Annotated in this window: 42 protein-coding genes; 13 read left to right on the top strand and 29 right to left on the bottom strand. The window is 52.4% G+C overall.

Translation table 11 applies throughout. The features are described 5' to 3' along the window. Window positions 1-178: 178 nt before the first annotated feature. The 9 genes from Q4551_RS13900 to tsaA form a co-directional block, all read right to left on the bottom strand. Entirely contained in the window at window positions 179-1,141 is a 963-nt protein-coding gene (locus tag Q4551_RS13900) for a branched-chain amino acid ABC transporter permease (RefSeq protein WP_303434468.1), read from the bottom strand. Window positions 1,142-1,156: 15 nt separating this feature from the next. After that, window positions 1,157-2,020: a branched-chain amino acid ABC transporter permease gene (locus Q4551_RS13895; protein ID WP_303434467.1), complete on the bottom strand. Its 864-nt coding sequence runs from the start codon at window positions 2,018-2,020 to the stop codon at window positions 1,157-1,159. 82 nt (window positions 2,021-2,102) lie between these two features. Beyond that, window positions 2,103-3,278 (bottom strand): ABC transporter substrate-binding protein, encoded by a 1,176-nt coding sequence (locus Q4551_RS13890; protein WP_303434466.1) that lies wholly within the window; start codon window positions 3,276-3,278, stop codon window positions 2,103-2,105. 237 nt (window positions 3,279-3,515) lie between these two features. Continuing rightward, entirely contained in the window at window positions 3,516-4,463 is a 948-nt protein-coding gene (locus tag Q4551_RS13885) for a ketopantoate reductase family protein (RefSeq protein WP_303434465.1), read from the bottom strand. Window positions 4,464-4,596: 133 nt separating this feature from the next. After that, on the bottom strand, window positions 4,597-5,394 hold the full coding sequence (gene dmpH / locus Q4551_RS13880; RefSeq protein ID WP_303434464.1) for a 2-oxo-3-hexenedioate decarboxylase: 798 nt from the start codon (window positions 5,392-5,394) through the stop codon (window positions 4,597-4,599). Window positions 5,395-5,548: 154 nt separating this feature from the next. Continuing rightward, window positions 5,549-6,571 carry a 4-hydroxy-2-oxovalerate aldolase gene (gene dmpG, locus Q4551_RS13875; protein ID WP_303434463.1) on the bottom strand — a complete coding sequence of 341 codons (1,023 nt, stop codon included), beginning with the start codon at window positions 6,569-6,571 and terminating at the stop codon, window positions 5,549-5,551. An 18-nt stretch (window positions 6,572-6,589) separates the two neighbouring features. Then, window positions 6,590-7,504 (bottom strand): acetaldehyde dehydrogenase (acetylating), encoded by a 915-nt coding sequence (locus tag Q4551_RS13870; protein ID WP_303434462.1) that lies wholly within the window; start codon window positions 7,502-7,504, stop codon window positions 6,590-6,592. Between the two features lie 26 nt (window positions 7,505-7,530). Beyond that, window positions 7,531-8,316 carry a 2-oxopent-4-enoate hydratase gene (dmpE, locus tag Q4551_RS13865; RefSeq protein ID WP_303434461.1) on the bottom strand — a complete coding sequence of 262 codons (786 nt, stop codon included), beginning with the start codon at window positions 8,314-8,316 and terminating at the stop codon, window positions 7,531-7,533. 721 nt (window positions 8,317-9,037) lie between these two features. Then, window positions 9,038-9,520 (bottom strand): tRNA (N6-threonylcarbamoyladenosine(37)-N6)-methyltransferase TrmO, encoded by a 483-nt coding sequence (gene tsaA / locus Q4551_RS13860; protein ID WP_303434460.1) that lies wholly within the window; start codon window positions 9,518-9,520, stop codon window positions 9,038-9,040. Window positions 9,521-10,397: 877 nt separating this feature from the next. Between tsaA and Q4551_RS13855 the strand changes: the two genes are divergently transcribed. Beyond that, on the top strand, window positions 10,398-11,336 hold the full coding sequence (locus tag Q4551_RS13855; protein ID WP_303434459.1) for an ABC transporter substrate-binding protein: 939 nt from the start codon (window positions 10,398-10,400) through the stop codon (window positions 11,334-11,336). A gap of 488 nt (window positions 11,337-11,824) precedes the next feature. Continuing rightward, on the top strand, window positions 11,825-12,820 hold the full coding sequence (locus Q4551_RS13850; protein WP_303434458.1) for a YafY family protein: 996 nt from the start codon (window positions 11,825-11,827) through the stop codon (window positions 12,818-12,820). A gap of 89 nt (window positions 12,821-12,909) precedes the next feature. Here Q4551_RS13850 and Q4551_RS13845 read toward each other — a convergent pair whose 3' ends face one another. After that, window positions 12,910-13,461, bottom strand: coding sequence for a DUF2889 domain-containing protein (locus tag Q4551_RS13845; RefSeq protein ID WP_303434457.1), 552 nt, complete (start codon window positions 13,459-13,461; stop codon window positions 12,910-12,912). Between the two features lie 76 nt (window positions 13,462-13,537). Next, on the bottom strand, window positions 13,538-14,761 hold the full coding sequence (locus Q4551_RS13840) for a nucleoside recognition domain-containing protein (RefSeq protein ID WP_303434456.1): 1,224 nt from the start codon (window positions 14,759-14,761) through the stop codon (window positions 13,538-13,540). A gap of 359 nt (window positions 14,762-15,120) precedes the next feature. Between Q4551_RS13840 and Q4551_RS13835 the strand changes: the two genes are divergently transcribed. Then, window positions 15,121-16,056, top strand: a complete 936-nt coding sequence (locus Q4551_RS13835; protein ID WP_303434455.1) for a DMT family transporter — start codon at window positions 15,121-15,123, stop codon at window positions 16,054-16,056. Window positions 16,057-16,209: 153 nt separating this feature from the next. Here Q4551_RS13835 and Q4551_RS13830 read toward each other — a convergent pair whose 3' ends face one another. From Q4551_RS13830 to Q4551_RS13820, 3 genes are read right to left on the bottom strand one after another with little or no spacing between them, the layout of a single operon-like run. Beyond that, window positions 16,210-17,529: a TRAP transporter large permease gene (locus Q4551_RS13830; protein ID WP_303434454.1), complete on the bottom strand. Its 1,320-nt coding sequence runs from the start codon at window positions 17,527-17,529 to the stop codon at window positions 16,210-16,212. Continuing rightward, window positions 17,526-18,044, bottom strand: coding sequence for a TRAP transporter small permease (locus Q4551_RS13825; RefSeq protein WP_303434453.1), 519 nt, complete (start codon window positions 18,042-18,044; stop codon window positions 17,526-17,528). Before Q4551_RS13825 ends, Q4551_RS13830 begins: the two co-directional genes overlap by 4 nt. Continuing rightward, window positions 18,041-19,093 (bottom strand): TRAP transporter substrate-binding protein, encoded by a 1,053-nt coding sequence (locus tag Q4551_RS13820; protein ID WP_303434452.1) that lies wholly within the window; start codon window positions 19,091-19,093, stop codon window positions 18,041-18,043. Before Q4551_RS13820 ends, Q4551_RS13825 begins: the two co-directional genes overlap by 4 nt. 730 nt (window positions 19,094-19,823) lie before the next feature. On the opposite strand from Q4551_RS13820, the gene Q4551_RS13815 reads away from it, so the two are divergent. Continuing rightward, the gene (locus Q4551_RS13815) at window positions 19,824-20,861 is read left to right on the top strand and encodes a helix-turn-helix domain-containing protein (protein WP_303434451.1); all 1,038 of its coding nucleotides are present in this window, start codon (window positions 19,824-19,826) and stop codon (window positions 20,859-20,861) included. 276 nt (window positions 20,862-21,137) lie between these two features. Here Q4551_RS13815 and Q4551_RS13810 read toward each other — a convergent pair whose 3' ends face one another. Next, window positions 21,138-22,220 (bottom strand): hypothetical protein, encoded by a 1,083-nt coding sequence (locus Q4551_RS13810; protein WP_303434450.1) that lies wholly within the window; start codon window positions 22,218-22,220, stop codon window positions 21,138-21,140. Between the two features lie 533 nt (window positions 22,221-22,753). On the opposite strand from Q4551_RS13810, the gene pobA reads away from it, so the two are divergent. Continuing rightward, window positions 22,754-23,965, top strand: a complete 1,212-nt coding sequence (gene pobA, locus Q4551_RS13805) for a 4-hydroxybenzoate 3-monooxygenase (protein WP_303434470.1) — start codon at window positions 22,754-22,756, stop codon at window positions 23,963-23,965. A gap of 180 nt (window positions 23,966-24,145) precedes the next feature. On the opposite strand, the gene Q4551_RS13800 is transcribed toward pobA, so the two are convergent. From Q4551_RS13800 to Q4551_RS13790, 3 genes are read right to left on the bottom strand one after another with little or no spacing between them, the layout of a single operon-like run. Continuing rightward, on the bottom strand, window positions 24,146-24,595 hold the full coding sequence (locus Q4551_RS13800; RefSeq protein ID WP_303434449.1) for a hypothetical protein: 450 nt from the start codon (window positions 24,593-24,595) through the stop codon (window positions 24,146-24,148). 37 nt (window positions 24,596-24,632) lie between these two features. After that, window positions 24,633-26,009: a lyase family protein gene (locus Q4551_RS13795; RefSeq protein WP_303434448.1), complete on the bottom strand. Its 1,377-nt coding sequence runs from the start codon at window positions 26,007-26,009 to the stop codon at window positions 24,633-24,635. A 34-nt stretch (window positions 26,010-26,043) separates the two neighbouring features. Further along, window positions 26,044-26,415, bottom strand: coding sequence for a hypothetical protein (locus Q4551_RS13790; RefSeq protein ID WP_303434447.1), 372 nt, complete (start codon window positions 26,413-26,415; stop codon window positions 26,044-26,046). 192 nt (window positions 26,416-26,607) lie between these two features. On the opposite strand from Q4551_RS13790, the gene Q4551_RS13785 reads away from it, so the two are divergent. After that, entirely contained in the window at window positions 26,608-27,159 is a 552-nt protein-coding gene (locus Q4551_RS13785) for a flavodoxin (RefSeq protein ID WP_303434446.1), read from the top strand. A gap of 76 nt (window positions 27,160-27,235) precedes the next feature. Here Q4551_RS13785 and Q4551_RS13780 read toward each other — a convergent pair whose 3' ends face one another. The 4 genes from Q4551_RS13780 to edd form a co-directional block, all read right to left on the bottom strand. Next, window positions 27,236-28,672 (bottom strand): di-heme oxidoredictase family protein, encoded by a 1,437-nt coding sequence (locus tag Q4551_RS13780; protein ID WP_303434445.1) that lies wholly within the window; start codon window positions 28,670-28,672, stop codon window positions 27,236-27,238. Beyond that, window positions 28,669-30,432 carry an Ig-like domain-containing protein gene (locus tag Q4551_RS13775; RefSeq protein ID WP_303434444.1) on the bottom strand — a complete coding sequence of 588 codons (1,764 nt, stop codon included), beginning with the start codon at window positions 30,430-30,432 and terminating at the stop codon, window positions 28,669-28,671. Before Q4551_RS13775 ends, Q4551_RS13780 begins: the two co-directional genes overlap by 4 nt. A gap of 293 nt (window positions 30,433-30,725) precedes the next feature. Then, window positions 30,726-31,781, bottom strand: coding sequence for a glucokinase (glk, locus tag Q4551_RS13770; protein WP_303434443.1), 1,056 nt, complete (start codon window positions 31,779-31,781; stop codon window positions 30,726-30,728). Beyond that, window positions 31,778-33,670, bottom strand: a complete 1,893-nt coding sequence (gene edd, locus Q4551_RS13765) for a phosphogluconate dehydratase (RefSeq protein WP_303434469.1) — start codon at window positions 33,668-33,670, stop codon at window positions 31,778-31,780. The genes glk and edd overlap by 4 nt, the downstream gene beginning before the upstream one ends. A 270-nt stretch (window positions 33,671-33,940) precedes the next feature. Between edd and Q4551_RS13760 the strand changes: the two genes are divergently transcribed. The 4 genes from Q4551_RS13760 (at window position 33,941) to metF (ending at window position 38,632) form a co-directional block, all read left to right on the top strand. Next, on the top strand, window positions 33,941-34,954 hold the full coding sequence (locus Q4551_RS13760) for a metalloregulator ArsR/SmtB family transcription factor (protein ID WP_303434442.1): 1,014 nt from the start codon (window positions 33,941-33,943) through the stop codon (window positions 34,952-34,954). Between the two features lie 72 nt (window positions 34,955-35,026). Continuing rightward, window positions 35,027-36,187 (top strand): methionine adenosyltransferase, encoded by a 1,161-nt coding sequence (metK, locus tag Q4551_RS13755; RefSeq protein ID WP_303434441.1) that lies wholly within the window; start codon window positions 35,027-35,029, stop codon window positions 36,185-36,187. A 122-nt stretch (window positions 36,188-36,309) separates the two neighbouring features. Further along, entirely contained in the window at window positions 36,310-37,689 is a 1,380-nt protein-coding gene (gene ahcY / locus Q4551_RS13750) for an adenosylhomocysteinase (RefSeq protein ID WP_303434440.1), read from the top strand. A 118-nt stretch (window positions 37,690-37,807) separates the two neighbouring features. Further along, complete coding sequence (metF, locus tag Q4551_RS13745) at window positions 37,808-38,632, top strand: methylenetetrahydrofolate reductase [NAD(P)H] (protein WP_303434439.1); 825 nt, start codon at window positions 37,808-37,810, stop codon at window positions 38,630-38,632. A 69-nt stretch (window positions 38,633-38,701) separates the two neighbouring features. Here the strand turns inward: metF and Q4551_RS13740 are convergent, their stop codons facing one another. Then, window positions 38,702-40,762, bottom strand: a complete 2,061-nt coding sequence (locus tag Q4551_RS13740) for a sulfatase-like hydrolase/transferase (RefSeq protein WP_303434438.1) — start codon at window positions 40,760-40,762, stop codon at window positions 38,702-38,704. A 577-nt stretch (window positions 40,763-41,339) separates the two neighbouring features. Between Q4551_RS13740 and Q4551_RS13735 the strand changes: the two genes are divergently transcribed. From Q4551_RS13735 to Q4551_RS13725, 3 genes are all read left to right on the top strand, one after another. Further along, on the top strand, window positions 41,340-41,936 hold the full coding sequence (locus Q4551_RS13735; RefSeq protein WP_303434437.1) for a YrbL family protein: 597 nt from the start codon (window positions 41,340-41,342) through the stop codon (window positions 41,934-41,936). A 109-nt stretch (window positions 41,937-42,045) separates the two neighbouring features. Then, the gene (locus Q4551_RS13730) at window positions 42,046-43,191 is read left to right on the top strand and encodes a hypothetical protein (RefSeq protein ID WP_303434436.1); all 1,146 of its coding nucleotides are present in this window, start codon (window positions 42,046-42,048) and stop codon (window positions 43,189-43,191) included. 179 nt (window positions 43,192-43,370) lie between these two features. Beyond that, window positions 43,371-44,420, top strand: coding sequence for a polysialyltransferase family glycosyltransferase (locus Q4551_RS13725; RefSeq protein ID WP_303434435.1), 1,050 nt, complete (start codon window positions 43,371-43,373; stop codon window positions 44,418-44,420). Window positions 44,421-44,530: 110 nt separating this feature from the next. Here Q4551_RS13725 and Q4551_RS13720 read toward each other — a convergent pair whose 3' ends face one another. The 6 genes from Q4551_RS13720 to Q4551_RS13695 form a co-directional block, all read right to left on the bottom strand. Further along, window positions 44,531-45,469 carry a glycosyltransferase family 2 protein gene (locus Q4551_RS13720; protein ID WP_303434434.1) on the bottom strand — a complete coding sequence of 313 codons (939 nt, stop codon included), beginning with the start codon at window positions 45,467-45,469 and terminating at the stop codon, window positions 44,531-44,533. A gap of 172 nt (window positions 45,470-45,641) precedes the next feature. After that, complete coding sequence (locus Q4551_RS13715; protein ID WP_303434433.1) at window positions 45,642-46,364, bottom strand: hypothetical protein; 723 nt, start codon at window positions 46,362-46,364, stop codon at window positions 45,642-45,644. Window positions 46,365-46,433: 69 nt separating this feature from the next. Beyond that, window positions 46,434-47,306, bottom strand: a complete 873-nt coding sequence (locus tag Q4551_RS13710; protein ID WP_303434432.1) for a glycosyltransferase family 2 protein — start codon at window positions 47,304-47,306, stop codon at window positions 46,434-46,436. A 274-nt stretch (window positions 47,307-47,580) separates the two neighbouring features. Further along, window positions 47,581-48,057 (bottom strand): chemotaxis protein CheW, encoded by a 477-nt coding sequence (locus Q4551_RS13705; protein ID WP_303434431.1) that lies wholly within the window; start codon window positions 48,055-48,057, stop codon window positions 47,581-47,583. Continuing rightward, on the bottom strand, window positions 48,032-49,090 hold the full coding sequence (locus Q4551_RS13700) for a chemotaxis protein CheB (protein WP_303434430.1): 1,059 nt from the start codon (window positions 49,088-49,090) through the stop codon (window positions 48,032-48,034). Before Q4551_RS13700 ends, Q4551_RS13705 begins: the two co-directional genes overlap by 26 nt. Beyond that, window positions 49,091-55,326: Hpt domain-containing protein (locus Q4551_RS13695; RefSeq protein WP_303434429.1), on the bottom strand; the 6,236-nt coding region annotated here is incomplete at its 5' end. It abuts the gene before it with no gap.

Raw genomic sequence — 55,326 nt, 5'->3', positions numbered from 1 at the left:
TTCTGGCTCATGGTTGGCACCTCTGTTGGTGAAGAGTTTATCTCTTCTTGAGGTGTCCGGGATATTCAACCAGAACAGTGCAGTGACTTGTCGTGGAAAGCCAGATTCATATTGTCGAGGGCTTTCAGGCCACCCCAGTATTTGCACAACCCTTCGGTTTGCAGAACGATATCCTGGCTCATTTGCGACGCTCCACCCAGTTCTCGATAAAACCGGCAATGCCGGATTTGAACACCATCACCATGGCGATAATCATCAGCCCCATCGGCAACAGCCAGTGTTCGGTCATATGTTCAAAGATATAGTGCAGACCGGAGTACACTGCGGTGCCCAGAATCGCCCCATAAATGCTGCCCATCCCCCCCAGAATCGACATCACTAACGCCGACCCGGAAGTCTGCCAGGACATCATCGACGGATTGACGTAGCCGTATTGCAGGGCAAACAGATAACCGGCATAGGATGCCAGCGCCGACGCCATCACATAGCTGATCAGTCGAAACAGAAAGACGTTGTAGCCCAGCGCCGTGGTACGGTCCGGATTGTTTTTGACGGCATCCATAATGCGACCGAACCGCGATGCCAGCACCAGCTTCCAGAATGCCAGACAGTTGAATAACGACAGCAGGCAGAAGTAATAAAAGTGAATCGGGTTATCGAGGTCAAAAAACGCCAGTCCAAACAGACTGGTATCCGGTTTCATCAGAATAAACAGACCATCGTTGCCGCCAAAATGAATCGAATCGGAGAAAAAATAGAAACACATCTGGGCAATCGCCAGCGTAATCATAATCATATAGATGCCACTGGTACGCAGCACGATCACACCCACCAGCAAGGCAATCACCGCAGCAATCACACAGATATAAAAAGTATATACCCAGAAATTCACTGCCTCGTACTCCGGTGCGATCATAAAAAACAGATAGCCTCCCAAGCCGTAGAACATCGAGTGTCCCAGGGTGATCAAGCCACAACGCCCCACCAGATAATCCAGCGACATCACAAAGATGGCGAAAATCAGTACCGTGGTCAGCTTGTTGATATAAAAAACGTTCTGCTCCAGAAATAACGGCAACAGCAACGCCAGCGGAAAAAATATCCAGACGAACAATTGTTCGGTCTTATTGGTAAATATCATCGCGACATACCGCCCTTAGTTGGAAAACAGGCCCTGTGGCTTGATCAGTAAAATCACTGCCATCAGGATATACACCACCATCGACGACACCGCAGGAAACAGCACAGAGGCAAAGGTATCGACAATGCCGACCATCAAGGCCGCCACAAAAGCGCCCTTGATCGAGCCCATGCCACCAATCACCACCACCACAAAACAGGTGATCAGCACATGCTCACCCATACCGGGCACAATCGATGCGATCGGTGCCGAAATCACTCCCGCCAACGCTGCCAACATTACCCCGGCACCAAATACAATGGTGTACAGACGGTTAATATCGATCCCCAGACACTCAACCATCTCGCGGTTGGACTCTCCGGCCCGGATCAACATACCCAGCCGGGTACGGTTGATCAGCAAGTACAAACCAGCGGCCAATACCAGACACAGCACCGCCACAAACAGTCGATAGACGGGGTAAGCCACCAGTTCGGTCAGCTGGATCGAGCCGCTCAGCAGCTCCGGCACATCCACCCCGAGGGAGTCGTTCCCCCACAGCAGACTTTGCAGAGCGTTAAACACAAAGATCATGCCGATGGTCAGCAGCACCTGATCGAGATGATTACGTTTGTACAGGCGGCAGATCAGCGTTTTTTCAATCACTATCCCCAGTGCCAACGCAATCACTGCCGACAACAGCGCTCCCAACAGAAAACTGTCGGTGTGCAGGGTGAAATACCAGGCCAGGTAAGCCCCGACCATATACATGGAGCCGTGGGCAAGGTTGAGAATCCCCATGACCCCAAACACCAGCGTCAGCCCCGATGCAATCAGAAACAGCAGCAAGCCATACTGCAAACCGTTCAGCAGCTGGACCAGAAATATTGCGAAGTCCATCAATACGATCCCCTTGAAGAATCATCCGGAAACCCTTGTCTGCTGCCCGGCATCACCGGCCCGGGCAGCAGGCAAGGCATGATCAGTTACTTCGACAGCCGCGAGCCGGGTCTTCCAGGGCTTCTGCGGCAATGCCGGTCACCTTGTTGACGCCATTCTCGACGGTGCGGAGGTAAATGGTCTGGATCGGGTTGTGGGCTTTGGAGAAGTGGAACTCACCCCGTGGACTAGGGATAACGGCGTCTTCCATCACCTGGATCAGGGCGTCGCGATCACTGATATTGCCGTTTAACTTGTCCACCGCCTGGGCGATCAACAAACCGGTATCAAACCCCTGTACACCGTACAGATCGGCATCTTTGCCAAACTCGGCGGCGTAGGCGGCACGGAAGCGATGGTTAGCTGGAATATCCAGTTCATCCGCATAGTGCAGACCGGTAACAATGCCTTCGGCCGCGTTACCCTGTGCTGCCAGTGTCCCTTCGGTGAGGAAGCCGGAACCCAGCAGCGGAATCTTGCCGCTCAAGCCCATGGCGTTGTAATCCTTCACAAATTTCACCGCGCCACCACCGGCAAAGAACACAAACACGGCATCCGGTTTCAGTGCGGCAATTTCTGTGATGTAGGACTGGAATTCGGTTTTGGGGAACGGCACCAGAATCTTCTTCAGTACCTTGCCGCCACCCTTGCTGAACGACTCTTCAAAGGCGTCCAGGCTCTCTTTGCCAAAGCTGTAGTTCCAGCTCATGGTCACCACTTTTTTGTAGCCTTTATCGAGAGCAACCTGACCCATCGGGTACGACGGCTGCCAGGCAGAAAAAGACGTGCGGAATACATTGGGTGCGCACCAGGGGCCGGTTGCCACGTTGGCACCGGCATTGGGAATGATCATGATCGGCTTTTTGTTACGCAGCACTTTCAACATGCCCATGGCGACCCCGGAATGCACCGGCCCAACAATAAAGTCTGCGTCTTTCTGACTCATCAACGCGGTCGCAATTTCAGGTGCCCGATCCGGGCGGGCTTCGGTATCCATTTCAATATATTCAATGGTACGGCCATGCAGTTTGTCGGCGTTTTGTTCCAGCGCCAGTTTCAAACCGTTGCGACCGGCATCTCCCAGCGCAGCGTACACACCACTGAACGGCAACATGATACCGACCCGAATCGGGTCTTCCTTGGCGACAGCGGCAGCGCTGGACAACACGGAAGCAAGCAACACCGCAGCAGCGGTAACGAGAGGTTTATAATGATTCATAGTTTTGCCCGGATTCTTATTATTGAGTTGTACGACCATTTAAAGCCGCCACTCTTCAGGCAAATAGCCAATTTGTGCAGCCCTCTATCCCCTCCTTGCACAGAGAGGATAAACAGGCAGATGAAGGGTCAAAACGTCATATCAAACCGCTGTGCCAGACAGCCATCGGCTTCTTGCTTGCTACCAGGCAAGCGTTTGAAAAATCGAAAAAAAACAGCATCAGCAAAGCATCAGGTCTCAGCCCTCTCGCGCCAGGCTGGCCATCAGCAAACGGTGAATACGTTCGGTCGTCTGTGCCGGTTGTCCTGCCTGGCGGCAAGGTTCGATCACGGGTAAACAGATCTCGTCCACTTCCAGCGGATGGCCTTTTTCCCGGTCAACCAGCATGGAGGTTTTGATGTCGTCAAAGTCTGAAATCAACTGGAACATATCGGCGGCATCCTGGGCTGTCAGGCCCACACCCAGATGCTGCGCCGCCCGCACTGTTTCATCCATCATGTCCTGGATAATGCGCCCTAACACCGGATCGGAAGTCATCGAACGGGTGGTCAGCCAGGTCAGTGCCGACAGTGGATTTACACCGTTGTTGATCACCAGCTTGCGCCACAACGCCTGCTGGATATCGTCACTCAGGGTGCAAGGAATACCTGCTGTCACCAGCGCCGCCTGCCATTGCAATAACGTCGGCTGCCAACCGGGATTGCGCACCGCATCGGGCCAGGCGCCCATTTCTATTTGCGCCACACCGGTGGCAGCCACCTGACCCGGGGCAATGATATGTCCGCCAATCCGTACTGCCAGCCCGCCCAGGGTTCTGTTCATACCGATCACTTCGGCAATCAGCGGCTCATTCCCCACGCCGTTCTGCAACGACAACACCGGGGTATCGGCCACCCCCAGCCAGTCGGCCAATTCTGCCATCAGGCTGGCGGTAGCGGTGGCCTTGGTGGCCAACATGATCAGATCAAATTCAGCACAGCGATAATCAGCCTGCAGTGCTGCCATATCGCAGGCAGCTACCGGGGCGGTCAGTTCAAAGTCCGGGTGCGTGACGGCCAGCCCTTGCTGTTGCAGCGCCTGCAAATGGGCACCACGGGCGACCAATACCACATCGTGACCGGCATCCACTAACCGGGCGGCGTAATAACAACCGATGCCACCGGCTCCCAGCATTAACAGTTTCATTGTTGACTTCTCCTGATAGTGTCACGCCACGGACGCTGCCTGGCTGGCCGTACGCAGTCTGTCGCGATCCAAAACACAAAACAAAAACGGCCGCATCATAGCGGCCGTTGTCATACCAGAACCCTTATCCCGATCAGACAAAACGACCGGTAACGGTACCCAGCCCCTGGTAACGGACACTGAAATTATCCCCTTTTTGGCACTGTACCGCTGCCGTGATTCCCCCAGTCATAATAAACGTACCGGCAGGAATTTCTTCACCACGCTCGCCAAACATATTCGCCAGCATGGCAACCGATGCCGCCGGGTGGCCCAGTACCGCGGCACCTGCACCGGTGGCGATCACTTCGCCATTGATTTCCATCACCACGCCAAAGTTTTTCAGGTCGACATTTTCAACCCGTTGCATCTGGCCACCGGTAATAAACCGGGTCGATGAGGAGTTATCGGCAATCACGCTCTTCAGGTCAAATTTGAAATCCTTGTAGCGGGAGTCAATCACTTCCACGGCAGGCAAAACAAAGTCGGTCGCGGCCAGCGCATCGGCAATGGTCACACCAGGGCCTTTCAGCGCTTTTTTGGTGACAAAGGCGATTTCGGCTTCAATCTTGGGGTGAATCAGTTCATCGGTTTTGATTTCGCCACCGTCGGACACGGCAAAATAATCCGCCAGGAAGCCGTAACACGGATGCTCAACGCCCATCTGGGCCATTTTTGCCCAGCTGGTCAGGCCCATTTTCAGGCCAACGATCTTGTTGCCACGCGCTTCTTTACGACGGCGAATTTCCCACTGGATATCAAACGCATCCTTGTAAGTCATTTCCGGGTAGTCGTCTGTCAGCTTGGTGACTTCGTAAGCTTCCAGTTCGGCCTGTTCCAGATGGGCTGCTGCCGCGGCAATCTGTTCCTGATTCAGGTTGTTGTCACTCATATTCGGTGCCTCTGTTTGTGTCACATCGGCTATCCCATAGCCGATGTAGCGGTAACCTCATCAATGGGTCACTTGGAGAATTGGGGTACTCGGTGCCTGCGGCTTCCCACACATCCGGCATGGGAAGCGGCACCCGCTACGGTAGAACGAAGTCCTAGCCTTTGGCTTTGGCCATGGTCAGTGCCAGATCTTCGATCATGTCTTCCTGGCCACCCACGGTGCCACGCTTACCCAGTTCCACCAGGATGTCGCGGGCGCTGACGCCGTATTTCTTTTCGGCACGTTGGGCAAACAGCAGGAAGGAGCTGTAAACACCGGCGTAACCCAGCGTCAGGGAATCCCGGTCGATACGGATGATCTGGTCCATCAAGGGGGTAATCAGGTCTTCGGCGACGTCCATGATCTTGAACAGGTCGATGCCGGTGTGGCAGCCCATGCGGTCGAGTACCGCGCACAGTACTTCCAGCGGCGTGTTACCCGCTCCGGCACCCAGCCCGGCGACCGATCCATCGATCCGCGCCGCGCCGGCTTCAATGGCCGCAATGGAGTTGGCGACACCCATGGCCATGTTGTGATGGCCGTGGAAACCCAGCTCGATGGCGCTGTCCAGTTCGTTACGCAAGGCACCCAGTTTTTCGGTAACGTCGTCTGGCAGCATGTAACCGGCAGAGTCGGTGCAGTAAATGCAGTTAGCGCCGTAGCTGACCATCAGTTTGGCCTGTTCGATCAGTTTTTCCGGCGAGGCCATATGCGCCATCATCAGGAAGCCGACGGTGTCCATATCCATTTCGCGGGCAATGCTGATGTGTTGCTGGGAAACGTCGGCTTCGGTGCAGTGGGTGGCGACCCGAATGGTGGAGACACCCAGCTCTTTGGCCATTTTGAGGTGATCTACGGTGCCGATACCGGGCAGCAGCAGCGCGGAGATTTTTGCCTGTTTCATTTTTGGAATCACAGCGCCCAGGTATTCCTCGTCGCTGTGAGCCGGAAAGCCGTAGTTCACCGATGAGCCACCAAGGCCATCGCCGTGGGTGACTTCGATCAGTGGCATACCGGCGTCGTCCATCGCACAGGCGATAGAGACCATGTCGTCCACACTGATCTGATGACGTTTGGCGTGCATGCCGTCACGCAGGGACATGTCGTGCAATTTCACATTTTTGCCGTTCAGGTTCATTGCTTCTTCCTCCGTCTCTTATTCGCCACGGGCTGGCAGTGTGATGGTGCCGCTGGCGGCTTCTTCGGCAAACATTTCGGCGGTACGCAAACCGGCGGCGGTCATGATGTCGAGGTTGCCGGCGTACTTGGGCAAGAAATCCCCCAGACCTTCAACTTCCATAAACATGGACACCCGGTTGCCATCGAACACCGGGCCGTTCACCAGGCGGTAACCCGGTACGTATTGTTGTACTTCGGCGACCATGGCGTGGACAGATGCGGTAATGGCATCACGATCCGGCTCACTGGCTGTCAGGCAGTGGACGGTGTCGCGCATCATCAGTGGCGGTTCAGCCGGGTTGATAATGATGATGGCCTTGCCTTGTTTGGCGCCCCCGACCCTGGCGACAGCGCCAGCGGTGGTGCGGGTGAATTCGTCGATGTTCTGACGGGTGCCGGGGCCAACGGATTTGGACGACACAGTGGCGATGATTTCACCATAATCGACGGCTTGTACCTGAGAGACGGCGGCCACCATGGGAATGGTGGCCTGACCACCACACGTCACCATATTGACGTTCATCTCGAGGTTTTTGGCGTGTTCGGCCAGATTCACCGGCGGCACGCAAAAAGGGCCAATCGCGGCGGGGGTAAGGTCGATCATGATCACCCCCAGCTCATTGAGCTTGCGCGAGTTTTCCGCATGCACATAGGCAGAGGTGGCATCAAAGGCGACGCGGATATCATCGGCTATCACCTGTTCGAGAATGCCATCAACACCCGTGGCGCAGGTTTTGATTCCCATCGCGGCGGCACGCTTGAGGCCTTCGGATTCCGGGTCAATACCCACCATCCAGACCGGTTCGATCCATTCGGAACGTTGCATTTTCATCAGCAGATCGGTGCCGATATTGCCTGGGCCGATAATGACGGCTTTGAGTTTTTTAGACATAAAAATTTCCTCGCTGAATCTAGCGCTTATACGAAACGAACGGAGGCAGAACCGATACCGCCAATGCTGACCGACATAAAATCACCCGCTTTCACTGGCTCCAGTGGTACCAGAGAGCCAGACAGAATGACTTCACCGGCTTTCAGTGGGATACCAAATTCACCCAGTGTATTGGCCAGCCAGGTAACGCAGTTCACCGGGGAACCCAGAGCTGCGGCACCGGCACCGGTGCTGATAATCGCCCCGTTCTTTTCGACCACCATGCCGCAGCTGGTCAGGTCGACATCCAGCGGGCTGACCGCGGTATCACCAAGCACAAACAGGCCACAGGAGGCGTTGTCAGCCACGGTGTCTTCAATCTTGATTTGCCAGTTTTCAATGCGGGAGTCGACGATTTCAAAGCAGGGAATCACAAAGTCGGTCGCGGCCAGCACGTCGGCATTGGTGATGCCGGGGCCTAGCAGGTCATTTTTCAGCACAAAGGCGATTTCGCCTTCGGCTTTCGGTTGAATCATCAGCTCACTGATGGGCATTTCCTGACCCTGGCTGTAGGCCATTTTGTCGGTCAGAAAACCGAAATCCGGCTGATGCACATTGAGCATGTTCTGCACGGCCTTGGAGGTAACACCAATCTTTTTGCCGATAATGCGTTCTCCGGCTTCGATACGGCGCTCATTCATACGTAATGAAACGTGATAAGCATCCTTGATGGTGATGTCGGGATAGCGCTCCGTCAGTGGGCGCAGCGTCGTACGGTTAACCAGCGCGTTATACAGCTCGTCTCCCGCTTGCTTGATATCAGCTTCATTCATAAAAAAATACCATCCATCTCGGTGAATAAATCAGCAGTATTGCGACCGATAAATACTGCTTGAATCAGGGTGCGGCGACGGGAATGTGATTTGGCAAATATCTGTTTGGAATTATTAAATTGCTATTTGCCAAACCGAAGCGTCATGACGCCGTTGGTGTTAACCAATGTACTCCTCAGCCAATTCTGCTCAACCGACTAAATTTGAAATACAAGATCCCAACTATGAGTGTTAGCCTGGCCCTACCGTGATTATGTGGTTATCCATATGGCAGCGATGGGAGATTTGCCGACCGGGAGATGGGGATATAGCCGGGATTGGCTGTTGACCAAGTAGCGGCCAAGCAACCGTTAAAGCCCGCAGAACCACGGCTCTGGTCCGATACAGGGCGGACAACCGCCATGGTGCCAACAGCAGACAGCAGCACTTATGACGGCCAGTCATCTACAGGGGACATCCATTTAATCTGGTGCTCACTCTGGGCTACCGGATGGTTTCGAATCACGAAGCCGACTTGCAGGCCTGACGGGTCAAGTCAAAAGTCGGCGACACCGAGTCGAGATCATCCGGCAGCCCCCGAAGGGCGCGGGTTGCCGCCGTCCAGTGCGGTGTTGACGAATTTGAAAAGGACTCCTCATTTCGCTGCATTCGTCGCCTTGCCCTGAACAACGGCAATACTCGCGCAGAGCCGTGCAGGATTAAATGGATGTCCCCTACAGGTTTAGCGGAAGCGTTCATCCGAACGGCGGTTTTTAACGTCGGCTTCGCTGGCTTGCAACCAGCCGGATGTGCTGCTGGTGATCGCATCAAATTGGTCAATATAGGGTTTGATATCCAGCAATGGCGTGCCGTCCAGTACATCCACCCCTTCCACTTGCAAGATATTGTCTGTAATACCGGTCAGCTTCACAATCGACATACCAATATGATTGGGCCGTAATGGCGAACGGGTGGAAAACACACCACGCTCTTGGGTATCCATAAAAGGAGTTACACGTAATGCAGTCCGGGTAGCCTGATGAAAACAGTAAAAGATATAAATATGGCTGAATCCATCGAGATCTTGCAGACCTTCCTGATATTGTTTATCCAGAATAATATGCCCGGCTACTCCGTCAGCACCCTTGGGCTGAACGGGCATACCAGCAATATGAGTATAAGGAGAGTGTATTATTCCGATCGGGCTTATATCATGTATATCCATTATGTCCTGCCTGAGTTTAATCAATTATACGCTGACGGCTGGCTTCAGATCACAACACCAGCAGCAACACCCCACGATAAACCTCCGCTATAGACCTCCACGATCAACGGCTTGCAACGACCGGCAATGGCGTGGCAACTGGATTGCAGCCAGGCTACGCACCCCTCGCCCAACCCTTGCCGCCAGTAATCCGTCCAGCCCAGACCGCTCACACCGTCAGCGACCAGTCTGGGAAAACGCTCATACCGACGAGCAGTAACCAGACACCCGTACCAGCGGAGATCATGCGTTTCTTGTGGTAACCACTTGCCTGCAATTTTCATCCCGCTTAGCCAGCGGCTGATGGCATGGCGACAACAACCGCACGGCGTAACAAAATAGCCATTAAAATCAATCGATTACATTTAAAAACCGATAACTCCTGCACCACCGGCAGGCTGTTATTATGAGGTTTAATGGTCGGCCGGAGACGCTTTCAGACAAAATCATGTCGTATACCGTCGCAAGACAACACAGCACACCAACTGCCTTGCTTGTTTTATATACAGGCGAGCATGGGCGTGTTGTTTGTTTTTAATTGATATTTCAGTCATCAATATATGGCTAATCGCTTGAATTGACGGACTGTTAATTTCACTCTCAGAGCATTAGACGGATCTGTAATTTTTTGCTATACCTAATAAAAAAATAAGCACAGCTGGCTAAAAAACTGCTCAGCGAATAATCCATCATCGATATGACAATCATTTTCCAATTACTATAATCGGACGCTCTCATGCCCTGTTTATCTGCCTTCCAGCCGTTTTTGTATGTTACGACCCGAGTCGCCCGATGCCGACTCTACACATTGTTCCTGGCTGGTATAACAGCCCTGATAATGCCTCTGAGCAGTTTCGCTGCCCAGATTGCTGTTATTGAAAGCTACCATCCAGAGTACGAATGGGATGCCCAATACCTCAAAGCCATTGATGACAGCCTGGGTAAAATCCACCAGATCCAGACCTATTCCCTCGATACCAAACGTCTGACCAAGGATAACTGGCCAATCCGGGCGCAACAGATACTTGAGCGAGTCAAGGCACAAAAGCCGGCAGTCGCGCTTATTGGTGACGACAATGCGCTGGAGTTGATGGGTGAATCCCTGCAAGCGCTGGGTATCCCGATTGTCTTTCTCGGTATCAACGGTGGGCCAGAACAGCACCCGGTATTGCTTAAAAAAGGGGTGACCGGTGTGCAGGAGCGACCATTTTTTGACCAAAGCATTCGCCATATACGCAAGATGGTCTCCAACCCGGATCGCTTCCTGATTCTGGCGGATGATTCTCCCACCATGCGCAGTACGATCCAGGAACGTTTTGGCGACCAGCGCAAGGAAACCATCCACGGCTCAGAAGTGGATATCCTGCTGACCAACGATCGTGACACCTGGCTGAATGCCATCACCAATGGCAAATCCAATGGCTACGCCGCTGTTATTGTCGGCACGTATCACACCATTCGGGACGGCCAGGGCGTACGAGCAGACCCAACCGACCTGATGCAAATGGCTCACAGCAGCTCGAGCCTTCCGATTTTTGCCTTGTGGGATGTGTTTATTGGTAAAGGTAAAGCAGCGGGCGGCTTTACCGTCTCAGCGTATAATGAAGGCCGTCATGCGGCACGACTGGTCAAATTGCTACTGAACGGTACAGCAATAGATAAATTGCCTCATACCCAATCCCAGAAAGGCGAGCATGTTTATAGCGAGAGTGGTTTGCAACACTGGAATCTGCACCTGTCTACCCTGGATGCCAGCCAGACACGCTTCAAGGACTGATACCCTCATTCACCCATTATTCACCGGGTAGCCCTCAATCGCGACAGCTACCCATAACGGCGGGCTTCAGCAGCCGTCTCCCCCAGGTTCGCTCTGTTAATCCAGCCCTGCAACAGAGCAAGCAACCACCGCTGTCCATTTTCTCCAATTATTCCGTGTTCTGCGCGACGCCATTTGCCGCGCTCACTGCCAACAATGCGCCAGATCTGGATTAAATTGGAAAAGACTATGGAACAGCCCTTCACTTTTATCTATCACGTCAGCTGCTCACAGTGTACCTGGCAGTCCCAGTTCAAAGCACTGAGCGATCTCCCCGATGAGTGCCCGCACTGCCATGCACTCGCCTTGCACGTGGATCAGGAAAACACCCCACCGACGACTCCCCAACCTGCTTTACTTAGGCAGCTTATGTGACACAATTCACATTATTTCGCGTTATACCACCTCCTAGTGGAATAACAAACCAAATGCTCATAAGGATATGAAATATGTCTAACGATTATTCGACATTTGCACGCCGCATGGAGATGCTGCGCATGATTCCGGAAGAGCCCCTGACGCCGATCACTACTCGGGCGATCTGGGAAAAACTCAATCTTTCCTTCCCTTGTCACAAACGCACGGTTGAACGGGATCTGGTCGAGCTGTCCCAGCATTACGCTTATTATTGCACTGAACAGGGCCGCAGCCAGGCCTGGTCTTTTATGAAAGGCCGCAAAGAGCTGGCACCCACCAGTAATGCCGTAATTGCCCTGAGCTATATCCAGGCAAAGCCCTATTTGGAACAGGTGTTACCTGCCGAAGTGTACCAGGGTATCGAACCCCAGTTTATGGAAGCGGAAGCCACGCTGCAGCGCCACGGCAGCCACCTGAGTACCTGGCCCGACCGGGTACGGGTATTACCCGGAATGAAACAGCTGCACAAACCCACCGTCGATACCCAGGTATGGGCCACCCTGACCCAGGCATTACTGCTGGGCAAAAAATTTACTGCCCAGTACGCCAAACGCAGCGCTGATCACCCGAAAACCTTGCTGTTTTCCCCTCTGGGAATGGTCAGTAAAGGCAATATCCACTATCTGATTGCCACCGCTAACCAGCACACCAACCCGGTTATTTTTGCACTGCACCGCATGGCGAATGCGGCGTTATCTGACGACAATATCGACGAAAACCTGCAATTCAATATCGATGATTACATCTCGCGATTTGGCTGGACTCCCGCTGGAGAGATCATCCTTGAAGCCGATATTTCCCCCGAAGTGGCTTATCTGCTGGGTGAAACACCACTTAGTCAAACACAGGAAATCACGCCGCTTGACGATGGCAGTGACTGGTACCGACTGGTGGCTACCATCACCGACGATCAGGAAAGCAAATGGTGGGTATACGGTTTGAATCGTAATATCCGCGTCACCTCGCCGTCACACTGGGTTGATGAATTCAAGGATACAACCCGTCAAATGCTGGCCTTGTATGAATAACCCCCAAACCAGCGCCTGACTCACCGTCTAATTCATCCCTAACTCACCGCCTCAGGCCAGCGCCACGTCAGCGCATACCATACGGCCAGTCATTCTGTTTCTGTTTGCCATAAAATCGTATCGGCACGGCCACCCTCGCGATAGCCATAACAGGTGTTCGTCATATGTTTGCGGTTAACCGGACTGCTGGCGTAACCAGGCTCATGTTGCAGGCGATAACCTTGAATGGTCTGGAAAGCAGCCGTTGCCAACACCGGCAATAATTCGGTCAGATGAGTACAGGCATACGAACGGCCGAGTGCTTCCTTGACGTCATTGATCCAGCCAGAACGGATTTTGATACCGACCAGCAAGTCGTAGCGAGGCCCAGCGCCAGAGCAATCCCGATACGGTGTGGAACGCATATCAGCACGCACTTCCCGAATCACCAGGCGATCATCGACCGCCAGGGTCATGGTCATGTCATGCAAGGGGGAACCAACCGGCAGCTCACCCTTGTCACGCAGATGAAATGCGTAGTGCTTGGTATCCATCATGGTGGCTTCCACTTCCCACAAGCCATCACTGCGCAGGTAGCCCTGCACGTCAATCTGGCGACGATGTAATGGTGTACGGGTAACAGGACGAATGTCTTCGGGCATGCGGATACTCACAGTGAATCGATAAATCAGCCGGGTATGATAACCGGCTTGCCGCAAGAGACCCAAACCTCAGGCTTCACACATCAAAAAACCATAAGCCCACCACCACGGCAGTGATCATGCCAACGCCATCACAGAGCAACCCGGCCCAGAGGGCATAACGGATTCGGGTAATACCCACCACACCAAAATAGACCGCCAGCACATAAAAGGTGGTTTCGGTGCTGCCTTGCATTACCGCCGCAATATGCCCGGCCACTGAGTCGACGCCCTGGCTATTCATCACATCCAGCATCATGGCGCGGGCACCGCTGCCGCTGAACGGCTTCATCAGCGCCACCGGCAAGGCATCAACAAACAGCGTGCTGACCCCCAATACCGTCAGCAACCAGCGCACGCCATCCAGCAACAGGTCAAGGGCACCACTGGCACGAAAAACACCAATCGCCACCAGCATCGCCAGCAGATAAGGAATCAACTGCACCGCGGTTTCAAAACCGCTTTTGGCGCCGCAAACAAACTGCTCATACACTGGCTGTCGCCGCCATAACCCGGCAGCAATCAGACTGACGATCAACAACATAATGATACCGTTGGCCAGCTGCTGTGAGGTATCCGCCAGTTGCTCCACCGGTAATGACCCAAGCCAGAAAACCATGGTCGCGACCAGCGCCACCAGCCCTCCCAGATACGCCAGCAGTACGGCATCCAGACGGATTTTTTGCCACCACATCACCGCCAGCAAACCCGTCAATGTGGACGCGGTGGTGGCCAATAAAATGGGTACAAATACATCAGCAGGATTCGCCGCGCCCAACTGGGTACGGTACATAAAAATGGTGACGGGCAATAAAGTGACAGAGGAGGTATTCAGCACCAGAAACAGGATCTGGGCATTACTGGCGGTATCTTTGAGAGGATTCAGTGTTTGCAGAGCCTGCATCGCCTTGATGCCCAGCGGCGTGGCGGCGTTATCCAACCCCAGCATATTGGCAGCCAGGTTCATGGTGATAGCCCCTTGTGCTTCATGTCCCGCAGGCACTTCCGGCATCAGCCGCCGAAACAGCGGTGCCAAGCCTCGGCCGAGCCAGTGAATAACACCGGTTTTTTCGGCGATGGCAAACAGCCCCGACCACAACGCCAGCAGACCGATCAGCCCGATAGCAATATCAACCGAAAGGGTCGCCATATCGAAACTGGCATTCACCAGTTGCTGAAACACCTCGCTGTCACCGCCGGCCCAACGCACCAGAGCCGTGGCAAAACCGACCAGAAAAAACAACGCCCAAACAAGATTCAAGCACGGCTCCCGACTATCTGCATTGAGCTTCGATTTATACGCACTCAGTGGTGAATGTCCAGCAACCAGGCTCGACACCCTGCCCTGCAGAACACCTCAACGCCATCGACCAGCGCCAGAAAAAATCCCAAAAAAAACGGCCACAAGGGCCGTCAAAACTAGATCTAACAGAGGGAGAGCAGATAAACAATGAAACTGCTTGTGTTAAGAGGTACTTACCGGCATTTGGTTCCCTGGCGCTGTAAAAAATAATGATTCTTTGCTATCCGGCACCGTTGTCGCGGCGAACATTACCAAGTTAGTGCTTGCGACTGGCACAGGAACCCATAAGCTGGGCGTTTATCTAACCTGGAGCTTCCATGAACCTGCCAGCCCGAGCCACGCCTGTTCTCATGCTGCTGATTTGCGTGATTTGCTGGGGCAGTGTGTTTCCTATTTCCAAAGTCCTGTTGCAATCGGTTTCCGGGCTGTCATTGCTGATGTGGCGGTTTCTGATCGCGCTGGTCTGTGTCTGTCTTTATCTGCTGGTGCAGCGCAAGCCCTGGCCGACACTGAGCGGATCGCAATATCTGGTTCTGGCGGCACTTGGCGTGCTCGGGGTGGGCAGTTTCAACCTCGCTCTTTACGAAGGTTTGCCCTACACCGAGGCCACCAACGGTGCCCTGATCATGGCGCTCAGTCCATTGGTGACGTCGATTGCAGCGGGAGCACTGGCCCGCCGCTGGCTCTCGGTTCAACAGTGGATCAGTCTGACCATTGGCCTGATCGGCGCAACTCTGGTGATTACCAACGGCGATGTTATGTCGCTGCTGCAACACGGCCTTAATCGTGGTGACCTGCTGATCAGCATCGGCATGTTGTGCTGGGCGGCCTTTACCATTGCCTCACAACGCGTCAGCCACTGGCTGCCTCCCATGTCGTTTACCCTGGTTACCATGACGGCGGGCTGGCTGGCGGTCAGTGTGTATGGCCTGCTGTTCAAGGAGATTCACCCCTGGCAAGAAATTCAGCTGCTCAACCCGATCGAGTGGCTGCAGTTGTTGCACATCAGCCTCTTTGGTTCTGTGCTGGCGTATCTGTTCTGGATTCAGGGCGTCAAGGCCATTGGTGCTGCCAATGCTTCGCTGTATTTTAATTTGGTGCCGGTGTCGGCTGCCTTGATTGCGCTGGCCATGGGGGTGCAGCTGAGTCTGATCCAGATCCTCGGCATTACCATTACCATTGTCGGGCTGAGTCTACCCTGGCTGGCCCGCTCGTTGTGGGCACGGCGGCATCAGGATGGGTTGCCACAATAAAAAGCCGGTACTCCGCCACTCATGGCGACCACACGCCTGGTCACTGGTCACTGGCCGACAACAAACAACAAACAACCGGCATAAAAAAAGACAGTGGTGAAAAACACACACTGTCTTCTAACCAGCCGAATAACCAACAAGCAGAATCCTGTATCAGCCCAGCAAATGCACCGCCCACAAGGTGATGCCCGGGAAGATGATCATCAGAATTACCCGCAAGATATCCGAGAGCAGGAACGGAATCACACCCTTGAATGCATCCGTCATCAGCAAATCCTTGTCGAAGGACTTGATGATAAATACGTTCATGCCTACCGGCGGCGTAATCAAACCGACTTCAACCACCACCAGCGCAATAATACCAAACCAGATGCCCAGATCTTCCGCCGGCATACCAAAATCCATCACCGCAATAATCGGGTAGTAGATCGGAATGGTCAGCAAGATCATCGCCAGGCTATCCATAAAACAGCCCAGAATCAGATAGGTCAGCAACATGATTGTCAGCACCAGATACGGCGACAGGTCGGCAGCCAGAATCATATCGGCACCCAATGAGGGTAACTGCGTCAGCGCAATAAAAACGCTGAACAGGTCGGCACCCAACAGGATGAAAAAAATCATCGCCGTCGATACCGCCGTTTTAAGAATGCTGTCGCGAAAATCCGCCAACCGCATCTTGCCATGGGTAAAAGCCAGAATGGCCGTCAGGATCACTCCGACAGAGGCGGCTTCGGTAGGGGTAAAGATACCGGCATAAATACCGCCCAGAACAATCAGAAAAATCACCGAAATATGCCAGACATCACCGGTGGAACGAAATTTCTGCACCCACGTGGTTTTTGGCCCGGCCGGGCCGGAGTCCGGTTTCAGTCGTACATAAATCGCAATCGCCAGCATATAGCCGAACGCCGCCATAAAACCCGGAACAAAGGCTGCCAGAAACATTTTGGCGATATTTTGTTCGGTCAGTACCGAGAAGATAATCAGCACCATTGATGGCGGAATAAGAATCCCCAGGGTTCCCCCTGCCGCCAGCGCTCCGGCAGCCAGACCCGGCTGATAATTATTGGCTTTCATTTCTGGCAAGGCGACCTTGCCCATGGTGGAGGCAGTGGCCAGTGAGGAACCACAAATCGCTCCGAACGCGGCACAGCCGGAAATCGACGCCATCGCCAAACCGCCTCTTAACTGTCCGACCCAGACGTTGCAGGTACGAAACAGTTCACGGGTAATACCGGCACGGGTGGCCAGTTCGCCCATCAGCAAGAATAACGGTACCACCGACAGGTCGAAGGTGGAAAACTTGGACACCGGTACCGTGCCCATATAGTTCAGCACCGACTCCGGCCCGGCCAGCAGGCCATAACCCAGAGCGCCACAGGCCATCATCGACAGCGCGATCGGAATACGCAGCGCCATCAACACCATCAGCAATGCCATCATGGCAAAGGCCAGTTCTACATTGCTCATTTCCCGGCTCCACGTACAAAAGTGACGATACGATCAAGGCTCGTCAGGGCAATCAGGGCGGAAGACAATACGCCCGGTACAAACACAATCCAGAGCGGCAGTTCCAGAAGCATACTCTGCTCCATATAGTCGTAGGCATCGATACCGCCCAGCGTCAGCTGCCAGATCAGTACCAGTGATACGATCAGGAAAAACACTTCCCCCACCGTTTCCAGCAAGGCGACGGATCGCGGGGCCAGGTTATTGGTGAAAATATCCACCACCACATGGCCGTTACAACGGTGGCCTTCCGGTAAAAACAGAAAGACGGTTATACCCAGGCCAGCTTCCACCAGCTCGTAATCACCTTCGATAGCAGCACCAAACAGCGTACGACCGGTGATGCTGATCACCGTCATGGTGGCCAACATCAGCATCAAAAAACCGCCCAACAGTGCGAACTGACGGGACAGCCATGCCATACCGAGACGTACCTGTTCCAGCCAGACTGGCTGGGTCAGGGATATATCAGTCATGAGCCACTAACGACCTGCTGGTATTTTTTGATCAGGCTAACGGCTTTTTTGTACAGTGCCGTACCATTTTCGCCGTCGTCATTCATATCTTCTATCCAGTCGTCAGTCACCGGTTGCATGGTTTGCTTCCAGCGAGCCGTTTCTTCCTCTGTCAGGGTATAGAAGGGGTTGTTTTCTGCTTCAGAAGCGGCATATCCCGGCAGCTCGGCCAGGTCCATGGCATGACCCAAACGGCGGGCTTCGTTGATACCGGAGTTGTTATCGATCACCTGTTTTAAATCCGCGGGTAATTTCGCGTAGGCTTTCTTGTTCATGGTAAAGAGGAAGAACTGGGTATACAGACCGTGTTCACCCTTGATCTCGGTATGGTTGGGTGCCAACTGCTGTATTTTTAGCGGGTTAACCACCTCAAACGGCATCACCGCTACATCCACAACCCCTTTGGACAAGGCACTCGGCAGGGCTGGCACCGGCATAAATACCGGGGAACCGCCGACCAGACTGAAGGCTTCAGCCATCGCTTTGTTGGGTGCCCGCATTTTCAGGCCTTCCATATCCGCAGTGGTCTTGATCAGCACGTCACGGGAATGCAGTGCACCCGGAGCATGGGTATGAATGGCCAGCAAATGCACATCGCTCAGCTCATCCTGCATTTCTGTTTCGGCATACTCCTGCATCGCCATACTGGTTGCTTCGGCACTGGCGGGCATAAAGGGCAATTCAAACACACCAGCTTTCGAGAAACGGCCCGGAGTATAACCACCGACTGTCCAGACAATATCGGCTACGCCTTTACGGGCCTGGTCAAACAGCTGCGGCGGTTTGCCACCCAACTGCATTGCCGGATAAATATCGATTTTGATACGGCCATCGGACTCTGCCATCACCTTGTTGGCCCAGGGCACCATCATTTTTTGGTGAGCCGCGGACAACGGCGTCAGGAAGTGATGTAACTTGAAGGTAAATTCAGGTTCAGCAGCCTGGGTGTTCAAGGTTGCCATACCAGCAACGGTAAGGCTCAACGTCAGGAGCAGCTTTTTCAATTTCATTGTTTGTCACCTTGTTATTTTTATCGGGCATATCTTGCCACCAGCAAAATCATGCACCCCAGGAACTGTCTGAGGGTTTGACCGACATTTTTGTCTGGATGTAATTCATCCTTATTGGCACCAGTACACTCACTGGATCATGGCAACTGGCAGTTACTAAACAGCAACTTGATCAACGGTATCAAGCTAGCATCCCGAGCCGCCATGCAGATAATTAAATAAGCATAAGAGCCATTCATTTTTTGCATAGAGGTTATCTATCGATGGCAATCTCTTCTGTTTTTAACGTTATTAGACAACGCTTTTGATGGTACAAACCAGCCTGTCAATATCTCATAAATAGCCTTTTAATATCCCATCAACAGCCAGCAAAAAGCCCGACAAACCCCCATAAACAGCCTCTTTTTAGCTTATTATGGATAAAATCCGGCTGACTCTGAGCAGCCAGCCGTGGCTCGGTCATGTTGGCCGAACAGCGTGATCAGAAGCTGTTGGCAGCACTCGCAACAGCTTCAGGCTATAGCAAAAACAAATAGCACTCGGAGAAAATTGGAATACCGGATGAGTAGCACAAGCCAAGATGTTGCAGGCATACTGGCCGACAGAAAAACAGGCGCGACTCGCGCTGCTGTGCCGATCGATGGATGCACCGGACAATCAGTATGTCATTTAAGTACCAGCAGCATGCTGACGGTATTCAGGGATTCAACCACATAGTACGAGGGGATTTATGCCTGATACATCGATGTCCCTGCCCGCCACCCTGACACTGGTTCCCTATCCGTCAGAACCGGACAATCCATCGCTGCCACGGTGGCGACTGGACAACCGTTCAGGGGCAGCTCTCTTGTTACGCCCGGGCGCGGATACTCACACCGCTGCCGTACCGGCGCTGCAGCAACACGAGTGCAAATTGTTTGGCAAACTGATGATTTCCGAGCTGCTCTTTGTTGAGCAGACCGAACTGCTCTGCCGCACCAGTGCCGACAGTTATCTGTTGTTGCTGGTGATCGAAAGTCACCCTGAAAATCCGCACAACACCAGGCAACCAGAGCCGCCAACCCATACTGGATGCTTGCTGAATCCGGGCACGGCGCTAGTGCTGGGTTATCCACCAGGCTGCCGGGTGATGACGTTATCCATTCCGGCCCCGGAGTTGCTGCAAGCCCTGGCCGCGATGGGGTATTCCCAGGATCACAATAGCGATACGGCTGACCTCACCTTGCAGCTTTCTGATACCGATGACGCCCTGCCAGAAGCGCTTTATCATATTCTGCAGGCGATGCGAGCTTCGGCCTCACGCCCGATCACAGCGGCCACCCGGCGCTGCTATGAACAGCTGCTGTACGATACCCTGCTGGACAGTGTCACGATCCAGCAACAACAACCCGGACAGCCAACCATCAGCAAACACCCGCAAATTGAACAGGTACGGCAGCTGGTGATGACCCATATCACCGAAGATTTTGATCTCCGTGATATTGCTTCTGCCTGCAAGGTCAGCGTCAAAACTCTCTACAACCTGTTTAATCGGGAGTTGGGGATCACACCCTCGGTATTTATCCGCCACCGCAAACTTGAAGCCGCCTACGCCGATATCCAGCACTGCCCAGAGCACAACATCACTCATATCGCGACCCGCTACGGCTTTACCAACCTCAGTCGTTTTGCCGCTTACTTCCGCGAACAGTATGGCGAATCACCCTCTGAGACGCTGCGCAAACGCCGCCAGCAAGATGCCACTGCCCCAGCGGGGGCATCTATTTAATCCGGTATTTAATCCGGAGCTCACTCTGGGCTACTGGATGGAGCTACTGACTGAATGGAGCACCTGGTTCGTCAAAAACCACATGCCTTTTATCCTCACCCTGCCCACAGACAGACACAAAAAAACCGGGCAAGCCCGGTTTCCTGTTGTAACAAGAGTGTGGCCACTCTTGCTTGCAGAACAACGATAACAAACACATTGACGGAGCTGTTTTTCAAACAGCGCGTCAGGCCCGACCGGACAGCACACCACAACCGTTGCTGCCCGGCTCCGGGATCAGAACTTGTAAATGGCCATCACTTCCAGCTGCTTACCCTTCGGACGGATGTTAGGGAAAGTGCTGGTGTTGTTTAATGTACCCACGTCCTGCTTACGGAATTCAACCCCCAGATCCAGACCCTTGGTGTAGTTGTAGATCACGTTGGCATTCATGGCATTCAGCTCGCTGTCAGCGTCATCATCGACACCAATGTGAGCCATACGAATGGTGGCTTTGGTTTTTTCGTTAACCTGGTAAGCCACTGCGGCGGTATAACCGGTTTGTTGTACCAGCTTGCCATCTTCCGCATCGGAGTTTTTCCCACCATAAGCTCCTGCAACACCAAAACCGGTGTAAACGCCCAGGCCTTTACCAGTGTAAGCACTGCCGTACAGAGTGACATCACCCATACCCAGTTTACCGGCGAAAGAGAAACCACCACCAAAGACGGAGTTTTCATCGTCATTGTTGGAACCATCGCCCTGAGCGACATCACGGCCAACCGCCGCGACAGTGTAGCCGGAGCCACCTTCAAAACGTTGGGTATAAGCCGCCACCATGTCCGGGAAAGCCGCACCGGTATTCACAGGGTCCTGCAAGCTGATACGAACCGGGCCAGAGGTGTAATGCATCACCAGGTTCGGGCGAACGGTACCGCCGTTACCACCAATCGTACCAAGACCAGGACCCCAGAAGTTAACCTGGGCAGCATCCATTGGAGCGGTTGCAAAGAAAGCACCACTCCAGGTTTGCCCCAGAGTAACCTTATCGATTTGCATATAAGCGTGACGCAAACGCCAGTCATAAGTTGAAGAGTTGAAATAACCGCCGTAAAAGTCACCCTCAATAAAGGTCGTGATTTTATGGCCATCCACAACACGCTCGGTTTTGAAATTCAGACGAGACTGACGAGCAGTCGCATCAAAAGAATTACTGACATCGTTAGCGGCATCGGCATCCGGACGGTTAAACACGCCTTCTGCCTTGATGTAACCGCCAACGCTGTAGGTGACGCCATTCATTTCAGCGACTTGTCCTGCACCGGCAGCGGATGCCAGTACGGATGATGCAATAGCCAAAGCTAATGTATGCTTCTTCATGTTTACGCCTTTATTATTTATTGTTTTCGTTCTCCAACGGTTGCTCTGCTGTCAAACAAGCGTCAGTCAATCAACCCCTCCAGTGTCGTACAGCCTTATCAGAAAGGCTGTACATATATTGAAAACACCATACGCTGCGTGTAAAAAGCCATCGAATTACCGCTTGCTGCCATAACTTTTTGAGATACCAGAGATTTTTTTCATCGATTATGGGTCACAACGGGTTACTTTTTGTTATGGCCGACAACCAGCCCGCAACAGAACCAGCCACAACCAGCCCAATAGCCATCAACCCCAGGCCACCCACACCAGCCCCTGAAAACCCCAGTAATCTCAACCCTATTCCCCAGCAATCGGAATGGGTGACGATCGAACCCAACGCAGTCAAAACCATCCTGACACACCGGACTCCTCCCCAAATGATGTCAAAAAAGTACCAGTGATAATCACTATCCTCCATTCAGGATCTGATCAGTCTTGTCCATTATGCAGCCGATACCAGACACTATTCAGTTGAGGCAAACATGAAAACTATAACGACTCAGGTAGCCATCATTGGCTCCGGCCCATCCGGTTTGCTGCTGGGCCAGCTGTTACACAAACACGGCATTGATAACGTGATTATTGACCGCGTTGATGGCGACTACATCCTTGGCCGCATTCGGGCGGGTATTCTGGAGCAAGGGTTTGTTGACCTGGTACGGGAAGCCGGGGTCGCGGAACGTATGGATGCCGAAGGTCATATCCACGAAGGTTTTGAACTGTCGATGAACGGCGAGCGCACCCGCATTGACCTGAAAGGGCTGACCGGAGGCGACACGGTGATGTGTTACGGCCAGGTCGAAATTACCCGGGACTTGATTGAAGCACGTCAGGCCCTGGACTTACCGACCTACTACAACGCCAGCGACGCCACACCTCACGACGTAAAAAGCGACGCCCCCTATGTCACATTTGTACATAAGGGTGAAGAATACCGCCTCGACTGTGATTACATTGCCGGTTGCGACGGTTTTCACGGCGTATCCCGCCAGACGATTCCAGCCGAAGTCCGTACCGAGCACGAACGTGTTTACCCGTTTGGCTGGCTCGGCTTTATGGCCGATGTCCCCCCCTGTAACCACGAACTGATCTATGCCATGAGTGATCGCGGTTTTGCCCTGGCCAGTCAGCGCTCTGCCACCCGTTCACGCTATTACCTGCAAGTACCGTTAACCGACAATATCGATGACTGGAGCGACGAACGCTTCTGGACTGAGATAAAAAAACGCCTGCCCGCAGATATCGCCGCCAATATGGAAACCGGCCCGAGCATTGAAAAAAGCATCGCGCCATTACGCTCGTTTGTGTGTGAACCGATGCAATACGGCAATCTGTTTCTGGTCGGAGACGCCGCCCATATCGTGCCACCTACCGGTGCCAAAGGGCTAAACCTGGCCGCCTCCGATGTGGCCACGCTGTGCAAGATCATGGTTCGGGTTTACAAGGAAGGCGACAAGAGCTGTATCACACAGTACTCCGATATTGCCTTGCGCCGGGTCTGGAACGGTGAACGCTTCAGCTGGTGGATGACCAGCATGATGCACGATTTTGGTGACGACCTGTCCGGGGGCAACAATATGGAACCCTTGATGTACAAACGCTTTATGGAATCGGAGCTGAATTATTATCTGGGTTCAGACAATGGTCGCAAGGTCATTGCGGAGCAGTACGTGGGTTTGCCTTACGAAGACCTGAAGTCCTGAAGTAAGTAAGCCGGTGTCCCTGAATCAGGTTCAGGGACAATACCTCACTACATAACCCCACACCGAACCCCACCGTCTTGCCGGACAGGGCCATGCTTTTTATTTATGGCCCATGGTCCGGAATCCATGGGTTGTGACGGCAACCCTATGACCACCTGAGTTCCCTTCTCAACAGCTCTCTCAATGCCACACTTGAGCGCTAAAGAAGGTGGCAAAATGCGGCCGCAGGCGGCACATTCGCCGCTCCAGTTGCGGCCATTCCAGTAGCAACAGGTCCCTGGCGGACTGCATCTGTAAACGCTGATCCACGGTAGTGGCTTGCGACCACTGCCTGGCCACCAGCTCCGTGCAGCGGCTCAGTTTGACCAGCGCCATTTCGGCTCGTCCGGCTTCCAGGTAAGCGTCCACCAGATTCAGCAAGGGGGCCACGACCGCTAGCAAGGCCGGCTCTGACAACCGGGCGGCGGCATCCAATTCCGCATAACCCAGACTCAGCGCCTTATGGAAATCGTCGCAGGCTTGCTGCGGATTGCCAGCCAGCAGCGTTCGTTGTCCGGATTCAATCCAGAAAACCCAGCCGTCCGGCATATCCTGCCCAGTCACATTACGTTTACGGGATGCCCGGTTCATCGTTTTGCCCCGTCAGTGTGGCACCCGCTGTTTGTCGTCAGATGCCGCCCTGGGTCAGCTTCGCCGGATCCAGTAATCGCTCCAGCTCAGCCCGCCCCAAATTGGTTTGCTCGTCCGCCACGTCCAGTACCGGCCGTTTTTCTTTATACGCCTGCTTGGCAATCTCTGCCGCTTTCATATAACCCACAATCGGATTCAGCGCAGTCACCAGAATCGGATTACGCGCCAGCGCCTGCTGCAGATTGGCTTCGTTCACAGTAAAGGTGGCAATGGCCTTGTCGGCCAGCAAGTGTGAGGCATTGGCGGCCAGCTCAATACTGCCCAGCAGATTAAACGCAATCAATGGCAGCATGACATTCAACTCAAAATTGCCAGATTGGCCACCGATGGTAATGGCAGTATCGTTGCCAATAATCTGGGCCGCCACCATGGCCGTGGCTTCGGGGATCACCGGATTGACCTTGCCCGGCATAATCGATGAACCAGGCTGCAGGGCTTCCAGTTCAATTTCTCCCAACCCTGCCAGTGGGCCAGAGTTCATCCAACGCAAGTCATTGGCGATTTTCATCAGGGCGACAGCCAGGGTTTTGATCGACGCAGAGGTTTGTACTGCCACGTCCTGCGAGCTGATCAACATAAACAGGTCCGGGCCAGGCTGGAACGGTAAACCGGTTAACTTGCTCAGTTCATGGTTAAACAATTCGGCAAATTCCGGATGCGCATTCACTCCGGTACCTACCGCCGTTCCTCCCTGCGCCAGACGCAGCAGCTGGGTCAATTGATGGTCCAGGTTCTTGCGGCAGCTGCGAATCTGCTCCGCCCAGGCCCCCAGGCTCTGGCTCAGACGTACCGGCATGGCGTCCATCAGATGGGTACGGCCGGTTTTGACGTAGCCGTCCACACTGGCGGCCTTGCTGCGTATTTCCCGGTACAGGTGATCCAGCGCCGGAATCAATACATCACTGAGCGTGATTGCGGCACTGATATGAATACTGCTTGGAATAATATCGTTACTGCTCTGGCCACAATTAACGTGATCATTGGCACTCACGGTCTGGCCCAACGAGCGGCTCGCCAGCGTCGCAATCACTTCGTTGGCGTTCATATTGGTGCTGGTACCGGAGCCGGTCTGGAAGACGTCCACCGGAAAGTGAGTCATCAGAGCCTCATCGGCCAACAGTTGATCCACAGCACCTACAATCGCGGCAGCAATGTCGCTCTCCAGCAGCCCCAACTGACTGTTGGCCCGGGCTGCCGCTGACTTGGCCAACAGCAAGGAGGTGATAAAAGGCTGAGGCAGACTGCGGCCGCTGATGGGGAAGTTATTGATGGCGCGTTGGGTTTGTGCGCCCCACAGTGCCGCCTCCGGTACTTGTAACTCACCCATGCTGTCTGTAACGGTACGATAATTCATGCTGTTCTCCTTGGCTTGTAACTCAACAAAATCGTCATCCTGCAGAATATTCCAGGCTGTAGCCGGCAATGGTGCGTAACTGCCACTGCAAGCGATTAACTGAACGCCGCTGATGGGGCTTGGAGGCAATCGACGACAGGCCATTCAGTGGATGATGGCTGTAGTCCATACACAGCTGCCGCCAGTTTTCCGGCACCAGTTCATCGGCAATGGCTTCCAGCAACAAATCATATTCGCGGCGGTAAACACGCCGTTTGATGCAGTTGCAGCTACGTGGAAAAACAATTTCTTCCAGATCCAGCCAGCGCTGAATATTTCCCGGGCTGTCTGGCTCTGTGCCATATCGCACGGCATGACGCATCGAGATCAGTTCCAGGTAGTTATCCATTGCTTGTTGACTGGCCATTTACATGCTCCTGCATCCGGTTTGGACCGATAAGTTGTCGTCAGTTCTGCACTCAGCCATTGCCGGCCACCACAGAAACAAAGAATTGATGTTCAGGGTTGATTTATTAATGATAATGATTAGCATTCGTTAAAACGTCAACCCGATATCGCTTATCCGGGCATTAATTTCATTCTCTGAGAGCAACACGTCATGACCAACATCCGCACCGGCATCATTTTTGGCACCGACACCGGCAACACCGAGGACATCGCACACCGCATGGCCGACCAGCTTCAGCAGTACAATATCACCGCCGAGATTTACAACATTACTGAGGCCGACCCGGAAACCTTCAGTAACTATGATCTGCTGATACTGGGTATTCCGACCTGGGACTTTGGCGGCATTCAGGCCGACTGGGATGATATGGAAGAGATCTTGCCGCAACTGGATCTGAGCCGACCGGTGGTGGCGCTTTACGGTCTCGGGGATCAGTTTGGTTATGGCGATTATTTTGTTGATGCCATGGGCTGGCTGCATAACCATTTGCAACTGTCCGGCGCCCGGTTTGCCGGTTACTGGCCAACCACAGGCTATGAATTTGACGCCTCGCTGGCGACGCTGGCAGACGGCAAGCAGTTCTGTGGCCTGGCCATTGATGAAGACCAGCAATTTGATCTCACTGACGACCGGGTCGGCCGCTGGATCAGCCAGGTGATGAGCGAATACCGCCAGCTCGCCGATGTGGCGGAAGCAGGCTAAAGCCGGCCAAGTCCGTTCACCGCCCCGGTACTCCGGATGCCATCGTCACGATGACATCCGCCGGGATGGTCGCTGGTCAGATCCCCCGCAAAAATACCAGCAGATCCTGTTGCCCGGTTTCTTGCAATGCTTCCCAGGCTTGCCGGGCAGCCTCGGCTTCACCTCCGTGCCAGTTAATGGCTTCCACCAGCGTTTCGGCACGGCCATCATGCAAAAAACGCGAGTCGCCATTCCCTTCGATCAGCCCCAGTCCCCACAGCGGTGGAGTTTTCCACTCGCGGTCACCTGCGTCACCTTCCTTCATGCCATCACTGAGTGCTTCCCCCATATCGTGCAGCAGCAGGTCGGTATAGGCATAAATGGTTTGCTGGTTCAGCTGCTCGAACGCTGACGTATCCCCGGTGGTCAGTGTCGGCCGATGACAATCGTCACAGCCGACCTGCTCAAACAGACCGGCACCACGGTCAAACTGTGTCTGGTCGTCGATACGGCGGTCGTACACCGCCAGCAGTGTCAGAAAATCATTAATGGCGTTGAGACTATCCAGGCTGACTTCGGGGTCGCCCCCACTGGGCTGTTCGCTGCAGATCGATTGCTGATCGGTGCAGGGTTCCGCCGGATTCAGCGGCGTTGTCAGCCCCATATCCTGATGCAACGCCCCCGCGCTCTGGCCTCTCAGGGTGCATTGCACCGCTTTCCAGCCAAAACGGCCGAGACAGGCGACTCCTTCCCGCTCCAGTGAATGGGCACGGCCGGAAATACCATCCTGATCCTGATCATCCGGGTCATGCCACTGCAGGATTTGTGCTTCCGGCACCAGCTCCAGCAAACCCACACCGGTCAGTTGGGGGGACAAGCGCGGTCCCAGCTGTACGCCATCATCTAACGTGTGCTCGGCTTCCGATAGCTGAAATTGTGGCTGCCCCAGTCCAATATCCTGCCAGGTCACGCGACCTTCCGGAGCACCAACCGTGGCCGATGTTTGCAGCTGGCCACCCAAATAAGTATCGGGCTGGCCATCCAGTGTCCCCAGGCGGAACAGAATCCCATGTGACGTGGTGCCATCGTCATTCAGGCTGGCAGCACGACCAGACACCAGATGACAGTCGTCGCAGGCAGAGGCAATAAACAGCGGCCCGAGGCCATCCAGCAGAGTCCGGCTGCCCGGTGCCGCGGTCCAATCAGCGACAAACAGTTCCCGCCCCTGGGACACCGTCGGCGCGGTCGCAAGATCCAGCCCCGGAATAAACTGCAGAAATGCCAGGTCATCCTGGAAGGTCACCGTTGCCGCGCCTCCCACCGCTTGCCATTCTCGCGGCTCTTCGGTGTCCGGGTCTGTGCTTGGGTCTGGGGTTGTATCGACGGGCGCTTCCGTGGTTGTGCCAGAATCCGCCGATGTTCCATCCGCTCCACAGCCACTCAGGCTGACCAGTGTCAACGTCGACAACAACAAAGTGGCCGCCCAATGGGCGGCCTCTTTGTCGGGCTGATGTCTGAAAAAGATGTTTTTCATGGCTCGACCGATGACATCACCAGAGTAGGTACACGATAGGTCCAAAGATCAATGGTGCCTTCTCCGCCGCCCAAAGAGCCCTGGAAGCTCCAGCCCCAGGAGAACACGCTGCCATCCTGACGCTGACCAATGGTGTGCAAGGCACCATTACCCAGATCCACTACATTATCGAAACCAAAAACTGATGATGATGGCTCACTGACGTCGCCATCCTGCTCCAGCCCCAAGGTGCCGAGCATGTTTTGTCCCCATGGATAGACCTGGCCGTCTTCACGTTCGGCAAAGCTCTGGTTGCCTCCCGCCCATACCGCAACGGCATCCTCAAACCAGGGCAGTTTTTTCGGGCTGGTGATTTCTTTTGGCCAGTCAGGATCAACATTGTCATTGTCGTACAGGCCTATCTGGCTGCTGTAGTTCAGACCCCAGCCATACACGGCGCCGCTCTGGGCCACCGCCAAGACATGACCTTTACCGGCCACAACGGCTTCGATGGGTTCATCGATGCTGATTTGCGTGGGCGTTGGGTGCTCATCGGTATCTTCGGTGCCCAGTCCGAGCTGGCCATAGTTGTTCTGGCCCCAGCTCCAGACCCGCCCATCGCTATCCACCGCCAGGGAGAAGGAAGCCCCGGATGCAATCTGGATGATATTGCTGACATTCGCTTTCACCGGTACATCCCGATCTTCCGTGGTGCCGTCACCCAACTGGCCGTACCGGTTGGTGCCAAACGCCGAGACAGTGCCATCCTGATGCAAGACCAGCGTCTGGTTATAACCCCGGGTCACTGCGACCGCATCGGTGATACCGGCTACCTGCAACGGCGTTGATGCATCGTCTTCATTGAGGGTATCCGAGTCGGCCTCTCCCTGCCCCAGCTGGCCACTGCCACCATTACCCCACATCCAGATGGTCCCGTCATCGGCCAGCGCTGCTGAGGTGTTCTGCCCAAAGGCGAGGGACAGAAAGGTCGGCTCGGTGGTGATCATTACCGGAGCATACGGATGCTCATCCACATTCAGGTCAGAGCTCGGGTTGGACACAAAACCCAGCCCGGCCTGGCCGTAGTTGTTGCGGCCCCAGCTGTAGGTGCCATCGGCACGAATAGTGCCAGAGTGCGCATTACCACCAGCCACCGGTTTACCAAAATACGCCGTATGGGTTTCCACTACCTGATTACCGGCGGTGTCGGTCGCGGTGACTTCATAGTGGTTGCTGCCAGGTGTCAGCAGCAGGCGTGCCTGATATTGGCCATCGTCGGCATCCGCTGCTGCCGTGACGGTTTGATCACCCAGGGTGACACTGACGTCAGACACTGCCTGGTTATCCGTGGCATTGATACGCACCGTCGTCGTCAGCGCCTGGGTCGCATGACCATTGGATGGAAACACAAAGGACAATTCTGGTGCTTGTGTATCGAGAATCAGCGTGCGGGTGTCGCTGGTGGTATTACCGGCGGCATCGGTAACGGTGATTTCCAGCTCGTTGTCACCGTCGGTCAGCGTTAGATCGACGCTGAAGCTGTCGTTATCCAGTGTCGCAACCACATGATCGCCATTCAGCAGCACGGTGACGGCACTGACCGACTCGTTATCGCTGACATTACCTTCCAGCGTCACCGCCGCAGTCGCCACCATGGACTGATCGGCCGGGGTGATATTAAACACTTCCGGCAGCTCAGTATCCTTTGAGGAGTCAGAATCTGATCCACATCCCGCCAAGGCCAACGATGCCAGGAATACCGAGTAATACAGACGATTCATTACGCCTCTCCATTGTTATTGAGTTATTTATCAGTACATATAGAAAACAAATCGTACCTTTCCTTGCAATTAAATACAAATCATTATTATTTAGATTATGTTATGGTTTTATCTGGAGAGTTGAAAAGACAGGACAGCTACGCCTGACCTGAGCAGGATGCTCAGGCAGTCAGATGGGTAAATAAAAGCGAGGGATAAAAAAAGAGGAATAAAAAAGCGAGATCAAATTGCGTAGGGCCAGCCGCTGTCCGGTTCTGGACGTTGTGCGGCTGCCCACTATCAAGCGTCAAGCGTCAGCCATGTACTTCGCTGTTATCCAGCGCGGCGGCGGCTCCTAACAATCCGGGGTTATCGGCCACACACAGCCAGACCGGAACGTCTTCAAGATAGTGTTGAAAGCGGCCCTTGTTAATCATCGCAGCATGAAACTGGCTGGCCAAAAACAGCTCTTTGACACGAGGCAAGATGCCGCCACACAAATACACACCGCCACGGGCACCCAGCGTCAGTGCCTGATCACCCACAACCGCTCCCAATATTTCAAAAAAATGCGTCAGGGTGCGACGCCCTAACGAGTGTTCGTCTTGTTGTGCCTGCTGACTGATGCTGGCTGGAGTAGCACACTCAGCGTCAAGCCCGTGGATTTGCGCCAGTATCTGATACATGTCCAGCAACCCCTGCCCAGACAACAGGCGCTCGACCGATACCCGGCCGTAGCGTTGCTGCATGCCTTGCAGAATGGCGTATTCTGCCGCGCTGGTCGGTGCAAAGCTGACGTGACCACCTTCGCCAGACAGCGGTACCCAGCCGCCTTGTACTGGCACCAGCCCTGAGACTCCGAGGCCGGTACCCGGGCCAATCACCAGCCGCGTGCCCTGTTCATACCAATGCCCCTCAGCCTGTGAATGACAGACTGCCGTATGGCCAATATGCACATCGACCAGGTCCTGCCCCGGCACCTGCAGCATACCCAACGCCATCGCGGTAAAATCGTTGACCAGTTTGAGTTGCTGCAGGCCGAGGTGATTCATCAATTGCTGACGATGGAATACCCAGTGATTGTTGGTCATAACAATATCGTCGTCAGTCACCGGGCAAGCCAACGCCAGACAGGCCCGATGAATACCGCTGACGCCCATCTGCCTGCTGTAGCACTGGATAGAGGCTTCGATGCCGGGAAAGTCGGCAGTTTCCAGCGTCAGGATATGGCTGAGAGTGACGCTACCGGGCTTCACCAAGGCAAAACGGGCGTTGGTGCCGCCGATATCCCCGACCAAGACATGCTCCCCAGCCAGCACAGGCTCGTCGAAAACCGCCGCTGGCACCGGATAATCGGCGAACGGCTTCATGCCTCGACCTCGGAATTACGACCAGCCTCCGAACCGTTACCTTGCAGATGCTCCGGCACCTGGTCGGTGTCGGAACTAAAGCAGAATACCGTGGCACCCCGCTCGGCTTCGTTCACCTGGCTGCGCATCGGGCCAAACAGTTCACGCCCCATACCCAGCCCATGCTGCTTGACCACCGCCGGTTCGCTGGCCGGGCGCTGCAACCAGAGGTCATCCTCTGCCAGCAATAACAACTCACCGGTCGTGGCATCGAGACGAATCCGGTCGCCGTCCTGCACATGCGCCAACGGCCCGCCCAGTTGGGCTTCTGGCCAGACATGGATCGCCGCCGGGACTTTGCCGGAGGCTCCGGACATACGACCGTCGGTCACCAGCGCCACCTTGAAGCCCTTGTCTTGCAGCGTGCCCAAAAACGGCGTCAGTTTATGCAGCTCGGGCATGCCGATGGCGTTGGGGCCCTGATAACGCACCACCGCAATAAAATCTTTCTCCAGTTCTCCGCGCTTGAAAGCCTCGGCCAGATCGTCCTGGTCGTTAAAAACAATGGCGGGAGCTTCGACCACTCGATGTGCTTCTGCTACCGCCGAGACCTTGATCACGCCACGGCCGAGGTTGCCACGCATCAGCTTCAGGCCACCATTGGCCGAGAACGGCGTCGCGGCCGGACGCAAGACCTGATCATCCAGCGAGCTGGTTGTGCCTTCGCGCCAGACCAGTTCGCCATCCTGTAAAAACGGCTCCTGGGTATAACGGGACAAACCATGGCCCATAATGGTCATCACATCGTCGTGCAAATAACCGGCTCCGAGTAACTCCCGCACGATATAACCAACACCCCCTGCGGCATGAAAATGATTGATATCAGCTTCGCCATTGGGGTAAACCCGGGCAATCAGAGGCACCACATCGGACAAATCGGAAAAGTCCTGCCAGTCAATAATCACCCCAGCCGCTGCCGCAATGGCAATGATATGCATGGTGTGATTGGTGGAACCGCCGGTGGCCAGCAAGGCCACAATGCCGTTCACCAGCGATTTCTCATCGACGATTTCATACAGCGGTGTGTAGCGACCATTGGGAGCCGTCAGGCGTACCGCTTGCTGCGCCGCATAACGGGTCAGCTGCTCACGCAATTCGGTGCCCGGATTCACAAAGGAAGAGCCGGGCAAGTGCAGCCCCATGATCTCAACCATCATCTGGTTGGAGTTGGCAGTGCCGTAAAAAGTACAGGTACCGGCGCTGTGATAGGAATCGGATTCACATTGCAGCAAGGCATCACGACCGATCTTGCCCTGGGCGTATTCCTGGCGAATACGGGCTTTTTCCTTGTTCGGCAAGCCGGAAGGCATTGGCCCGGCAGGGACAAACACGGTGGGCAAATGCCCGAACCGCAACGCCCCCATTAGCAGGCCCGGAACAATCTTGTCGCATACCCCCAGATACAACGCGGCATCAAACATGTTGTGCGACAGCGATACCGCTGTTGCCATGGCGATCAGATCCCGGCTGAACAACGACAGCTCCATCCCCGGCTGCCCCTGGGTCACGCCGTCACACATGGCCGGCACCCCACCTGCAAACTGGGCCACAGAGCCAAGTTCCCGAATGGCGTCACGGATCTGATCCGGATAGCGCTCAAACGGCTGGTGCGCCGACAGCATGTCATTGTAGGCCGACACCATGGCCACATTGACCTGGTTGACCATTTTCAGTACGGCCTTGTCGTCTGTATTACAGGCGGCAAAGCCATGGGCCAGATTGCCACACGACAAGGTACCGCGGTGAACGCCTTGCTCTTCGGCCGCTTTCATTTGCGCCAGGTAAGCACGACGAGTGGGTTGACTACGTTTGATAATGCGCTTGGTGACCTGCTCAACGACGGGATGCATCATGCCTCCGGAAAACGGTTCGTTAGTAAATTGTATTTGTTGTTTGCGGCTGGTCTTGCAGCCGGGAAATCTCTGCTCAGTGATTTGGTCGATCCTTTGATTAAAGCACGTTGGCGGAGCCTCAAACAGCCATGGTAGCCGCTCTCGGGCGACTGTCATCGTGCCGGATCAATACCATAGTCACAAAGCGCCCATTCCTGCCATCACAGACAGGCCATGGCCTGGATTTCTATATTGAAAAATATTGATATAGTTTTTCAAGCTGCTACTATGCCTGCCATGACACAGACCGACGTATCACCTGTTGCCGCTCCGGCCAGAAACGAACTCAATGCAGAACAGATCGCCCATGCTTGCAAAGCCCTGGGCGACCCGCTGCGACTGGCCATTGTGCAGCTGCTGGGGCGTGGTTCTTTTGGCGTACTGGAATTGTGCGAGCTGTTGGATATCAAACAGTCCAGCATGAGCCATCACCTGAAGATCCTGGCCCAGGCCCGCCTGGTCAGCAATCAACGGGAAGGCAACAGTATTTTTTATCGCCGCCCGTTACTGGCCAGTCACGACCGCTGGACCCAGTGGCTGGCGACGACGCTGGCAACGCTGGATGCACTGAACGATCCACAAGACAACGGGGTCGAACAGCGCTTGCAGCAGGTGCTGGCCAACCGGGCAGCAGCCTGCGCCGAATTTTTTGCCCGTAATGCCGCCGCGTTCAAGCAGCAGCAAGATCTGATCGCCTCCTACGACCAGTACGGAGAACCGCTGGAGCGACTGATCACGACCATGGATACACCGACCCGGCGAGCACTGGAAATCGGCCCCGGTGAAGGGGCATTTTTACCCGCGCTGGCGCGTCGTTTTGACCAGGTATTGGCACTGGATATTTCGGCACCGATGCTGCAAAAAGCACAACAGCGCATCGACCAGCAGCCGCTAGACAATGTCTCCTGCCAGCTGGGAGACAGCAGTGCCATTACCGAGAGCCACCGTCATCAGTTCGACCTGGTGGTCGCCAATATGGTGCTGCATCACGTACCGGCACCCAAAACCATTTTTGCCGACGTCGCCCGCTTGTTGACCGACGATGGCTGTTTTTTGGTAACCGACCTCTGTCGGCACCAACAAGCCTGGGCACGGGAATCCTGCGGGGATCTCTGGCTCGGCTTTGAACCGGATGACCTGACCGCCTGGGCGGTTGAGTCCGGCTTGAACGAAGGCCAGAGTCAATACCTCGGCTTGCGGAACGGGTTCCAGATCCAGTTCCGGCTGTTTTATCGCGCCTGATACCCCAGGTGACACCCAATAACCCGATAACAGCAGATGCCTGCCCTGCCGTTATTTTTGAGGATTCAGAGCATGAGCGAATATTCAATTTTCACCTCCGAGTCGGTCTCTGAAGGCCATCCGGACAAAATGGCCGACCAGATTTCCGATGCCGTCCTGGACGCCATCCTGAAAGATGATCCCTATGCCCGCGTTGCCGTTGAAACCATGGTCAAGACCGGCATGGCGATTGTCGCCGGTGAAGTCCGCACCAGCACTTACGTTGATCTCGAAGACCTGATCCGTGGCGTCATTCTCGACATCGGCTACAACAGCTCCGATGTCGGTTTTGATGGTGCTTCCTGTGCTGTCATCAACGCCATTGGCAAACAGTCCGCCGACATCGCCATGGGCGTTGACGAAGGTGACAACAAAGACCTCGGGGCTGGCGATCAGGGATTGATGTTTGGTTATGCCACCAAAGAAACTCCGGTACTGATGCCTGCTGCCATTTATTACGCCCACCGTCTGGTGGAAAAACAGGCCGAACTGCGCAAAAACGGCACTCTGAGCTGGCTGCGTCCGGATGCCAAATCACAGGTCACCCTACGTTACGAAAACGGCCTGCCTGTCGCCGTCGATGCCGTGGTGTTGTCCACCCAACACGACGAAGGCATCAGCCTGGATGTACTGCGCGAAGCGGTAATGGACGAGATTCTCAAGCCGGTACTGCCTGCCGAGTGGCTGCACACCGACACCCTGTACCACATCAACCCGACCGGTAACTTCGTTATTGGTGGCCCGGTCGGTGACTGCGGCCTGACCGGCCGCAAGATTATCGTCGATACCTACGGCGGTGCTGCCCGTCACGGCGGCGGTGCCTTCTCCGGCAAAGACCCGTCCAAGGTTGACCGCTCAGCTGCTTATGCCGGTCGCTACGTTGCCAAAAACATCGTCGCAGCCGGACTGGCCGACAAGTGTGAGATCCAGGTGTCTTACGCTATTGGTGTCGCCGAACCGACGTCCATCTCCATCAATACCTTCGGCACCAACACCATCGCTGAAGAACGCATCGCAGAACTGGTGCGCGAACACTTTGACCTGCGCCCACAAGGCATTATCGACATGCTCGACCTGCGCCGCCCGATCTACCGCGCCACCGCGGCTTATGGTCACTTCGGTCGCGAAGAACCCAACTTCACCTGGGAAAAAACCGACAAGGCCGCCACGCTGAAAGACGCCGCCGGTCTGTAATTTTTCTTTCCGAGGCAGACGCTTCTGCGCTGCCTGCGGAACACAATCTGATCATTCAACAAAGGTCAGCCGCATCGATGCATCGACGCTGATCTTTGTCGTCCACCACCAGAGGACCACTCATGAGCTTTACTGATTACCAAGTTGCCGATATCACCCTGGCTGACTGGGGCCGCAAAGAAATCCAGATCGCCGAAGGCGAAATGCCTGCGCTGATGGCGTTACGTCGCAAGTACAAAGAAGCCCAGCCATTGGCCGGTGCGAAGATCATGGGCTGTATTCACATGACCATTCAGACCGCCGTGCTGATCGAAACCCTGATCGATCTGGGTGCCGAAGTACGCTGGTCTTCCTGCAATATTTTCTCAACCCAGGATCACGCCGCTGCCGCTATTGCTGCCGCCGGCATCCCGGTATTCGCCTGGAAAGGGGAAACTGAAGAAGAATTCCTCTGGTGCATCAAGCAAACCATTCTGGCTGGTAAAGACAGCGGCCAGCCATGGGATGCCAATATGATTCTGGACGATGGCGGCGACCTGACCGCAATGGTACACAGCGACTTCCCGCAACTGCTGGACGCAATTCATGGCATCTCGGAAGAAACCACCACCGGTGTTCACCGTTTGCTGGAGATGCTGGACAAGGGCGAACTGAAAGTCCCGGCCATCAACGTCAACGATTCGGTCACCAAATCCAAGAACGACAACAAATACGGCTGCCGTCATTCCCTCAACGATGCCATCAAACGCGGCACCGACCACTTGCTCAGCGGCAAGAAAGCGCTGGTGATTGGTTACGGCGACGTCGGCAAAGGCTCTGCGGCATCCCTGCGTCAGGAAGGCATGATCGTCAAGGTGTCTGAAGTTGACCCGATCTGTGCCATGCAAGCCTGCATGGACGGCTTTGAAGTCGTCTCGCCATACATTGACGGCAACAACACCGGTGAACTGGACTGTGTTGACGGCGACCTGCTGGGCAAAACCGACCTGATCGTTACCACCACTGGTAACGTCAACGTGTGTGACAAAAACATGCTGCAAAAACTGAAGCGCAGCGCCGTCGTTTGCAACATTGGTCACTTCGACAACGAGATCGACACCGCCTATATGCGCGACAACTGGGAATGGGACGAAATCAAACCCCAGGTACACAAGGTCTACCGCGACAAAGCCAGTGATGACCACTTGATTCTGTTATCAGAAGGCCGTCTGGTGAACCTCGGCAACGCAACCGGACACCCATCCCGCATCATGGATGGCTCCTTCGCCAACCAGGTACTGGCTCAGATCTATCTGTTTGAACGCAAGTTCGCCGACCTGATGGAAGCTGAAAAAGCCGAAAGCGTCTACGTGAAAGTGCTGCCGAAAAAACTCGACGAAGAAGTCGCCAAAGACATGGTTGAAGGTTTTGGTGGGGTGATTACCCGACTGACCGACACCCAGGCATCCTATATCAATGTCAAAGCCGATGGCCCTTACAAGCCAGAGTCTTACAAGTACTAAGACCAGACGCTGGACAGCGGAGGCCTGATCCTAATCGTGATCGGCCCCGCTCTCTGCCACAACCCGCCGTCTGAGATAACCACTCACATTATGGAGCGTCTGACGTCAGGCGAATAACATGACCACCCTGAGTTTCGAATTCTTCCCGACCAAAACTGCGGAAGGCACCCGTAAACTGCTGGCCGTTCAAGAACAACTGGCCCAGGCCAACCCGGAATTTTTCTCCGTTACCTACGGTGCCGGTGGTTCAACCCGAGACCGCACCCTGGCAATCGTTGAAGCTATCCAGCGAACCGGTGCCGCCGCCACTCCGCATTTATCTTGCGTTGGGGATTCCGTCGCATCACTCCGCGACCTGTTACAGATCTACAAGGATATGGGCATTCGCCGCATCGTCACCCTGCGAGGCGACCTGCCATCCGGTGCCGGGCTGGCCAGCAGCGAATTACGCTACGCCAATGAACTGGTCGAATTTATCCGCAAGGAAACCGGCGACTGGTTCACTCTGTATGTGGCCGCTTACCCGGAAAAACACCCCCAGTCCCGCTCATTTGAAGACGACCTGAAAAACTTCGTCCGCAAGGTCGAGGCTGGAGCCGATAACGCCATCACCCAATACTTCTTCAATGCCGACAGCTACTTCTGGTTTGTTGACCGGGTACGCGCCATGGGTGTCGATATTCCAATTATTCCGGGCATTATGCCGATCACCAACTACACCAAACTGGCACGTTTTTCCGACAGTTGTGGCGCTGAACTGCCCCGCTGGATCCGTAAACAACTGGAAGCTTATGGTGACGACAGCGACAGCATTCGGCAATTTGGTACCGAGGTCGTCACCCAGATGTGCGAACGCCTGTTAGCTGGTGGTGCACCCGGCCTGCATTTCTATACACTGAACCAGGCCGAACCGAGCTTGAAGGTGTGGGGGAATCTCTCTTAGATACCTTAAGGACAGGCTCAATAAACAGCCTGTCTTTTCTCCATGCATTTATTTTGTAGTAATATGTTCCTATTTCGAGCCGTCATTCAACAAGCAGTCATCCTGTCTATTAATATAATCTTCTAGCTCTGCCATCATATTTACTCTTACATCATCGGGAACATCTGACGATGAAATATATTGATCGTTGCTGCGATCTATATAAATCACATTAGGAGATGGAAGTGAACAGTCGGCCAAAGCCATAAACTCTTCCGAGATCGCACCAAATTGTTTAATTACTACCCGGTCATATGCAAACTCATCTTTCATCTCAAGGCGACCGGATTCACCCATACGATAATATTTAATATTATCCTCGACAGATCTCTTCAAATCCTCTTCACTGGCACCTGGTTTTGGTGGCACAACCGAAACTCCAGTTTCCATTTTAATCATCCGTGGCTCATCATTAATTTCTCCGTACATCATCCCTTTCAGAGAAATACCATCTGATGATTCAGCATCAAACATATCAAGAAAATCCAATACAGTTGGTTTTAAATCAATCAATGATACTGGAGCATTGACTGTCATTGGAGTGCTTAAATCATCTCCGAATTTTTTTGCATTCAATACGATATGAATTTGATCATCAACCAAAAGTGTATTCCCATGGCCTCGAAGAATCCGGGAAAAATTCCGGGAAGGATGATCCGGGTCTACACCGTCGACATAAGTTTGGGGGCTACCAATACCCTCTCCATGGTCTGAAAGCAAGACGACAATAGCATTCTCCAGTACTCCAGCCCTTTTCAACCCTGACATAAGGATATCGAATTGCTTGTCCAGCTCATATGCAGCCGCGCGATGCATTTCAACCTCTCCTTTGCCATAAAGCTCAAATGGCAATTTGTTCCATGCATAAGGATAATGTGCCAAACAAAAATGAACAGCCAAAAACAGTGGGGAATCACTTCCTGATCTTACCTTAAAGACTTCTTTGACAACGGATTCTGAAAACTTTTTTGGAACATAGGTTATCGGAGATACTCGATTATTATAAATATTAGGGAAAAGATATCGACCTGCCACCGAGTCCATAAAATAAGTAGCAAATGGATTATCAGAAAACCTGGGTATGATAAAATCAACAGCACCTTCCAGAGGCCCAACTACCTTATCGAAACCATATTCTTCATTAATATTATTAAACCGTCGTTCATCCTGTGCATAGACAGTAGTGTATCCTTCTTTTTTCAATATTACTGACAACAAATCTGGATATACATGTTTATTGAACTTATCATCTCCAAAAATACCGAGATTAAATCTCATGCCAGTCGTTGCTGGATACTTCCCTGTCAATATTGCATTCCACGCTGGAAAAGTTCTTCCCATTGGAGTATACGCACTGGTAAAATCAACACTATCATCCAGAAACTCAGAAACATGTGGCATATCTGAACGATAATGTTCAATCTGATTTTTTGATATAGAATCCATACCAATAAAAATAACATTGGTTTTCTCAGGAGGATTTAAAATATCAGTATTATTAGCTGCCGACTCATTACTCCAGAAAGGTGTTGAAAGATACAAGGACCCGAAAAAAACAATAAAAAATACCTGATATTCTTGATGTATTTTAACAAGAATAAAACTTCCAACAAGAAAAACCATCATTAAAAATAAAGAAATGTAAAATGATATCTTCTCATAAAAACCATTTAATTCCATCCCACCAGACATCATACTTACCGACAAAAAAGGATATTCTCTAATGGCATATCCTATAATAGAATAATCAACCAACCAAAACATTGCAGGAATCACTATAAAAAACCAGTATTCTCTACCTTTAACCATGAAAGACCAGGATATTCGAGATATCAGATAATATATCAGGAAAAATATACAGAAATGCACTCCAAGAAACAACAACACTTGAAGAACAATGCCTGATGATAAAGCAGAACTGACATTACCCATGCGTCCATAATCATTGAGATTCAATGAAAAAACATCCGCCCATCCGATATAGGCAACAAATATATAATTCAGAAAAGCCATAAAAAAAGCATACTGCTTTTTAAGCTTGGTAATTTCATCATATACTACAAAATTTTCTCTCAATCTGTTAACCAACAACAATTTATCCTCTCTATTCCTTAGGTATTTAGTATAGAAAGCCAAATTCAAAGCCCCCGCTTGATTATAACGATACCTGATTCATAATAAAAAATGCAATCAAGACCAAAAACGAACACCAAAAAATACTGATTTTATATATTTACTACCTGCCCTGCATTCACGGCACGGCACGGCAGTCTTCAGCAGAACACATTGTAGAAGCTCCTCAGCCTTGAGAAATGACGGTAAAAGTTGGGCAGCAAGAATGGAAGATCATCTCACGCAATACTTCGACAACTCAGTCGGCAGCCATGTCAATCTCAGTATGGTGTTACCCCCTTGGGAAACAAGTTACTTGATCTACGACGATAACTCTCACCCCCCTCTGAAGCTTACCCATGGAGAGGCTGAAAGTGACAGCCATGTGTCAAGAAGTGAAAGCCTGACACAGAAAGGATCAAATTTGAGACTATTAGTGAATAAATATGAAAATTAAGTCCATTCAAGCAACAATCTATTCATTCAAAATGGATTTTCCAACACTCGCTATGTTGATAATGTCCATACCCTACAAATATGACAATTTATAGCAACCATGAAAATACAGCTCTCTCCTGCGTACATTATTGGTGTTGGTCGCGATCGCATTTGCTATCGCCACCCGTATGATCCGGACTTTTGCATCAAGTTGCCGCTTCATAACGAAAAGCAGACCCGCCGAGAAAAAAGCTACTTTCTGTACTTGTTAAAGAAAGGGGCCGATCTGCGCTACATTGCCACCTATATGGGTGATGTCGAAACGTCCCTCGGCACTGGTGCGCTGTTTCCCATGATTCATGACGATCAAGGCCAGGTATCCCTGACGCTGACCCAGGTTATTCAGCAAGATCTTATGACCCCTGATGAAATCGATCGGAAACTGGAGCTGTTGCGGCATTACCTGCAAGACAATGGTATCTGTACCCGTGATGTCAGCCCGAACAATATTGCTTGCCGTCGCCGAGGTGAGCAAGTTGACTTTATTCTGATTGATGGCGTCAGTAGCCCTAACCACAACCCACTGACCATACGTATTCCAAGCCTGATCAGCCATGCTGTCGATAAATCCTGGCGTAGTCTGACAAGGAAGGTAGAGCAGCTAAGAGAAAAGCAGCAGTTTACCGATGCATTATCTTTGATTAGTGCTACATGAATTTAATCCTACAAATACCTAGAACAACCGCCAAATTGCAATCCTCAGAAGCCTCAAGTAGCATAGCTCGCCGCTGGGTTTAGATGCCCAAAGTCGCCTTGAGTCCTGTATGAATGTGCTTTTTTTCTCTGTTCGCCATCATCATCAAAACTACTTTCGCAAATTGAGTGAGCAGGCAAACCAGAGTCAGCAATATCAGGCGACTCTTGTACGCCATAGGCACTGGTGGTTACGTAATCCTTGGCCGCTATTTCGCAACCACCCGGAATTGGATGACGTCGTTCTCCTGAAACTTAAAGAAAAATGTCAGGACACCAACGACTATCATTTGCCAGCACATACCCGGTGGATCAACCAGTTATGGCTGGGCCTATTCAGCCGTTTTCTTTACCGGGCCTATTATAATGGCCTGCGGCGGCAACAACCGGATGTCGTGGTTACCTGGGGAGGGCTGATGTGGCACCAACGGCTATTTGTTCTGGCCGCCAGAGCCCAGGGGATAAAAACCCTGCTCATGGAAAATGGTCCCTTGCCCGCAACCACCACCATTGATCCGAAAGGGGTCAACTTTATCAACAGCTTGCCCCGGCAGCTGGACGCTCTGCCTTTGGTAACAAGCACTGACCGCCCGCTACCAGCAAGCCTGGTGCCTCGTCACAGCAATCGGCATAAGCCATCACAAGATGCACCCAGCGCAGATACTCCTCTGCCCAAACGTTATATTTTTGTGCCCTTTCAAGTGGATGCCGACCGGCAAATTTTGTGCTTTTCTCCCTGGCTTGCCAATATGCGCGACTTTTATCGCGCTTTGGAGCTGGGAGTTGAGCATTTGCCTGATGACGTTCAGATTGTGATCAAGGAACATCCCTCCTGCCCCAAGCATTATGCTGACTTGCATACTCGGCATTCACGTATCCACTTCGCCAACAGTCACAACACCCAGAAGCTGATTGAACAAGCGGAGCTGGTCATCACGATCAACAGCAGTGTTGGTCTTGAAGCCATGTTGCTTGAGAAACCGGTTGCCGTTGCAGGTCAGGCTTTCTACAACTTACCTGAACTTTGCCAGTCAGCAACAAGCCAAGCAGAGCTGAATCATATTCTGTCGAACCCGAACCTCTGGCAACCCTCAACAGAGGGTAGACGCTACTTGGGCTATCTTTACAACGAGTATTTGGTCAAAGGCTCCTGGAAACAGGCAGAACCTGATCATATTGCCGCCATGAATCAACGTATTGTCGAACTTTCTCAATAAGTGGTTTTTACTTATGTAGCGTCATTCGATATCGGCAATAACTGGCTCTCACGTCCCGCATGCCATCGAGTTCAGAAACCAGATGATTAACAACAGCACAAACAGGCAAACTCCCGGTTTGGTAGAAACCAGACCAGCAGGTAAACTGCCATCCCACGTTTGCCTGCTGGCTCAGAACAATGACCAATACTGTCTATTTTGCTTCTACAATCTTGCATTTATACGCTGCGGCAGTGATCGCCGCAGAGCGCACTGACGAGCAGGCGCATCTCGTCTTTATTGATCAACCGGAAGAGCGGGAATTTCCTTTGTATACACTGGTGCAAGACTGGCCACAGTCACCTTTTACCAGCGTCCAGCTCTTTTATGGCCGCTTCAAAGGCCTGGGAAATAAGCTCAAAAAACGCAAATTGCTGTTTACCAAACTCGAAGCGCTTATCAACAGATTACGACCAGCCAATCTGTTTGTTGGTAACGACCGGCGTATCGAATTCCAGTACAGCATGCATATAGCCGATAGCCTTGGCTGCAAACCGGTTGGTCACTATATGGATGAGGGAACATTCACCTATATGGGCAGGAAAGCATCCTCCGGCTTTGGTGACAAAGTGCTGGATAACCTGGCCAAAAAACTCAGCTATGGCTTCTGGTGGAAAAATCCGCCAACGGTGGGTGGTTCCGACTGGATCCAATATGTGTATGCCGCCTTTCCAGAACATATCCACCCACTGTTGAAAAACAAACACATTGTACAATTAAGCGCCAGTGGCTTTACCGCACCACCTCTGTTGGCCTTGTCTTCTCAATTGATGGAACAACATGGATTTGACCCGCGACAGCTGCAGCCATTGGATGTTTTATTCACCCTGCCCCACGAGTCGCTCTTTGAAAAAGATCCCGCCTATAAACAGCGGATCATGGCAATTCTGCAGCAGATGATACGGGATGGAAAACAGGTCGCGGCAAAGTATCATCCACGCAACAGCGGCCCGGATGTACTGCATCTACAAGCGGAAGGCGTTACCTTGCTTCCAGCCGGAATCAGCTTTGAAGCCATGCTGCCACACCTGCCAAACCAGTGTGAAATATGGGGAGATGTATCATCAACATTATTGATTGCCAAATGGCTAAGGCCTGAACTGGTCGTTTGTTCACTGCAGCAGGATAATCAGCAGCAGGCACTTGTTCATTTATTCAAGAAAATTGACGTTAAAATGAAACAAGCTTAAAGGGGGGAATTTGAAAAAGACTCGTCATTTCGCTGCATTCGTCGCCTTGCCCTGAACAACGGCAACACTCGCGCAGAGCCGTGCAGGATTAAATGGATGTCCCCTGAAGCTCAAGATGAAAACAGGATCTTGAGCCAATAACGATACTGCCGGACGTATCCTGGCTTCAATCGCCAGGCCTGCAGCAAATATTTCCTGGCTTGTGTCTTCTTCCCTTTGGCTAGCAGCAGTTTTGCCAGTGAGACATATTGATGTACCAGTTTTGTCTCATCGACCATATTTTTCAGCGTATCAATTTTTAACTGTAGAACCTGTATTGCCTTATCGCGATTAAAACCACTTTGAGTAATGCCATCCGGTAGAAACTCCTTAATAGAACCCACTTCATTAACAGCAAAAAGAGGCATTTTTTCAGCCAGTTGACACCAGAAATACCATACTTCAGCATTCCGGAACTGAGTCGTAAAGCGGGAATTTCCAATCGCATCAGCTTTGACAACATGAGTCATATCACCACGCATACGTTTCCCGAACATATAATCATTCAGGTAATTCATTTCACCATAGCGGCTGATTTTCGAAATAGGTTTTCCATTCTCAAATTGACAGTCCAATGAATACCAGTTGTATCCTGGATTTTTCTTGATTGCGGTCGTTATTTTTTCAAGACATTCTTCGGCAAGATAATCATCATCATCGATCCAGACAACGAAGGCCTCTTTATTTATCGTCAGGACTTCTTCCACTATCCGGTTGCGCACAGCGTTAACACCACTGTTTTTTTCCATGCATCGATAATGGATCTTACCTGGGTAACAGGATTGAAACTCAGCAATGGTGGCAGGAGTATGATCTGAGCTGGCATCATCAACGAACAGAATTTGCCAATCCCGAAAGGATTGGCTTGTAACGGATTTCAGTACTCTATTCAATAATTCAGCACGATTATAGGTTGGTATCGCAACAATAATTTGAGTCATTTTCATCATTAATTGATTGATATTGAAGCAGTCTATCAAAAAAACCATACGGTTTGGCACAACCTTCATATCAATCTTACCAGATATGACATTTCTTCCAATTAATATAAGGCTAGCCATCTCACAAGCAGGTTTTCTTCATTAGCTTTCAAAAATCAAGACCAATATATGACTTATCTATTCAATTAAAATAAATTCCGCACAGAATCAATTTATTATTATTTTGTCACTACCAACGTTTTTAACCTCTATATTCTTTTATCCATGGTGCCTTACGGTATATATCGTAAGGTCCATCCATCACATCGTCAGGATCTGGCTTGCCATGAAATTGGATCACTCTCGCACCTTCCGGTATGATTGCCTCTCCGGTTACTGTCATCACTCCGATTTTTCTTAACCACTTACCGATAATTCCATAGCTGTTTTTGATGCGTGCCCGGCATTGTTTCTTGAATGAAACCACCCACTGTTCAGGCCATAACCCAGCATCATCTACTTTTTCGGTAATCCAGTTTTGATCACCATAATAATCATTCATTACCTGGGCTGAGTTTTCTAAAAAATCTTCCCATACCTGAGGCTGAGAACCAATATTAAAACGAAATACAGAACTATTATATCCTCGTGTTTGCAAGTCTTCGGCGATCAAAAAGCTGCCGGGTTTATAAGAAAAAAAGTCATCCAAACCACCAACGATGACAACATCCAAGTCCATGTATAATAATTCTCCTTCCAGCTGATGAAAATCCTTCTGAAAAAGACTTAACTTGTGCCACCAACCAGAAATTTCCGTATTAACCAAGGGCAAGGGTTTGATCTTTGGGTAAATATCCCGCGCATCATCAGTAAGGCAATATAATACAAAATCAGCTGCCATGTTTTTTTCGATCATATCATACAGTCGATTAACATAACTTGACGGATATTTATCTCCCCATTTCACACAAATAATTTGATTCATCAGCCACCAAAATAATTTATTTTGTATTTTTCAAGCCATAAAAACCCATCTTCATTTTTATAAGCACTTTTAATTTCTGGAGTTCATAACTTCCCGGATTTTCCTTCCAACTTCTGGTTCTTTTTCTATTATTCCAAAGTTCTCAAGCACTGTAGCCGTTTCTTTTTTTAATGCGAGTCGCTCCAGCTCTTCATCAAGCAAACCATGATCAAGCATCCTGACCCAGCGACGATAATGATCCCCCATCTTTGTCACACCGCTATTGAGCAGACGTGCTCTGTTTTCTATACTTTTAACAAAGCACTCCCTGTTCCGTATAGGATAGTGATAGACGGTAATCGATGGATCAATGGTCTGATTTATAAAGCCCCATAAGTGCCAGGCTCTATGATTTCCACCCTTAACCCTTAACAATCCATGGTTGTTAACTATCACTTTTCCATTAATATTACCCAAAAAAACAGAGAAACTATCATTATTAATAATATCCTGGCCTTTGTTTAATATTGGTGACTTCACTCGATATGGAAAGTCAAGATAGTCAGAATCTCCTGAGAAAAACGTATCGTCCGGTATCATATTGGATCGACTACACTTTACAATTGAGCCCCATTTACCCAGATTACTCTTCAAATCCCCACTATCAGACAGCCAAAATTCATCAGCGTCATTGGCAATACTCCAGTCTGCACCCAGTATACGCCGGGATTTTGCAGCCATTTCTGTTTTCCAATTACTCTGCTGATAATCCAGTTCTGGTCTATCTATCACCAACATTTCGTGTTTTTTTGATAATTCGGCAATAACCTCTCTGGTTCCATCCGTTGAGCCATTATCCATCACAACAAAGCAATCAACCCCCTGATTTGAATGAAATCTGATATTATCCTCGATAATATCAACTTCATTTTTGATAAGCAGGTTCATGGAAAGTTTAAGCATATTTGTATGTATTCCAGCTCTTTTCGGGGGGAACACATTCAGATCAGAAGAATGGTTCGAGTGAGAAAGTTCCATAGCAATTATATCTGAAACAGTAATCCCTGAAAATCCAGATCTATCGTAGCTCTAAAAACGATTCACCGATGTTTGATTCCATACACTGGATCTCTCCAATAACACAAGGGTGTACTGGAAAAAACCGAATGCAGACATTCTGGCAGCCAGAATTCGAGTCATGGTTATCTTGTCTGTGGTGGCAAACAGCGGAGCAGAATCACAGCAAACCCAGAAGCTGCGTCTCGATTTGTTCAAGATCCGGAATAAATGCAGATTCGCCTTCAACGCTTACTGCCATCTGGTCCAATGAGCCCATTCCCATCACAGCATCCACTTGCTGGATATCCTGCTCCAGGACTCGGGTCAGTTTGGGAATACCCTGCACCAGGATGCCAAAGAAAGGCATTTCGGAATATTGGCCCACGCCGTTAATAATGGCAAAACGGGCATCCGGACTTGGCCGTGGGGCCGGCGTGCCGTTAAGCAGTTCGTAACAAATCACCGGTATGCCAATACCTCGCCACTGAATGCTGCCAATGATCCAGTCGACTCTGGAGTTGGTTGTCATCAGTTGAGAGAAAGGAATGATTTCAGCCACGGTAACGTTCGGGAGCAATAGCTGCCGGTCGTTCAGTGGAATCATCAGGCAATCGACCTGACCGGGCTGTTCAATATTGGCAGGTGTCTGGCTCATGGGTATTCATCCAGTGATTCTTGAGTCTATTCACCAGCTGATTAGCCAGCTGGAACGGGGTGCCGTGAAATGAAACCCGGCCGGTACCAAGCGCACTTTCAGGCATAGAAGCATTGGCACAGGTGGCCGGGGTTTGTATCCAGACCGGCAGTTCTCTTTCAGGTAAGGATACCAACGCTTCAGAACCGTCGTTGCCCATGCCGCTGAACAGGATAACGCCCATTCGGGTCTGAAAATACTGGTGTACGTTCACTATCACTTGATCAATGGATGGGCCGTACGGGCCAGACCAGTCATGCCGGGTCGATACTAACTGACCCTGGTTATCAAAACCAAATTCATCCGTAACAGGAGCGACCAGGACATCACCATTTTTCAGCTGTTGCCGATCGCCAAACAGGCGTAATGACAAGGCTGAATGACGGCCAATGGTGGTTGTCAGCGTTGCTTCAAAACGACTGTCGATGTGTTGGGCATAGACGAAGGCAACCGGCAGACCGGCAGGCAAGGCATCAAGAAATTGTTTGACCGCTTCCGGGCCACCCAGAGAGGCACCCAAAACCCATACTTCCTTGGCAGTCTGGCCGGTTAATACCGATGTGCTAAAGATTTTTGGCAACAGGATACGGCTCGGCTGCCGCTCTACCGGTGTCGCGATGCGCTCCAGGCTGGCGACACTTTCATCCACCAGTGGTTGGCAAGAAACCGGGACAATACCTTTTAGTTTTTGATACAGCCGTTTTTGCCAGCGTGGCAAGCTGTCGCAACCACGAGCCGGGGCTTTCTCAATACCCACCAGAACCGGCACCGGGCCGTGCATCAGCTCATCCAGCCAGTCGGACAATTCGTCATCGTTGTCACGGTTGATATCGACCAGCCAGGCATCCAGCGCCAGCTCTCGTCCCTGAATCAATTCCATCCGCGATGGGTCGGCACTGATGACTACTTCAAAGCCAAAATGCGCCATGGCAGCCTGCAACATGTGCTGTTGCAGGCGGTCATCAGCAATAATGCCAACCCGAGGCAAGATCACCTAGCGACCCTCACGCCCCAGCAGTCGATTGATGGTTCCCATCAGCGACTCTTCCTGGAACGGCTTGCCCAGATATTCATTTACACCAATGGCCATCGCCCGATCCCGGTGCTTGTCACCAGTACGAGAAGTAATCATCACAATAGGAATATCTTTCAGACGTTGATCGTGGCGTACCAGCGAAGCAACCTCAAAACCATCCATGCGCGGCATTTCGATATCCAGCAGCATCAGGTCTGGTTTGTGATCCTGCAGGGTTGCCATGGCGTCCACACCGTCACTGGCGGTATACACTTCCAGGCCATGACGTTCCAGCAAGCGAGTAGTTACCTTACGTACAGTTACCGAGTCATCCACCACCAGAACCCGAGACACTTTGGCCACCTGTTCGTGGCGCTGTTCAGCCATTTGGGCATCCAGCAATCGTGCTTGCTGGTATTCCAGAGAGGTCTGACTACGGATCATGGCAGGCAGGTCGAGAATGATCACCACGCTACCATCCCCCAGGATAGTACCCCCGGAGACACCCATCACTGAGGCAAACTGAGGCCCAAGGGCCTTAACCACGATTTCACGACTGCCCAGCAGTGAATCCACTTGCAGGGCATAAGGTACTGTCCCCTTGATCAGCAGAATCGGCAATGGCAGGGTCTGATTCGCTACTTTGGGCTGAGAACCATTTTCGAGCATAACCCCCAGATACTCCAGGCGATAGTCCTGCCCGGAATACTGATACTGGCGCTCGTTGGGTGGCATCTGATAGTAGCCTTGCAGCTCATTCGAGGAGGCCCGGACAATACCTTGAATATTATTCAGGGGAATGGCGTACAAATCATCGCCAATCTGCACCATCAATGCTCGGTTAACCGATACGGTAAATGGCAGGCGCACCACAAAACGAGTGCCGGCACCCTGTTCCGAGAGAATTTCAACCGTACCGCCCATCTGCTTGATTTCCGTGCTCACCACATCCAGGCCAACCCCACGACCGGAGATCTGGGTAACGTTGGCGGCGGTGGAGAATCCGGCCTGCAGGATAAATTGCAGCAGGTCATGATCAGTAATGCGGGCATCTTCTGTTAGCAGCCCTCGTTCAATGGCCTTGGCACGCACCGCATCCCGGTTGATACCTTTACCGTCATCCCGCAAGGTCAGAACAACGTCGCTGCCTTCCCGGCTGACTTCCAGGTCAATCGAACCAACATCCGGCTTGCCCGCGGCACGGCGTTCGGCAATGGATTCAATACCATGGTCAACGGCATTACGTACCATGTGCTCCAGCGGCGAAATCATCCGCTCCAGCAAAGATCGGTCAAGCTCACCTTCAGCGTTCAGAACCTGGAACTCGACTTGTTTATCGAGCTCCAGACTGACCTGCCGCACAATCCGGCGCAAACGCGGTACCAGGCGCTGGAAAGGCACCATCCGCGTTTTCATCAAGCCTTCTTGCAATTCGGTGTTTACCCGGCTTTGTTGCAGCAACAGGGTTTCTGCATCACGGGTTTTGTTTGACAGCGTGTCCTTGAGATCCAGCAAATCCGACGCCGATTCAACCAGACCACGGGATAATTGCTGAATGGTGGAGTAGCGGTCCATCTCCAGAGGATCAAAATCTTCATATTCCGGGCCATGGCGTTCCTGACGGAACAGTACCTGGGCTTCAGTCTCGATATCCAGACGGCGTAACTGGTCGCGCAAGCGATCCAGCGTGCCTTCCATTTCTTCCAGCGTGTAGGAGAAATCCGTGACCTGCTGTTCCAGTCGTCCACGACCAATCGAGGTTTCACCCGCCAGGTTAACCAGGTCATCCAGCAAATCGGCCGATACCTTGACCAGCTCTTGTGGCGCTTTACGTGCAGCCACCTGTTGGGCAGCTTCCGCGACGGAGGCTGGTACCGGGGCTGCCGCTACTGGCGTGCCTTGGGTCGTACGCAATGGCACCACATTACTGGCTACCGATGTATCCTGCGGTGCTGCTGACTCTGTTGCTGCCTCTGGTGTTACAGGCGCGACTACTGCCGGCTCTGATACGGTAGCGGCTGGAGGTGTTTCCTGCCCCTTAACAGAAGAGTCAGAAGGCTGTCTGGCTTCTGTTGTCTCATCCAGTCCGGTGTCGGTCGAATCCGCCTGATTTGACGGCGTATTTCGCGGCACAGTTTCAAGACTGTCATCACCGAGCAAGAGCATCTCACCCGACGCCAGCATGGTACCGATCTGTTCAATCTGACGAGCCAGTGCGTCCTGTTCCTGATAAGCCGATTTGAAAAATTCAGGGTCGGCCTGCAAGTAACCTTGCTGCACTTGCAAGATACGACTTTCAAATGCGTGAGCCTGATCGCCCAGAGTCACCAGACCGGCAAGACGTGCACCGCCTTTAAAGGTATGCAAGACACGCTGGGCCTCGTTGGCAGGCTCCATATTAGTGGGCGTTTTTTCCCATTCCTGCAGCGCCTGATCCAGTGCCTCGTACAGTTCCGCCGCTTCATCCAGAAAGATTTCCAGAATTTCCCGGTCGGTTTCATCCAGTGATTCCGACAGCACCTGGTCTGCCGCGACGGGCGTTACCTGATGCTCAACGTTCTGATCCGGTTTGGCAGCGACATTCGTATCACTGGCCATATCAGGCTCATCCGCGCTATCTGCATCCGGGTTCTGTACCACTTCGCCCTGCATATAGGCTTTTAACGAGCTCAGGATACTATCTGCCGAGCGGGGAGTCTGGCCGTAACGGATGCTGTCCAGCTGACCGCCCAGGTCATCATGGGCTGCTTGCAGCAAGGTAAACAGTCCGGGTTCTACCCCCAACCGGCCATTGTTGATGCGTTCGTACAGAGTCTCGAGGTCATGACACAGTGCCGCCACGTCGGCCTGTTCGGCCATACGGGCGCCCCCTTTCAGGGTATGCAGATCACGTTGCAAGTGAGCAACATTGACCAGGTTCTCAGGGTTGGCCCGCCATTCACTCAGAATCTGGTCGACAGATTCAATAATTTCTTCTGCTTCTTCGAGGAAGATTTCAAGAATTTCATCCGTACCATCATCCACCTCCATTACTGGCGGCGCTTCATCGACGATCGGTTCTGGTGTCGATTGCACGGTTTGCTGACTTTCAACCGCGTCAATGGTCAGCGGTGAATCAGTTGCCTGAGAGTCTTCAGCATCTGGAGTCTGTGGTGCAAAAGCCTCCGCCGATGGCGTACTGATAACCGCTTCGCTGGACGCAATGGTGGGTACTTCAATAGCCTCGACGGTCAATGCCAGCGTTTCCTGGTCATCGGTCGCTTCAGGCGTATCAATCTGTTCGACGGTATCATCAGAGATGAGCGGAACCAGATCGTCCTGTGGGTCGGTTTCCGCCACTTCGAGGGAATCCAACAGTTCAATCATGCTGTCATCAACGACAGGAACCCAGTCTTGAGATTCTTCGATCTCAAGTGTGTCGGACAACGACAGCAAACCGTTCTGTAAATCTGTATCAGACTCTGTAACTTCCAGCGTATCTGACAACTCGATCATGCTGTCATCGATAACCGGGATAACGTCCTGGAAATCGATAGCGGATTCTTCTACTTCCAGCGTATCCGGCAAGCCAGTCATACTGTCATCGATAACCGGAATAGCATCCTGATAATCGATAGCGGATTCTTCTACTTCCAGCGTTTCTGACAGCTCAACCATGCTGTCATCGATAACCGGGATAGCATCCTGGAAATCGACAGTGGACTCTTCTATTTCCAGCGTTTCTGACAGCTCAACCATGCTGTCATCGATAACCGGGATAGCATCCTGGAAATCGACAGCGGACTCTTCTACTTCCAGCGTTTCTGACAGCTCAACCATGCTGTCATCGATAACCGGAATAGCATCCTGAAAATCGACAGCGGATTCTTCTACTTCCAGCGTACCAGGCAAATCAAGCAAGCGATCGTCAATGACCGGTAGTAATGGTTCTGCTGTGTCAGACTCATGCACCAGCGGAACGTCTGTACCTTCCAAACCAGTTTCCGGCGACACTTCAGTATTCTGATGCACGGAGTCAGACGTCTGCCATGCCGTTGTCTGATCATGCGAATCTGGAGTTGTTGTATCTTCGACGTCAGAGAGCGGGCTGTACTCGATCGTGGCCGGTGTATCTGGGAGCTCACGATCATCACTGGCAGAGAAATCCAGCTCGATGGTATGTCCCAGGTCGCTAAAATCAGCGTCGGCCCCATCAGAATCGTCCAGCTGACGAGGAATAAAAGGTTCGTCCGACAGGAGCGGCAACTCTGCCTCAGAGACAGTTTGAGTGGCCTCTGGCGCAGATACCTGAGCCGTTTCAATACTGGATTGATCACCGGCCAACTCAAAAGACGGCTCGTCTTCAAAATCACGGTGATCATCAGAACCCGTTACTACCGGTTCAATATCCAGTGTCGTCGGGGCAGCGTTCCCGGCACTGGAGAACGGAGTGTTAATAGCGTCGGCCAGCGTCGCAACAGCTTCACCCGTATCGTTTTCCGGGGTGGGCTGATGCCATGCAGATCCAACGGAGTGGTCACTTAACTGATCAACATCATCTGCGCCGGCAGCAAGGTCGGTGGTCGCCTGGATGGTATCCGTTACCGGTGCAACGGCCATATCATCGTCAGCGGGAATGTCTCCCGGCGCTTCTCCAAAAGGGCTTTCGTCAACCTTTGCCTTGGCATCGGCATCCTCTGCCCAGGCTTTCAGCAGATGGGTAATACCCAGAATACGATCCAGAATGGCTGGCCGCTCAAGCGCTTGCCCTGCGGCCAGGCAGTCCATCATGTTCAGTAATTGCTCCTGGCCTTCCATTGCCAGTTCAGCCCAGTTATTTTGTTCTGCAGCCTGGGTTTTTTCCCCAGACTGACTGGCCTGCAAGTAAAAGCCGTGCAAGCTGGTAGCCAGTTCATGGATACGCGGTTGTTCCGCCTGTTCAGCGCCATCGGCCACTTCAACCAGATCGCGGCACAGGGCATCCAGAACACTGAAGTCACCACTTTTCTGCCACTGCCGCAGCAGTAAATCGGCTTCCAGCAACGAGTCCATACCATTCGCCAGGAATTGTGAAATAGCCTGGGGGTTGGGTGTCTTGATGACCGTGTTGTCATTCTGCAACAAGGTTGCCAGCAACGACTGCTCAACCTGTTCTATTCGCTGCAGATACGCTTGTTCCGCATCCGTCAGGTTTCGATACAGGTCTGTTTTATTCTGCAGTGCCGAGGCAATAAATACCGCGCCATCGTCTATCAGTTCAACCAGCTGTTCGCTGTTACTGACCTGATAGGCCCGTAATTCCTTGAGCAAGCGTTCGAGTGGGGCAGCCAGACAAGCAATACTGCTGATGCCTGCCATATGTGCGCTACCTTTGAGGGTATGCAGGGCTCGCTGTACCTGATCACCTAGCGGGTTATCAAAATAACTCCGGCGAGATGTTTCAACAAAGTCATTGACGGTTTCCAGATGACCGTTCGCTTCCTGGACGAATACTTCCAGTAAAGCACTGTCGTCATCAGTTTCATGACTGTCATCAACATCGCTGTCTGCTGCAGTAACTGCAGTAGCCGTTTGTTCCGTATCTGCTTGTTCAGTGACAGAAGCCTCTGCCGTGGCAGCTGCTGGCCCACTTCCCAGCACTTCTGCCAGATCGGGTACCGTCAGTCCTGCAGCCAGCGCGTGGGCGTAATCCATCAATGGCTGGGTATCGACACTCGGACCACCACGCTGACGGAAATCGTCAATCAACGCCGGCAAGACGCTCATGGTGTGTTCAACCACATCAATCAGGTTGTCGCTGGTTGAAATGGTCTTGTCGATCACCCGATTGAACATATTTTCAATCGACCAGGCCAGCTCTCCGATAATCAGAGCCTGAACCATACGACCACTGCCCTTCAGGGTATGGAACGCTCGCCTGACCGTCGTCAATGACTCGGCGTCGGCAATATCCTGTTTGTAGCGAGGCCAGTATTCTTTCAGTGTCTCGGTGACTTCTTCCGCTTCTTCCAGGAAGATTTCGATGATTTCATCATCGATCAGATCGTCATCAACTTCGACCAACAGATCGGCAACGGAGACCGGAGCTGGCGGTAACGCTGCTCGTGCTGCGGAGACAGCCGCAGAAGCGGCGGCAACAGGAGCAGCTGTCGTAATAATCTCTGGCTCTGGCTCTGGCTCTGGCTCTGGCTCTGGCTCTGGCTCTGGCTCTGGCTCTGGCTCTGGCTCTGGCTCTG

Origin of the sequence: Oceanobacter sp. 5_MG-2023 (genome assembly GCF_030548165.1) — a bacterium.
Classification (GTDB): Bacteria; Pseudomonadota; Gammaproteobacteria; order Pseudomonadales; family Oceanobacteraceae; genus Oceanobacter.
Note: the sequence above shows the minus strand (reverse complement) of the source record. Positions and strands in the feature narration are given on the sequence as shown.

What these genes read in the sequence shown, in the direction of transcription:
- Q4551_RS13900 (WP_303434468.1), bottom strand. Translation starts at nt 1,141, where the DNA reads ATGATATTTACCAATAAGACCGAACAATTGTTCGTCTGGATATTTTTT.
- Q4551_RS13895 (WP_303434467.1), bottom strand. Translation starts at nt 2,020, where the DNA reads ATGGACTTCGCAATATTTCTGGTCCAGCTGCTGAACGGTTTGCAGTAT.
- Q4551_RS13890 (WP_303434466.1), bottom strand. Translation starts at nt 3,278, where the DNA reads ATGAATCATTATAAACCTCTCGTTACCGCTGCTGCGGTGTTGCTTGCT.
- Q4551_RS13885 (WP_303434465.1), bottom strand. Translation starts at nt 4,463, where the DNA reads ATGAAACTGTTAATGCTGGGAGCCGGTGGCATCGGTTGTTATTACGCC.
- dmpH (WP_303434464.1), bottom strand. Translation starts at nt 5,394, where the DNA reads ATGAGTGACAACAACCTGAATCAGGAACAGATTGCCGCGGCAGCAGCC.
- dmpG (WP_303434463.1), bottom strand. Translation starts at nt 6,571, where the DNA reads ATGAACCTGAACGGCAAAAATGTGAAATTGCACGACATGTCCCTGCGT.
- Q4551_RS13870 (WP_303434462.1), bottom strand. Translation starts at nt 7,504, where the DNA reads ATGTCTAAAAAACTCAAAGCCGTCATTATCGGCCCAGGCAATATCGGC.
- dmpE (WP_303434461.1), bottom strand. Translation starts at nt 8,316, where the DNA reads ATGAATGAAGCTGATATCAAGCAAGCGGGAGACGAGCTGTATAACGCG.
- tsaA (WP_303434460.1), bottom strand. Translation starts at nt 9,520, where the DNA reads ATGGATATACATGATATAAGCCCGATCGGAATAATACACTCTCCTTAT.
- Q4551_RS13855 (WP_303434459.1), top strand. Translation starts at nt 10,398, where the DNA reads ATGCCTCTGAGCAGTTTCGCTGCCCAGATTGCTGTTATTGAAAGCTAC.
- Q4551_RS13850 (WP_303434458.1), top strand. Translation starts at nt 11,825, where the DNA reads ATGTCTAACGATTATTCGACATTTGCACGCCGCATGGAGATGCTGCGC.
- Q4551_RS13845 (WP_303434457.1), bottom strand. Translation starts at nt 13,461, where the DNA reads ATGCCCGAAGACATTCGTCCTGTTACCCGTACACCATTACATCGTCGC.
- Q4551_RS13835 (WP_303434455.1), top strand. Translation starts at nt 15,121, where the DNA reads ATGAACCTGCCAGCCCGAGCCACGCCTGTTCTCATGCTGCTGATTTGC.
- Q4551_RS13830 (WP_303434454.1), bottom strand. Translation starts at nt 17,529, where the DNA reads ATGAGCAATGTAGAACTGGCCTTTGCCATGATGGCATTGCTGATGGTG.
- Q4551_RS13825 (WP_303434453.1), bottom strand. Translation starts at nt 18,044, where the DNA reads ATGACTGATATATCCCTGACCCAGCCAGTCTGGCTGGAACAGGTACGT.
- Q4551_RS13820 (WP_303434452.1), bottom strand. Translation starts at nt 19,093, where the DNA reads ATGAAATTGAAAAAGCTGCTCCTGACGTTGAGCCTTACCGTTGCTGGT.
- Q4551_RS13815 (WP_303434451.1), top strand. Translation starts at nt 19,824, where the DNA reads ATGCCTGATACATCGATGTCCCTGCCCGCCACCCTGACACTGGTTCCC.
- Q4551_RS13810 (WP_303434450.1), bottom strand. Translation starts at nt 22,220, where the DNA reads ATGAAGAAGCATACATTAGCTTTGGCTATTGCATCATCCGTACTGGCA.
- Q4551_RS13800 (WP_303434449.1), bottom strand. Translation starts at nt 24,595, where the DNA reads ATGAACCGGGCATCCCGTAAACGTAATGTGACTGGGCAGGATATGCCG.
- Q4551_RS13795 (WP_303434448.1), bottom strand. Translation starts at nt 26,009, where the DNA reads ATGAATTATCGTACCGTTACAGACAGCATGGGTGAGTTACAAGTACCG.
- Q4551_RS13790 (WP_303434447.1), bottom strand. Translation starts at nt 26,415, where the DNA reads ATGGCCAGTCAACAAGCAATGGATAACTACCTGGAACTGATCTCGATG.
- Q4551_RS13785 (WP_303434446.1), top strand. Translation starts at nt 26,608, where the DNA reads ATGACCAACATCCGCACCGGCATCATTTTTGGCACCGACACCGGCAAC.
- Q4551_RS13780 (WP_303434445.1), bottom strand. Translation starts at nt 28,672, where the DNA reads ATGAAAAACATCTTTTTCAGACATCAGCCCGACAAAGAGGCCGCCCAT.
- Q4551_RS13775 (WP_303434444.1), bottom strand. Translation starts at nt 30,432, where the DNA reads ATGAATCGTCTGTATTACTCGGTATTCCTGGCATCGTTGGCCTTGGCG.
- glk (WP_303434443.1), bottom strand. Translation starts at nt 31,781, where the DNA reads ATGAAGCCGTTCGCCGATTATCCGGTGCCAGCGGCGGTTTTCGACGAG.
- edd (WP_303434469.1), bottom strand. Translation starts at nt 33,670, where the DNA reads ATGCATCCCGTCGTTGAGCAGGTCACCAAGCGCATTATCAAACGTAGT.
- Q4551_RS13760 (WP_303434442.1), top strand. Translation starts at nt 33,941, where the DNA reads ATGCCTGCCATGACACAGACCGACGTATCACCTGTTGCCGCTCCGGCC.
- metK (WP_303434441.1), top strand. Translation starts at nt 35,027, where the DNA reads ATGAGCGAATATTCAATTTTCACCTCCGAGTCGGTCTCTGAAGGCCAT.
- ahcY (WP_303434440.1), top strand. Translation starts at nt 36,310, where the DNA reads ATGAGCTTTACTGATTACCAAGTTGCCGATATCACCCTGGCTGACTGG.
- metF (WP_303434439.1), top strand. Translation starts at nt 37,808, where the DNA reads ATGACCACCCTGAGTTTCGAATTCTTCCCGACCAAAACTGCGGAAGGC.
- Q4551_RS13735 (WP_303434437.1), top strand. Translation starts at nt 41,340, where the DNA reads ATGAAAATACAGCTCTCTCCTGCGTACATTATTGGTGTTGGTCGCGAT.
- Q4551_RS13730 (WP_303434436.1), top strand. Translation starts at nt 42,046, where the DNA reads ATGAATGTGCTTTTTTTCTCTGTTCGCCATCATCATCAAAACTACTTT.
- Q4551_RS13725 (WP_303434435.1), top strand. Translation starts at nt 43,371, where the DNA reads ATGACCAATACTGTCTATTTTGCTTCTACAATCTTGCATTTATACGCT.
- Q4551_RS13720 (WP_303434434.1), bottom strand. Translation starts at nt 45,469, where the DNA reads ATGAAGGTTGTGCCAAACCGTATGGTTTTTTTGATAGACTGCTTCAAT.
- Q4551_RS13715 (WP_303434433.1), bottom strand. Translation starts at nt 46,364, where the DNA reads ATGAATCAAATTATTTGTGTGAAATGGGGAGATAAATATCCGTCAAGT.
- Q4551_RS13710 (WP_303434432.1), bottom strand. Translation starts at nt 47,306, where the DNA reads ATGCTTAAACTTTCCATGAACCTGCTTATCAAAAATGAAGTTGATATT.
- Q4551_RS13705 (WP_303434431.1), bottom strand. Translation starts at nt 48,057, where the DNA reads ATGAGCCAGACACCTGCCAATATTGAACAGCCCGGTCAGGTCGATTGC.